Raw genomic sequence first — 56,784 nt, forward strand, 5'->3', positions numbered from 1 at the left:
ACTGGTTGACGGCGACGATGTAGGGCAGGCCCGCGCTGTCGAAGTAGTCGAGGGCGGGGAAGCAGTCGGCCAGGCGCCGGGTGTCGGCCATGACGACGGCGCCGATGGCGCCGCGCACCAGGTCGTCCCACATGAACCAGAAGCGTTCCTGGCCGGGTGTGCCGAAGAGGTAGAGCACCAGGTCGGTGTCGAGGGTGATGCGCCCGAAGTCCATGGCGACCGTGGTCGTCGTCTTCTCCGGGGTGGCGCTGCGGTCGTCCACGGACTCGCCCGCGACCGTCATGACCGCCTCGGTCCGCAGCGGGGTGATCTCGGAGACGGAGCCGACGAAGGTCGTCTTGCCGACGCCGAAGCCGCCCGCCACGACGATCTTCGTGGCGTGCGGGGCGCGGCTGCGGTCGGTCTGCCAGGGGCGGGGGACGTCGAGGGCGGCGGGCGGTCCCCCGCGCGTCGGGTCCTCGTTGCGCACGGCGAGGGCCGCCCTCCGGGGATCGGCTTCAGAGCCTGTGAAGTCCACCCAGCACCCTTTCCAGCAGCGCGCGGTCGGGCCGGCCCGTGCCGTGGCCCGTGTCGAAGACGCGGATCCTGCCCTGGTCGGCCAGTTCGAGGAGCAGGACCCTGACCACCCCCAGGGGCATTTTCAGCAGTGCGGCGATCTCGGCGACCGAGCGCAGCCGGAAGCAGAGTTCGACGATGGCGCGGGCCTCGGGCAGGGCCCGCGCCTCGGGGACGGAGCGGGGCGGCAGCGGCTCGCAGCCGTCGGGTGGCGGTGCCTGGCCGGGCGGGGCGGCGTCGTCCGTGGTGGCGGTGGTGTCGAGCGCCGCCACGAACGTCTCCACGAGCAGCACCCGGCACCGGCGCGGCCTGCTGCCGGTGAGGGAGTAGGGGCGTACGCGGGCGGGTTTGCGGCAGAGGACCGCCTGGCTCATTCGACCGCCTCCACCGACTGCCGTAGCTCCCTGCGGAGTTCGGGGGTGAGGACGTGCCCGGCCCGGCCGACGAAGAGCGCCATCTGATAGGCGACGACGCTCATGTCGCAGTCGGGGTCGGCGTGCACGCCCAGGAGCGAGCCATCGCTGATCGTCATCACGAACAGGCTCCCGTCTTCCATGGCGACCATCGTCTGCTTGACGACGCCGCCGTCCATCAGGCAGGCGGCTCCCGTCGTCAGGCTGCCCAGGCCCGCCACGATCGTGGCGAGGTCGCCGGTGGAGCCGCGGGGTCCGGCGGGCCGGTCGAGGCCGGGCTGGGGGGTGTGCTCGGGGTCGGAGGAGAGCAGCAGCAGGCCGTCGGAGGAGACGACGGCGACGGAGCGTACGCCCGGCACCTCGTCGACGAGACCGGCCAGCAGCCAGTGCAGATTGCGGGCTTCGTGGCTCAGCCCGTAGACGGCGGGGCCGACAGGTGTGACGGGAGTCGCCTCCCGGGAAAATGCAGTCAACCGCGTGCCTCCTCGACAGTGCCGCCCTGAGCCGGCGGCCCCGCTTGGTTCGATTCAGTGGTGCGTGCCGCGATCTCCGCCACGGCGGCGCGGCGTCCCTCGGCCGCGCCCCGCTGGAAGCCCGCGAGCTTGCGCCGCAGGGCCTCCGCGTCGACGCCCTGGCGCGGCTGGGGCGCCTCGGCCCGCTGCGGTACGGGCTGGGGGGTGCGGCGGGGCAGGCCGTTGCCGGTGACCTGGGCGGAGCCCTGGCCGGGGACGGTGGGCGCGAGGGCGGCGGGGTCGCCGAGCGCCGACGGCCGGGCGTGCCGCCCCACGGGGGCCGCGGGCGGCGGGCCGGTGGGCCGTATCCCGTCCGGGAGATGGCCGGTGGGCGGGTCTGCCGGGTGGACGGGCAGGGGGGACAGGGGTGGCAGGGGGGCGGGTGCGGCGTGCGCGCCGTACCGGCTTCCGGGGACCGGGGGCGGCGCGGCCTCGGCGATGGAGCCGGGGAGGTGGATCGGGGGCGCGGCGGCGGCGCCGGGCACGGGCGGGGTGTCGCCGAGGCCGGTGACGGTCGGGGGCCCGTCGGCCAGGAGCGCGGCGGGCAGCACGACGACGGCCGCGATGCCGCCCGTGGTCTGCTCGCGCAGCTGGACGCGGATGCCGTGCCGGGCGGCGAGCCGGGCGACCACGTAGAGCCCGAGGCCCGGCTGTTGGCCGGTGTCGGCCGGGTGGGCGTCCATGGTCCCCCGGGCGCGGCCCGTCCGCACGGGTCCGCCCGCCGGGCCGGTGGGGGGCGGGCCGTCCGGGTCGGGGGCGGCGAGCAGGGCGTTGAAGCCGGCGAGGCGGTCGGGGGCGATGCCGATGCCCTCGTCCTGCACGGACAGCGCGATGTCGCCGGTCTCCAGGAGCCAGCCGGAGAGCTGCACCTGGGCGTCGGGCGGGGAGAACGTCGTGGCGTTCTCCAGGAGTTCGGCCACGAGGTGGCTGACGTCCTCGGAGGCGTGGCCGAAGAGCCGGGCGTGCGGGGGCAGCGACTGGATGCGGACGCGCTGATACCGCTCGATCTCCCCCGCCGAGGCCCGAAGGACGTCCAGCAGCGGTACGGGCTCGGGCCGGCCGGTGACGCTCTCGGCGCCCGCGAGTACGAGGAGGTTCTCGCTGTTGCGGCGCATGCGGGTGGCGAGGTGGTCGAGCGTGAAGAGGGTCTCCAGGCGCTCGGGGTCGGTCTCGTGGGTCTCCATGCCCTCGATGACGGCGAGTTGGCGCTCGACGAGGCCGAGGGTGCGCAGGGAGAGCCCGACGAAGAGGCCGCGGGCCCGCTCGGCGGCGTCGCCGGGGTGCTCCGCGGTGCGGGCGGCCGCCTCCTCCGCCAGCTGCCCGGCGAGCTCCTGGTGCCGCTCGCGCAGGGCGTCGTGCTCCTCGGCGAGGAGGTGGCGGGCGGCGATGAGGCGGGTGCGCTCGCCTTCGAGGACGGCGATGCGCTCCTGCTGCCGGACGGCGGTCTCGTGGAGGAGGTCGACGGCCCGCGCGGTCTCGGCGAACTCGTCGTCCCGGCCCTTGAAGCCGATCGGCTTCTCCGCCGCGGGGTCGGTGCACACGCGGCGCGCGCCGAGCCGCAGCGAGGCGAGCGGCCGGGTGATGGACCGGGCCGTCCGTACGCCGGTGAAGAGGGCGACCAGCAGACACGCGACGATCAGCCCGGCGCGCAGCTCCAGCGCGGCGAGCGCGTCGTGCCGCTGCGCCGCGAGGCGGTCGGCCTGATTGGCGGCGAGGTCGGACTCGGCCTGGCGCATCAGGTCCAGGCGGGAGCTGAGCGCCGAGCGCACGGGCTCGACGGGCTCGGCCGCCAGTTCCGCCGCGGTGACCTGGGGTCGGGTGAGGCGGGTGGTGTGGTCCGCGGCGGCGGTGACGTCGGGGCCGCTGACCGTACCGGCGTACGCCTCACGGGACTTGGCGCTCGCCTGCCGGTCGAAGTCGGCGAGCGCGTCCTTCTCCGCGGCGGCGGTCCGCTGGGCGGCGGAGACGAGGGCCGCGTCGCCGTGCGCGGCGATGGCGCCCAGCAGCAGGGCGCGGGTGGCGGAGTCCTCCTCGACGGCGCGGCCGAGTGCGGGGAGCGCCGCGGCGTCGCCCCCGGCGCCGGCGCCGTGCAGGGCGGCGGTGTCGGCGACGCCGTGCAGCGCCTGGACGATGCCGGTGTAGGCGGTGAAGACGGCCAGCGCGTCGTCGCCGTCGAGCGCCTGGTGGCGCGCGGCGGTGAGGGTGTCGAGCCGGTCGCGCAGCGAGGCGGGCGCGGCCGGCCGGAAGTCCTCGATCTCCTGGTCCACGTGGGCGCGTTGGGTCTTGATGGCGGCCGCCTCCGCCTTGTCCGCGCGGCCGCCCGCGACGTACTGCGTCGCGGCGTCGCGCTCGTCCGCGAGGGAGTGGGCGAGGCCGAGGGCCGGGCCGTCGGCGTCGGCGAGGGCGGCGAGCCGCTGGGCGCGGCCGAGTTCGCGGGTGGCGTCCACCGCGCCGAAGGCGCTCGCCGCGAGCACGGTGAGGGCGGTGACCGCGACGGAGGCGGTCAGCCGGTTACGCACGCGGGCGGTGCGCTCCCGCACCGCCGAGGACTGCCGCTCCCGCTCGCCGCCCCGCGGCCGCTTCTTCCGCACCGGTGCTCTCATTCCACTCTCGCCTGCCCCACCCCTGGTACGGATTTGACCCTTTCAGCACCTCTGAGGAGAGGGTGCCCTTCGCCCACCCGGCCACTCGAACGAGTGAACCCAGCCCGGGAATTGACTCGCGATGCTTCACTCATCGCATACGGGCCAGGTCAGCACGTCACCTGGAGAACGCGGCATGTGCCTCCAGGATGCGCACCCGCACGACTGGATTTCCGGCATCCGGCACACTGGCCCCATGCGCATCGAACTCGCCACCCAGCCGGGGGATCCCCACCACCCGAACGAGGACTTTGCGTCCGTCGCCCTGCCGGCCTCGGGGCGCGGTGGCGCGCTCGTCCTGCTGGACGGCGTGACCCCGCCGCCCTCCGGCGAGACCGGCTGCGCGCACGGTGTCCCCTGGTTCACCGCCCGGCTCGGCGGCGCCCTCCTGGAACTCGCCGTCTCACGCCCCGGCCAGGCGCTCGCCGACTGCCTCTCGGAGGCGATCTCCCGCACGGCGGACGCCCATCGCGCCACGTGCGACCTCACCCACCGCCGCACACCCCAGGCCACCGTCGTCGTGGCGCGCTGGGACGACGAGCGGGTGGAACACCTCGTCCTCTCCGACTCCGCCCTCCTCGTCGAGTCCCCCGACGGCACGGTGACCGCGATCCTCGACGACCGCATCGAGCGGCTGCGCGCCCTGGGCCCCGTGACGGACGCCCAACGCAACGCCCCTGACGGCTTCTTCACGGCCGCGGCGGATCCGGCTGTCGCCGGGCGGGCGGTGACGGGGGCTGCGCCGCGGGCGTCCGTGCGGTCGCTGGCGGCGGTCTCGGACGGGGCGGGGCGGTGGGTGGAGGTCTTCGGTCTCGGTGACTGGGCGGAGTGCTTCGCCCTTCTGTCGAAGGGCGGGCCGCAGGCTTTGATCGACGCGGTCCGCTGCGCGGAGGCGGATGCGGGGTGGGGGGTGCGGGCGCGGGGGAAGGTGCGGGATGATGCGGCGGTGGTGTTCGCGGAGCTTTAGCCGTTGGCGGCGGTTCGGTCCCGGGGCCCGGGTCGCTGTCGCCTGCGGCGGGCTTTGTTCCCCTACCCCGCCCCTTCCCGCAGCATCTGATGCGCGGCTCCGCCGCGGCCGGGGCTCCGCCCCGGACCCGTGCCCGGGTGCGGCTTCAGTGCGCCTGCGGCGCTTTGTTCCCCTACCCCGCCCCTTCCCGAACTGGGGCTCTGCCCCAGACCCCGATGTGCGGGTACGTCGGCTGACGCGCAGCGCCTGCGGCGCTAGTCCTCAAACGCCGGACGGGCTGGATTTGGCTGATGTGGGTGCGCAATTTCAGCCCGTCCGGCGTTTGAGGACGCGCCCGAAGGGCGCTCTCCGCCGCAGGCGGCAACGGCGGGACAGCCGGGGGCCTGGGGCACGCGCCCCAGTGCGGGAAGGGGCGGGGCTGGGGAAGAGAACCCGCCCTACCCCTCCGCGCTCACGTTCAACTGGCGGAGCAGCCGCGCCAGTTCCGCGATCTCGCGCGGGTCCCAGTCCGCCAGCTTGCGTACATGATGAGCACGACGTGCGTCGCGGACACGCGTGAAGCGGGCGCGTCCCTCCTCCGTGATGCGGACCAGGGACGCGCGGCCGTCGGCGGGGTCCGGCGCGCGGGCGACGAGGCCGAGGTCGCAGAGGGCGCGCAGCTGGCGGCTCATGGTGGCCTTGCCCACGCCGAAGTACGCGGCGAGATCCGTGGCGCGCTGCTCCCCCGCGTCCTCCAGCCGGACGAGGAGGCCGTAGGCGGCCGCCTCCAGTTCGGGGTGGACGGCGCGGGCCATCTCGCCGGAGGAGGCGCGGGCGCGGCGGAGGAAGACGGCGAGCTCGCGTTCCAGCGCGAGGTAGGCCTGGTCCACACCACTGCCGTCCTCGGGACGCGGGGGAGTCGTCTGGTGCACGTCGAGGCCCTCTCCGGCTTTCCGGCTGCTGAAAATTTCCGTGGACCGCGGCACATAGCCGCAGCTGGGTAAGTATTTCGCAGGATCGGACCAGCGACAGCACCGGCGTCCCCCCGCACCCGACGCGTCCGCGCTCGATATTTTGGGTATGACATGGTCACACCAATATCGTCGTGCTTACGGCACTCCCCCCACACCGCTCCCCGGAGTCCGCCATGCCCGCGCTCAGACCCGCTCCACCCCTGCTGTCCCTGCTCGTCGCCCTGCTGGCACTGGTCGTCGCCCTGCCGGGCACCGCGTTCGCCGCCTCCCCCACCGCGGGCGGCAAGCGGCCCGCCCACCCGGAGCGGGACTGGCTCGGCTCGACCGTCCGCCGCCACGAGCCCCAGACGGGCCGTACGCCTCCCCCCTCGCTCACCGCCTCCGTCGAGGGTGTCGACGTCAGCAGCCACAACGGCAACGTCCCCTGGTCCACGCTCTGGAACAGCGGCAACCGCTTCGCCTATGTGAAGGCCACCGAGGGCACGAGCTACACCAACCCCTATTTCGCCCAGCAGTACAACGGCTCCTACAACACCGGAATGATCCGCGGCTCCTACCATTTCGCCCTGCCCGACAATTCCGGCGGTGCCGCCCAGGCCACCTACTTCGCGGCGCACGGCGGCGGCTGGTCCGCCGACGGCAGGACGCTGCCGGGGGTGCTCGACATCGAGTACAACCCCTACGGCTCGGTCTGCTACGGCATGAGCGCGGGCGCCCTGACCCAGTGGATCGCGGACTTCCTCCGCACGTACCGCGCGCGTACCGGCCGCGACGCGATGATCTACACCGCGACCGGCTGGTGGAAGCAGTGCACCGGCGATGACGACGGCTTCGGCTCCGTCAACCCCCTCTGGATCCCGCGCTACGGCTCCTCGCCCGGCGAGCTCCCGGCGGGATGGGGCTTCCACACCGTCTGGCAGTACACCGACACCGGACCGACCGTCGGTGACCACAACCGCTTCAACGGCTCCTACAGCCGGCTCCAGGCGCTGGCCGACGGCTGAGCGCGCCGCACATCCGCCCGCAAGAGCGCCGGGCCCCCGCACATCGGCGGCGGGGGCCCGGTTCTTCGTACCGTCGCAGCCGTCAGCCGCAGGAGCCCGCCGGGCGGGTGCGGGTGACCAGGTCGGTGTAGCCGGTGGTGCCGTCGAGCCACACCACCTGCTTGCCGCCCACCGCCGCGGCCGAGGACTGCTCACCGCGGTTGCAGGAGACCCGCGCCCGCGCGGGGTCGGTCGAGCCGTCCGCCGCGAACTGGTAGAGCTTCGGCAGCGCCTCGTTGCCGGTGGCGGTCTCCGGCGGCAGCGAGGTGACGGTCACGGCGCTCTCGGAGGCCGTGAGGTCGAGGGGGAAGAGCGCCTGCGCGCCCTTCTCCCGGTTGAGGTCGGTCACGCCCGTGCCGTCGAGGTTCGCCCGCCGCACCGCCGAGCCGCCCTTGCCCTGCGCGTCGAACTCGTGCGCCAGCCAGAAGACGTGCGTGCCGTTGATGCCGGTCTGGCCGATGGCCGAGGGCTTGCGGCTCTCGCCCGCCCGCGTCACCTTGCCCGTCCTCGGGTCCAGCACCTCGGTGACGGACCGGAAGTCGTCGCCCTGCGACGTGATCCTCACGTAGGCGATGCGGCCGCCGCCGACCGACGGCATGGCCGTCTCGGTGTCCTCGCGCCGGTCGTCCACCCAGGTCGGAGCCTTGTCACCGGGCCGCAGATAGCCGACGTGCCGGGCACCGAAACCGCTCTGCTCCTCCAGGACCACGACGTCGCCCTCGACGCGCACCGTGTTGATCCCGGCGCTGGAGTAGAGCTTCTTGGTGGGTCCTCCCGCGAGCGGGCGGGACAGCACGTCCATGCCGTCCTTGCCGACTGCGACCCACACCACGGTCTTGCCGTCCGTGGCCGGATAGGCGTGGTAGCGCCCGTCGTTGGGGCTGATCAGCTTCGGGGAGCCCGAGCCGTCCGCGCGGCCCGCCCAGACCGAATACGCCTCGGAGCCGTCGTCGTTGGACCGCGACGCGGCCCACCAGCCGCCGCCCGCGCCCACCCCCGTGCCCGCGGTGTTCAGCCTGCCGGACAGCAGGTCGGTGTCGACGCCGAGCGCCAGCTCCCAGTCGGGGACGATGCCCCGGGCGTTGAAGGAGCGCGTGACGGTGTTCAGGTCCTTCGCCGACACCCCGAGCGACTTCGCGGCGGCGATCACCGCCGCGCGGCCCTCGGTGAAGCCGTCGAGCGGGGTCATGTACTCCGTGAGCGCCTTGTAGACGATCCTGTCGGCGAGCGTGCGGCCCACGTCCCGGCGGATGTTCCACAGCGCGCCGGAGAAGATGGTGGAGTTCATGTGCACCCCACCGTTGTCGGTGGAGAAGCCGACGCCGAGGAAGTTCTTGGACGTCGTCTTCCCGTCGTTGAGGTCACGGAAGGCGCACTGGCGCGGCTTCTTCGTACGGCAGAGGTCGCCGCCCAGCAGGCCCGCGTCGGGGTCGTCCATGGACATGCCCGCGGCGTCCACGGCGATGGAGTTGCCGAAGTAGTCGGCGAGCGCCTCGTTGAGGGCGCCGGACTGGCCCGCGTAGACGAGGTTGGCGGAGTTCTCGACGACGCCGTGCGTCATCTCGTGGCCGACCACGTCGAGGTCCGCGGAGAGCGTCTTGTACTCGTCGTCGCCCCCGCCGTACACCATCTTGGTGCCGTCCCAGAAGGCGTTGACGTACGCGCCGCCGAAGCGAGTCACGCCGACCAGGGAGTTGATGGCCATGCCGCGGCCGTCCAGGCTGTTCCGGCCGTGGACCTTCTTGTAGTAGTCGTAGACCTTGCCCGCCGCCCAGTGGGCGTCGACGGCGCCGGACTCGGTGGCTCCCTTGCCGAAGTTCGGGCCGGGCGAGCCGAATTCCTTGATGCCGGCGGGCCAGGCGCCGGAGGCCTCACTGACGTCCTTGCCGCGGGCGTCCCAGGTGGAGACCAGGTTCTTGGTGGAGTCCCACATGCGGGAGTAGTCGCGCATGACGTACTCGTTGCGGGCGGTGTCCTTGAAGAGCCCGAGCTCGACGGTGGTGCCGTCGTACTTCACGCCGGAGCCGGCGATCCCGGGGCTCACACCGTCCGTGGGCTTCGCGGGACTCTTCGCCGCGGCCGCGGCGGACTTCGCGGACGCCGTGGCGGCGGACCTGGCCGTGCCCTCGCCCCCGAAGGTCTTGATGCCGCTGTACTGGAGCACCGGGAAGCCGGCCTTGGCGTCGATGTAGACCTCGCGCAGCACGGGCCGGCCGTCGGCCGGGTCGGTGCCGCGCACGGTGACGTGGTGGGTGAGGACGCCGGGACCCTTGGGCACGATCACCAGGCCGTGCGCGGTGCCCGTCAGCGACCGCGCCGCCTTGGCCCCGGTACCGAGCCAGGTACCGCCGAGTTCACGCAGGGTCGCCTCGACGGCCCGCCGCACCGCGAGCTCCTCGCTCACCTCGGCCTTGGTGTCGGCCTTCAGGCCGGTGAAATACTTCCCGGAGGCGCCGGTGACGACGCGCTTGCCGTCCTTCTTCTCCATCCGTACGACGTACTGCCCGCCGAGGACGTCCACGCCCCCGTACTTCTGCTGGAGCCGGACGGTCTCGTCCCGGCCCGAGGCAGCGGTCTGCACGGGCCGCAGATCGCGCCCCGGCGCGGCGATGTGATAGCGGCCCGGCTTGTCCGCGAGGTGTTCGCGCGCGGCGTCGGCCGCGCTGCCGCTCGCCCGCACGCCTTCCCGGATGCCGTCGACCAGGGAAGGGGTGGAGGTTCCCTTCCCCGGAATCACCTCACCGGGAGCCTTCCCGGCCGCGGCGACGGCCTGCCCGGGCACCGCGCTCACGACAAGGGCGGCGACGCCCATCAGCGCCGCCGCCCCTGCTATGCCGCTCTTCGCGGCGGGTCTTCCTGAACGTGCTCTGGACTTACGCAAGGTGGATCCCCCTCGTGCCTTCCGGAACATGTGCGGTCCCGCGACATGCAACCGGTGGGACGAGGGCTGAACAATGATGCGTAGCGCCCGAGCGACGGCTTTCGGCCGTGCGAACCGCTCAGTCGCGGGGGAACTCGTCGGTGGCGAGGGTCAGTCCGACGACGGTGTCGGTGAGGTCGATGGGGTCACCGAACTTGAGCGGCGGCCCGGAGCGGTACTTGCCGTCCTTGGGGTCCGTGAAGAGGCGACACTCGCCGACATACGGGTCCACGATGAGGTACACCGGCACACCCGCCATAGCGAAGGCATTCTTCTTCGGCCCGTAATCGTTCCTCGCGGTGCTCTTGGAGATCACTTCGGCGACGAACTCGACGTTCCTGTAATGCCAACGCCCCTCATCGTCCCTTGCCGCACCTTCCTTGAACGTCGCGACATCACAGCAGAAACCGTTCAAGTGGCCCGGGAAGTCGATGCGCACATCCGATGCCGTGCGACTCCTCGGGTACTTCGCCCGAAGTTGCTCAACAATGCCGAGAATGATCTCCCAGTGGATTTGCCGTTGCGGCGACATGTAGATGGCCCCCTCGACGATCTCTACCTTGTAGCCCTCGGGGACGGGCATCCGCTCCAGCCTGTCGAACAACTCGTCCAGGCTGAGCTCGTCGCTGTCGGCCATCACGATCCTGTCGGTCAGCGTGGCAGTCACTGTGCACTCCTCCCCGCTGCCCGCGAAATTCGGGCAGCCGGGTAGTACAACGATACGCACGGGAAACGGACACGCGACCGATCCCCGCCCGTGTCAGGGCATCTTCGCCGCCGCGCTCCGTATCGCCTCGCGTATGCGGAAGTACGTGCCGCAGCGGCAGACGTTGGCTATCTCGTCGAGATCGGCGTCCGTGGGGTTCTTCGTGCGCTTCAGCAGGGCGACCGCCGCCATGATCTGGCCGGGCTGGCAGTAGCCGCACTGGGCCACGTCCTGCTCCAGCCACGCCTCCTGGACCGGGTGCAGCCTCTCGCCGTCGGCGAGGCCCTCGATGGTGGTGACCTCACGGCCCTCGACGGTGGCGACGGGCACGACGCAGGGGCGTACCGCCTCGCCGTCCAGGTGGCTGGTGCACGCCTTGCAGACGTCTATCCCGCAGCCGTATTTGGGCCCGCGCACCCCGAGGTGGTCGCGCAGCGCCCACAGCAGGGGCAGGTCGTCGGGGGCGTCCACGGTGACGGCCTGGCCGTTGACGGTGAAACGGTGGGTGGGCATGGAGGGCTCCTGTGAGGGCTCAGCGGGGGAAGGGGGTGAAGTCCACGTCGAAGTTGACCGGAAAGCGCCGCGGGCGCGTGCCGGTGGCACGGGCGTACGCGTTGGCGATCGCCCCCACCGCCGCCGGGACGCCCAACTCCCCCGCCCCGCCCGGCTCGCCGGTCGGCGGCATCACGAAGACCCGCACGTCCGGCGGCACGTCCCGCTGCCGCGCGTAGTGGAACTGCGAGTAGCTGCCCTCCAGCGGCAGCCCCTTGTCGAGGTGCAGTCCGGCCCGCAGCGTCGTCGAGATCGCGTCGGTCAGCCCGCCCAGCAGCTGCGCCTCCAGGCCCCGCGGATTGACCGCCCGCCCGACGTCGGCCACGATCACCGCCTTGACGACCCGGGGGCGCCGGGGGTCGGTCGCGTCGATCTCGGCGAGACACGCCGTACGCGACTTGTACTCCTCGTGGAAGCCGATCCCCTGCGCGTGCCCGGCCGGCATCGGCCGCCCCCAGTCGCCCTCGCTCGCCGCCTTGTCGAGGACGGCCCGCTGGGCGAGGCTCTTGAGGAACGCGCGGCGGAAGGCGACGGGGTCCTGCCCCAGCCGCGCCGCGAGTTCGTCGACGACGATCTCCTCGGCGCCGCGGGTGTTCGCCGAGTACACCGACCGCCAGGACGCGGTGGGCATCCGCAGCGGCACCTCGGTCAGGTGCTGGGTGGTGAGGCCGAAGCGGTAGGGCGACTTCACCGTCGTGTGGAAGAGCGTCTGCGCGAACGTCTCGTTGCCGATGCTCCCGGGCAGCTTCGCCGCGGCGGCGGTGAGCGCCTCGCCGAGGCCGTGCCGGAAGTCGGTCTCCACGGCGGCCACCCGGTGCTCGAAGGTCAGCACCTTGCCGAGCGCGTACGTGGCGCGCAGCCGGTGGTGGGTGGCGGGCCGCATCCTGCCGTGCCGCATGTCGTCGACGCGGGACCACATGAGCCGTACGGGCCGCCCCGCCGCCTTCGACACCTGCGCGGCCTCCAGGGCCGCGTCGAAGAACAGCCGCCGCCCGAACGAGCCACCCGCCTGCACCACGTGCACGGTGACCTTGTCCACGGGCAGCCCGAGTTCCTCGGCGATGGTCCGCTGCGCGACGATCGGCGCCTTCAGCCCGGACCAGACCGTGGCCCGGTCCGGCCGTACGTCGGCGACCGCGGAGTTCGTCTCCATCGGCGCGTGGCTGACGAAGGCGAAGTCGAACTCCGCGTCCAGGTGCCCGGTCAGCGGCGGCAGTTCGACCAGTGGCGCGGCGGCGTCCCGGAGCCGGGCGCGGATGTCGTCGTCGGAGAGGCCGTCGACCGTGCCGGGCCCCCAGCTCACGTCGAGGGCGTTCTTGGCGTTCAGCGCCTGCCCGAACGTCTCGGCGACGACGGCCACCCCCGTGGGGATCACGAAGGTGCCCAGCACGCCGGGCATGGCCCGGACGGCGGCCTCGTTCCGTACGGCCTTCACCGTGCCGCCCACGGTCGGCGGGCGGCGCACCATGCAGGGCTTGGCGCCGGGGATGTCCAGGTCCAGGGTGTACTGCTGCTTGCCGGTGACCATCGCGCGGGCGTCGATGCGCGAGGCCGGGGTGCCCACGAGCGTGTGCGCGGACTCCGGCTTGGGCGTGGCGGTGAGTTCCCCGAGGTCGTGCGCGGCGGCCGCGGCCGCGAGGGAGGCGTACGGAGCGCTACGGCCGTCCGGGGCGTGCACCGCGCCGTCCCGGGTGCGGAGCGCCCCCTCCGCCAGGCCCCACCGGCGGGCGGCCGCTCGCACGAGCCGGGAGCGGGCGGCGGCCGCGGTGTGCCGGACGGGGTCGTAGAGCGAGCGTATGGAGTTGGAGCTGCCAGTGAACTGACTGAATATCAGCTCCGGCCTGGCGTCCTCCAGTTGGACCCGCACCTGCCCGAGCGGCATGTCCAGCTCCTCGGCGACCAGCATCGCGACGGCCGTCGTCAGCCCCTGCCCGACTTCTTCCCTGGGCAGCCGGAAGGTGGCGGTCCCGTCGTCCCCGACGGTCAGCACGAGCATGTGGGCGGTGGGGGCACCGACGAGGGTCAGGATGTCGCCGAGATCGACGATGTCGGCGACGGCTGCGGTTGCTTGTTGCGGGTCCTGGGTGGTGGTGGCCAGGGTGAGGGTGGGGGCGGCTATGAGGTAGGTGAGGAAGCGGCGTCTGCTGGGCGCGGCCGGCTCCGTCATGGGGGCTCCTGTCGTGGGGCGGCCGCTTGATCTTTACCGGTGGGTAGCGAGGGCGCAAGGGCGGGGGCGCTTTCCCGTCCGCCGCACCGCACCCGCGGCCGCCGCCTCACATAGCCTCAGTGGCATGGGTGACTCACTGCCGCTCCTGGCGATCTTCGGCGGCCTGGCCGCGGTCCTGTGCGGCTTCGCGTGGCTGGCGTTCCACGTGCGCCGCCGGGGAACCGCGGGCACAGGCGTCACCGCGGCGCTCGCAGCCTGGGAGGAGGCATACCGCGTGACCTCCCACGAGTCCCACTGGGAGATCAGGGCACAGGCGGAGCGGCGGTCTCCAGTGGTGTCGCCTGATGACCATTGGCGGCCGGGCGCTCGCGATACGAGCCGGAAGAGCGCTCCTGCTGGGCGCGTGCGCGTGCGGCTTCGGCGCATGGGGCGGCGGTGGCGGCGAGGCTGATCGGGGCGCGGCGCGTATCGCCACGCCCCGGAGCGGTTCATCGATGGGCGGTCAGGCTTCCGTCACGCATGCGCCTCCCAGGTGTGGACGCCCATGGCCTCGGTCATTTTCGCCGCTGCCTGACGGTCGCCGTCGGCCAGTGCTTGCGCCCTCTTGTGCTTGATGTCGCGACACTCCTGACACCGAGGGGGCCGGGGCTCGGTCGCGGTTCCGGGTGCGGCGGTCGTCTCGCTCACGCCATGCCCCGCTCTCGCCTGCCCCGGTCGTTGACCTCGGTCACCTTCACGCGCAGCTCATCACTGGCGGTGGCCGGACGGACGTCGCAGGGGAACGCCTCCCACTCCCGCCCACCGGCGGGCGGCCGCAACGCCAACCGCCCACCGGCGGAGGCCATCACTTCACCGACGCGGTTCCGTCGGACGTCGACGACCAACGTGCCGATTTTTGGTGCCCGTTCGGATCCCTCGGCGGCCGTCATCGACTCACATCCGCGTGGTGCGGCTGCCGGGGGCGGAAGTCGATTCCGTGGGCGGTGATCCAGATGCGGGGGCCGTTGCCGCTGGCGGTGGGCGGGTCGGCGCGGGGTGGCGCGCTCGGCGCTTGCATCGGGTCGGGGGTCCGCACCGCATGGACAGCACTACAAGCGAGGCAGTCCCGGTGAAGGTTGCCGGGCGTGAACACCGCCCTGATCCACCCCAACCATCGAGAGATAAGCTCGTACATGTCAGCGCTCCTTTTCAGCGTTGGCCAAGCCCCGGGGCCGTGACAGCGGCCGCCGGGGCCTCTTGTTGGGCATGACGCACCCTCAAGGTCACGCCGGTGTGACGAGGTCGTCACACCGGGCAACCAAGGGGCCCAGGATGCACCCGCTGACCAGTCACATGCAAGGCAGGAGAATGCATGGCATGCATGTGCGAACTGCGCTTGCAGTCAAGGGTGGTTGCCGGACAGAATCGCTGGGCCTCCTGTGCAAATGAAAGGTGGACGGCATGCCCACGAAGCGTCAGATGCCCACGGTCCGCCTCCGACGCTTGGCAGCCGAGCTGCGGAGGTTGCGAACAGGCATGCAGCTGACCAGGGAGGATGTCACCGCGCAGACGGGCATCAACACAGCGACGCTCTATCGGATCGAAACGGCACGCGTCCGGCCACAGCAGCACACCTTGATCGCCCTGCTCAACTTGTACGGAGTGCCCGAGCCTCAGCATGGCGAAATCCAGGCGCTATCCCAGGGTGCGAGCAACCAGGGGTGGCTACGCCCGTATCACAGCGAACTGCCCGAGGAATACACTGCGTACATCAGCTTCGAGGCTGAGGCACGTGCGGTGCGCAACTACGAATCCCTCTTCGTTCCCGGTCTGTTGCAGACGGAAGACTATGCACGCGCCGTGATCAAGGGCGTGTTGCCGATGGCAAGTACCAGAGAGATTGAGCAACGGGTTCAAGCACGCATTGAACGGCAAGGCGTACTCACCAAAAGCGATCCATTGCACCTTTGGGCAATCATGGACGAGGCATCCCTACGGCGCATGGTCGGCGGCCCCGAGGTGATGCACGAGCAGATTCGGCGCCTGACGGCGGCAATCGCGGAACCGCACATGATGCTCCAGGTCATCCCCTTCAACGCCGGGGCCCACGCTGGCATGCCAGGCTCGTTCGTGCTGATGAGCTTCCCCGAAGTGGAAGACCCTGAGATCATCTACATCGACAGCATGGCCGGTGACCTCTTCCTCGAAGCCGAAGCAGATGTACGCCGGTACGGCGCAATCTTCGACAACCTCCGCGCAGTGGCCCTCAGCCCTGACGACACGTCGAGATTGCTCGCCTCACTGGCCAACGAGATGTGATGAGAGAAGAGGCATCAGCAATGAATCGGACGGAACTCCGCGAAGCCATATGGCAGAAGAGTTCATACAGCAGCGGAAATGGCCAGTGCGTCGAGATCGCGTTTCTACGTGAAGTAGTGGCTACGTGTGACAGTAAGACGCCCCATGGTTCAGCACTCGTCTTCAGCGCCGACACATGGTCGGCGTTCACGGCCGGGATCAAGGCCGGGGCCTTCCCAACCACCGATTGACCCCAGTGCGACCCTGAACGACCCAGGTTCGGGCATCCAGCCGGGGCAGACGCTTGCCAGTCAGCGAGCCTGGAGGTAGGCGACATGGCTCACGATCTCACCAAAGCCCAGTGGCGTAAGAGCACGTACAGCGGCAACACGGGCGAATGCATCGAGGTAGCCGACGGTCACGCCGACCTGGTCCCCGTCCGTGACTCCAAGACACCGCACGGCCCCGCCCTACTGGTCCACGCCAGAGCATGGACCCAGTTCATAGCCGGCATACAGGCCGGAGCCTTCCGGCCGCACTCGGATCTCTGACAGCACCACGCCAGCCCCGGCGTCGTCGGCGAGGCCGAAGAGTTCGAACAGTGGAAGGGCAACGGCGAGGTGGATCTCAATCCGGAGTCCGAGGGCTGGTCCGGCTGGGTACCGCCGGCACGCGAGATCGTCGCCCGGGAGTTCAAGCGGCGCGGCGTCACGGAGGTGCTCGGAGTCGATATCTCCGGAGAAATGATTGCCGTGGCACGCGAGTTGTGCGGACCACGGCGCTGCTCGACCCGCCGATCACGGTCATCAGCGCCCTCCCGCGCCGCGAGGTCTACGAGAAGTGTCTGCGGGCGGCCGGATTCGGCGAGCCGGCCTGGGTCCCGCTGGAGGTGTCCGACGCCGGCGTGCGCGAGTCCGGCGCGGACTTCTGGGCGGACGTCCTCGCCGGTCCCGCACTGGAGAGGCTGCGCTGCCGCGCCTGACGCCCCGGGTCAGCGGGCCAGCAGGACGCTCGTCACATGCTCGGGGAGGAAGTCCAGGGAGTCGTCCGGGCCGCCGCCCGACGAGCGCGCGTCGTGAAAACGCCCCGGCGTGCACCCGGTCATCGTGCCGAACGTATGCGAGAAGTGCGCCTGGTCGTGGAAGCCCGCCCCCGTCGCCGCCCGCGTCCAGGACATCCCGGCCTGTTTGAGGCGCAGCGCCGCCTGGAGGCGCAGCACCTGCGCGGCCCCCTTGGGCGTGGGGCCGAGTTGTTCGCGGAAGCGCCGTTCGAGGTGGCGGCGGCTCCAGCCCGTACCGGCGGCGAGGTCGGCTATGCGCAGGCGGCCGTCGGTGCGGAGCAACTCCGACCAGGCCCAGGCCACTTCGGGGTCGCAGCGGGGGCCGGTGCGCAGCCGGGCGGCCAGGGCGTGGTCGAGCAGGGCGAAGCGGGCGGGCCAGTCGGGGCATTCGGCGAGCCGTTCGGTGAGCTGTCCGAGGCCGTGGCCGAGGAGCTCGCCGGGGTCGAGCGTGAGGTGGGCCCACTCGGACATGGGGACGGCGAAGAGCCTGTAGGCCGCCGGAGGGGAGAGCAGGACGGTGACGCCGTGCAGCAGTCCGCGGTGCAGGCCGATGGCCGCGGTGGTGCGCAGGCCGTTGACGAGGGAGGTGCCCGTGGTCACCGTGCGCGGTCCGACCGCGTCGACCATGTCGAGCGGGGCGCCGAAGCCGAGCATCACCTTGACCACGCCGTCGGGCACCACGAGCCGGCGGCGCGGGCCGCGGGCCCCGAAGTGGAAGCCGCGGTAGCCGAGGACCGATCCGCGCAGCTCGGCGGCGGCCGGGGCGCTGCGGACCAGTTGCTGTGACGCGGCCACGACTCCCCCACCCGGTGCGCGCCTATGGCATCCGCTTCACGGTACGCGCGTGCGCGCCGGAACCAAGGCGGGAATCCGGTCGCTTTCCTACAATCCACGCCGTCGCCCGGCCGCCAGACTCGGCGTCGCGGGCATGGGCATGCCCGCGACATCCGAGGGGAAGGGAACACCGTGACCACTCACCGCATCAGAACGAAACGCCTGCTCGCCGTGCCCGCGTGCATGGCGCTGGCGCTCACCGCGGGCCTCGGGGCCTCGCACGCCACCGCGGCCACTTCCGGCCGTTACGCGGCCCAGGCCGAACACGCGGGGCTGACGGGCGCGCAGTCCGTCGCGCTCCAGAAGGACGTGGACCGCTATGTCGCCCAGACGGGCGGCAAGCAGGTCTCCGCCAACAGGGTCGACGTACCGGGCGGCTTCGTGCTCGTGGCCGTACCGGGCGAGAAGTACGCCCGCGACCTGCGCACCACCACGCACCCGACGAGCGCGGCCGACTGCGACCCCTACAACTTCTGCGGCTGGCCGAAGTCGTACTACGAGGGCACGGTGTGGGAACGCTCCAAGTGCGGCGTCTACTGGGAGATCCCGAACGGCTGGAACAGCGGCGGTTCGTGGTGGAACAACCAGTCGAAGGGCGTCGTCGCCAAGATGTACGGCAAGAGCCACAACTGGGTCTACTCGACGCCGCCGGCCCAGGTGGGCAACGGCTCGTACGACGCCACCGCCGACTGGCACCCGGTCTGGTACGTGAAGGCCTGCTGACCCACGCGGGCGGGGAAGGCCGGCGAGGCCCCTGTCACGGGGGCAGGGGCCTCGCCGGCCGCCGCTCCGGCTACGCCGCCATGGCCACCTGGGCGGAGGCCGGCTGGAGGGCGAGTTCCAGGACCTGGCGGACGTCCGCGACCGGGTGGACGTCGAGCGTTGCGAGGATCTCCTCCGGCACGTCGTCCAGGTCGGGTTCGTTCCGCTTGGGGATGACGACCGTGGTCACCCCGGCCCGGTGCGCGGCGAGCAGCTTCTGCTTCACGCCGCCGACGGGCAGCACGCGGCCCGTCAGCGAGACCTCGCCGGTCATCGCCACGTCGGGGCGTACCTGGCGGCCGGAGAGCAGGGAGGCCAGGGCCGTCGTCATCGTCACGCCCGCGCTGGGGCCGTCCTTGGGGACCGCGCCCGCGGGGACGTGCAGGTGGACGCCGCGCTCCTTGAAGTCGCCGACGGGGAGCTCCAGTTCGGCGCCGTGGGAGCGGAGGAAGGAGAGCGCGATCTGCGCGGACTCCTTCATCACGTCGCCCAGCTGGCCGGTCAGGGTCAGGCCGGCGGCGCCGGTCTCGGGGTCGGCCAGTGACGCCTCGACGAAGAGGACGTCGCCGCCCGCCCCGGTGACCGCGAGCCCGGTCGCCACGCCCGGCACGGCCGTGCGCCGCTCGGCCGGGTCCTGCGCGGATTCCGGCGTGTGGTGCGGGCGGCCGATCAGGGCGCGCAGGTCGTCGGCGCCCAGGGTCACGGGCAGCTCGCGCTCGCCCAGTTCGTGCTGGGCGGCCACCTTGCGCAGCAGCCGGGCGAGGGCGCGCTCCAGGGTGCGTACGCCCGCCTCGCGGGTGTACTCGCCGGCCAGCTTGCGCAGCGCCTCGTCCTCCAGACTCACCTCGTCGGCCGCCAGTCCGGCGCGCTCCAGCTGCCGGGGCAGCAGGTGGTCGCGGGCGATGACGACCTTCTCGTCCTCGGTGTAGCCGTCGAGGCGGACGAGCTCCATGCGGTCGAGGAGGGCCTCCGGGATGGAGTCGAGGACGTTGGCCGTGGCCAGGAAGACGACGTCCGAGAGGTCGAGTTCGACCTCCAGGTAGTGGTCGCGGAAGGTGTGGTTCTGCGCCGGGTCCAGGACCTCCAGGAGGGCGGCCGCCGGGTCGCCGCGGAAGTCCGAGCCGACCTTGTCGATCTCGTCCAGGAGGACGACCGGGTTCATCGAGCCCGCCTCCTTGACCGCGCGGACGATCCGGCCGGGGAGCGCGCCGACGTACGTGCGCCGGTGGCCGCGGATCTCCGCCTCGTCACGCACACCGCCGAGGGCGACCCGGACGAACTTGCGGCCCATCGCGCGGGCCACGCTCTCGCCCAGCGAGGTCTTCCCGACGCCGGGCGGACCGACGAGCGCGAGCACCGCGCCCCCGCGCCGCCCGCCGATCACGCCTAGCCCCCGGTCGGCGCGCCGCTTGCGCACCGCCAGGTATTCGGTGATCCGTTCCTTGACGTCGGCGAGGCCCGCGTGGTCCGCGTCGAGGACGGACTTGGCGCCGGGGATGTCGTAGGCGTCCTCGGTGCGCTCGTTCCAGGGCAGTTCGAGGACGGTGTCGAGCCAGGTGCGGATCCAGCCGCCCTCGGGGCTCTGGTCGGAGGCCCGCTCCAGCTTCTCGACCTCCTTGAGCGCGGCCTCGCGGACCTTTTCCGGCAGGTCGGCGGCCTCGACGCGGGCGCGGTAGTCGTCCGGCTCGCTCTCGGGGTCGCCGCCCAGGTCCGCGAGCTCCTTGCGGACGGCCTCCAGCTGGCGGCGGAGCAGGAACTCGCGCTGCTGCTTGTCGACGCCCTCCTGCACGTCCTTGGCGATCGACTCGGCGACGTCCTGCTCGGCGATGTGCTCGCTCAGCCAGGTGACGGCGAGCCGCAGCCGGGCCACCGGGTCGGCGGTCTCCAGCAGCTCGACGCGCTGGGCGACGCTGAGGAACGGGGAATAGCCGGAATTGTCGGCGAGCTGGGCCACGTCGTCGAGCTGTTGGACGCGGTCCACGACCTGCCAGGCGCCGCGCTTGCGGAGCCAGCTGGTGGCGAGCGCCTTGTACTCCTTCACCAGCTCGGCGACCGCGCCGGGCAGCGGGTCGGGCACGCTCTCCTCGATCCGGGTGCCCTCGACCCACAGCGCGGCACCGGGCCCGGTCGTGCCCGCCCCGATCCGGACGCGCCCCAGCCCCCGGATGAGCGCCCCGGGGTCCCCGCCGGAGAGCCGCCCGACCTGCTCCACCCGGCCGAGGGTGCCGGTGCCGGCGTACGAACCCTCGACGCGCGGCACGAGCAGCACCTGCGGCTTGCCGTCCCCGGCGGCGGCCTGCGCGGCCTCGACGGCGGCCCGGACCTCACCGTCGGAGAGGTCTAGCGGCACGACCATGCCGGGCAGCACGACCTCGTCGTCGAGGGGCAGGACGGGCAGGGTGAGCGGTGTGGACGTGAAAGCCATGATCTCCCCTTCGGCAGGCAAGTTGAGCTATGTCGACTCAATGCGTGGCGCTGCGCGGATGTTCCCGGGGGGTGTTCGCTGTGAGCGATCACGCTGCCGCTGGGGGGCGGGGCGCGCTTTCGCCTGCGGCGGGCTTTGTTCCCCAGCCCCGCCCCTTCCCGGAACTGGGGCTTCGCCCCAGACCCCGGACCGCGCTGGCGCGCGGTGTCCTCAAACGCCGGACAGGCTGAAATTGCGCACCCACATCAGCCAAATCAGCCCGTCCGGCGTTTGAGGACGAGCGCCGCAGGCGCTGCGCGTCAGCCGACGTACCCCGCACATCGGGGTCTGGGGCAGCGCCCCCCACGCGGCGGAGCCACACATCAGATGCAGCCGGGAAGGGGCGGGGCAGGGGAAAAGCCCGCCGCAGGCGTGCGTCAGCCCCGCCCCGGGACCCGGTCGCGGATGAACGGGCCGCACGCCATCCCCGTGAGCAGCGCTATCGGATGGCCCCAACTCGCCAGCGGATCCGCGAATTCGATCAAGTCCTGCGCGCAGAGAAGGGCCGCGAATGCGAGGAGTGCCCAGCCCACTGGCCGGCGGAGGAGGACGGAGAGGGCGCCCACGGAGGCCATCACGCCGAAGCTGATGCCGTAGTCCAGCCGGTGCAGCGACGCCTCCGGCAGGCGGCCCGCCGCCACCGCGCCGGCCACCGGGAGCTCGGTGGCGAGGGTGGCCAGGACGTGGCCGAGGAGGAAGACCCCGGCCGTGCGGGCGGGGCCCGTGCGGCGTTCGAGCGAGCTGAGGACGACGGCGAAGAACAGCCCGTAGAGCGAATAGAGGCCGCCCGCCACCCACAGGGCACTGGCGACGAGGACGACGAGGGGCTGGTCGGCGAGGTGGGCGGCGTCGGTGCTGGAGTCGCGCAGGAGCTGGTTGACGGTCGCCTCGTCGCCGAGTTCGGCGAAGAGCGCCGTGCCGAGCAGCACGAGGCCGTAGACGAAGGTGAAGGGCGTGCCGGTGGGCGTCGGCAGGATCCGCCGCAGCCACCCCGCCCAGCGGGCCGGCGCGAAGCGGGACAGGGACAGCCGCTCCGGCGGTGCGGAAGCGACCGGCTCGCGCGGCGACGGCAGGCATACAGGCACAGACGCCGGCACAGACGCGGGCACAGCCACCGGCGCGGGCGCGGCCACGGCCGCCTCGGCGGCGGGCTCGGTCCCCGGCCCGGGGGCGCGCCCGCCGCCGGGAGACATCTCGGGGTCAACCACGGTCACTCGGCCAGGCCCCTTTCCGGCGGCTGCGCGATGGATCAGCGGGCGGGCCCTGCCCCGGGCCTCACTCTCCGCCCTCACTGTGAACATTAAGGTCCCCAGTGGCCCGGCAAATCAACCTCTGGCCGTGACTCCGGTCACGGCTCTCAACCGAAGATCCGTCCGCTGCGTCCGCCGGGCTCCCGACCTACGGAAGGCCCTGCCATGACCGATCAGGATGTCCGTCACGAATCGCCCGTCACCGTGGACCGCCGCGAGGGACCGCACGGCGAGGTCGTACTGCGCCGCAGGGGCGAGGTCTACGAGATCATCGCCAACGGCTGCTTCCTGATGGACACCTCCGACGGCCGCTCCGAGCGGCTCCTGGTCGACGCCGCCCTGGCCGCCCTGCCCGCCGGGCGGCGGGATCCGGCGGTGCTGATCGGCGGCCTGGGCGTCGGCTTCTCGCTGGCGCGGGCGGCCGAGGAGCCGCGCTGGGGCCGGATCGCCGTGGTGGAGCGCGAGGCGGCGGTGATCGACTGGCACCGCACCGGCCCGCTCGCCGCGTTCTCGGCGCGGGCGCTGGCGGATCCCCGTACGGAGATCGTGCACACGGACCTCGTGCGGTACGTACGAACGGCCCCCGTCACCTACGACGCGCTGTGCCTGGACATCGACAACGGCCCCGGCTGGACCGTCACCGAGGACAACGGCGGGCTCTACTCCCCCGCCGGGCTGCTGGCCTGCCACGACCGGCTGGCGCCCGGGGGCGTGCTGGCCGTGTGGTCGGCGCGGCCGTCGGAGACGTTCGAGGAGGCGCTCCGGAATGCCGGGTTCGAAGGGGTAAGGACCGAAGAGATCACCGTTGCCCGGGGCGTCCCCGACGTAGTCCACCTCGCGCTTCGTGCCGCGTAGCCGTCCCCAGCCACCTGCCCGTACTCTGCTTGCCACAGCCGCAGGACTGTGTGGAGAAGCAGGCCACGGAAGACGCTAGGGGCGGGGCGCATGGAGCAGACACACATCGGCCCGAACGGTGCCGCAGCCTCCGCCGGGGCACAGCGCCGGGTGCTCGTCGTCGAGGACGACCGGACCATCGTCGAGGCCATCGCGGCCCGGCTGCGGGCCGAGGGCTTCCAGGTGCGGACCGCGGGCGACGGCCCGGCGGCCGTCGACGCCTCCGAGGCGTGGCAGCCGGACCTGCTGGTCCTGGACGTGATGCTGCCGGGCTTCGACGGCCTGGAGGTGTGCAGACGGGTGCAGGCCCAGCGGCCGGTGCCCGTGCTGATGCTCACCGCGCGCGACGACGAGACCGACATGCTGGTCGGCCTGGGCGTGGGCGCGGACGACTACATGACCAAGCCCTTCTCGATGCGGGAGCTGGCCGCGCGGGTGCACGTGCTGCTGCGGCGGGTGGAGCGGGCGGCCCTCGCCGCGCACACGCCGCGCACCGGCATCCTGCGCCTGGGCGAGCTGGAGATCGACCACGCGCAGCGCAGGGTGCGGGTGCGCGGCGCGGACGTGCACCTGACCCCGACGGAGTTCGACCTGCTGGTCTGCCTGGCGAACACCCCGCGCGCCGTCCTCTCCCGCGAGCAGCTGCTCGCCGAGGTGTGGGACTGGGCGGACGCCTCGGGGACGCGGACCGTGGACAGCCACATCAAGGCGCTCCGCCGGAAAATCGGCGCGGAGCGGATCCGTACGGTCCACGGGGTCGGCTACGCGCTGGAGACCCCGGCGGCATGAGCGGCGGGACGGGCGGCGGGCCGGAGCGCACCGCCGGTGCCGGGGGCCCCGTCCGGGCCCGGGCGGAGGGCCCGCAGGACCGTCCGGTGCCGCCCGGCGGCCTGGGCGGCCGCGTCTGGGAGGCGCTGCGGCCCCTGGATCCCTACCGCTCGGTGAAGGCGGCGCTCGGCGCGCTGGTGATCGGGTCGGTGGTGATAACGACCTTCCTGGTCTTCGTGGCGCTCCACTCGGCGACCGAGCTCCGGGTGATCACGGTCTTCTCGATCATCGCCTCGCTGCTGATAACGCAGTTCGTGGCGCACGGGCTGACCGCGCCGCTGGACGAGATGACCGAGGTCACCCGGGCGATGGCGCAGGGTGACTACACCCGGCGGGTGGGGGCCGGGCGGCGGGACGAGTTCGGCGATCTGGCCACGGCCTTCAACCGGATGGCGGCGGACCTGGAGGCGGTGGACACCCACCGCAAGGAGCTGGTCGCCAATGTCTCGCACGAGCTGCGCACCCCGATCGCGGGGCTGCGGGCGGTGCTGGAGAACGTGGTGGACGGGGTCTCGGCCGCCGACCCGGAGACCATGCGCACGGCGCTGCGCCAGACGGAGCGGCTGGGCCGGCTGGTGGAGCAGCTGCTGGACCTCTCGCGGCTGGACAACGGGGTGGTGCCGCTGCACGCCCGGCGCTTCGAGGTGTGGCCGTATCTGGCGGGGGTGCTGAAGGAGGCGGGCATGGCCAACGGCTCGGGCTCCTCGCCGCACGCCCGCAAGGACGTCCATCTGCACCTGGACGTGTCGCCGCCGGAGCTCACGGCGCACGCCGACGCGGAGCGGCTGCACCAGGTCGTGGCGAATCTGGTGGACAACGCGGTCAAGCACAGCCCCCCGCACGGCCGGGTCACGGTGCGGGCGCGCCGGGGCGAGGGCGCGCAGTCGCTGGACCTGGAGGTGCTGGACGAGGGGCCGGGCATCCCGGAGGCCGAGCGGCACCGCGTCTTCGAGCGTTTCAACCGGGGCGGCTCGGGTCAGCAGGGGCCGGGCAGCGACGGCGGTACGGGGCTGGGGCTGGCGATCGCGCGCTGGGCGGTGGATCTGCACGGGGGAAGCATCGGCGTGGCCGAATCCCCTCAGGGCTGCCGCATACAGGTCACCCTTCCGGGCGGACCTCGCGATCAAGGTTGACGTAGGGTCGGTGGCGGAGGCACACATTCGAGGGAGTGTGGGGCACGCTCAAGCGAACCCTGATTCCCCCGGGGACTACGGAACCCCGTGTGTTTCCCGCCAAGTCATGCCTCGAAACCCTTCGATGAATGTGACTTGCGCGACGACTGGCCCGGGTGGCCTGCATCATCGGTACAGACAGGCGTAGCCTTTATTTCCGCTGTCCATCACCTTGTGAAGCGGAAGAGGGCGGTTGCCGCCGTGTCGCCACAGTCCCCCAACACCTCGAGCGTCTCGACCGACCAGGACGGGCAGGGCAAGAGCCCTGCCGACGTCTTCGGTCCCAATGAGTGGCTCGTCGACGAGATCTACCAGCAGTACCTCCAGGACCCGAACTCGGTCGACCGAGCCTGGTGGGACTTCTTCGCCGACTACAAGCCGGGTCAGACGGCGGCCGCGCCGCCACCGGGCCTGACCGGTAGTGCCCCGGCGCCCGCTGCCGCGCCTGCGGCGCAGGCTGCCCCCGCCGCGCAGCCCGCGGCCGCAGCTCCGGCTGCCCCGGCAGCCCAGCCCGCCGCGGCGAAGCCCGCGGCCCAGGCTCCGGCTGCGCAGCAGCCGACTCCCTCTGCCAAGCCGGCGGCTGCTGCCGCCAAGGCAGCTGAGCCGGCGAAGCCCGCAGCCGCGAAGGCCGCCGCGCCGGCCGAGCCCGCCAAGGGCCCGGAGTACGTCCCGCTGCGCGGCCCCGCCGCCGCGGTGGCGAAGAACATGAACGCCTCGCTGGAGCTGCCGACGGCCACGTCCGTCCGCGCGGTCCCGGTGAAGCTGCTGTTCGACAACCGCATCGTCATCAACAACCACCTCAAGCGCGCCCGCGGTGGCAAGGTCTCCTTCACGCACCTCATCGGCTTCGCCATGGTGCAGGCGCTGAAGCTGATGCCGTCGATGAACTACTCCTTCGCGGAGAAGGACGGCAAGCCGACCCTCGTCAAGCCCGAGCACGTCAACCTCGGCCTGGCGATCGACCTGGTGAAGCCGAACGGCGACCGCCAGCTCGTGGTCGCGGCCATCAAGAAGGCCGAGACGCTCAACTTCTTCGAGTTCTGGCAGGCGTACGAGGACATCGTCCGCCGCGCCCGCGTCGGCAAGCTGACGATGGACGACTTCACCGGGGTCACCGCCTCGCTGACGAACCCCGGCGGCATCGGCACCGTGCACTCCGTGCCGCGCCTGATGCCCGGCCAGGGCCTCATCATCGGCGTGGGCGCCATGGACTACCCGGCCGAGTTCCAGGGCACCTCGCAGGACGCCCTGAACAAGCTGGGCATCTCCAAGGTCATGACGCTGACGTCGACCTACGACCACCGGGTGATCCAGGGCGCCGCCTCCGGCGAGTTCCTGCGGATCATGAACCAGCTGCTGCTGGGCGAGAACGGCTTCTTCGACGACATCTTCGAGGCGCTGCGCATCCCCTACGAGCCCATCCGCTGGCTCAAGGACATCGACGCCTCGCACGACGACGACGTCACCAAGGCCGCCCGGGTCTTCGAGCTGATCCACTCCTACCGGGTCCGCGGCCACGTCATGGCCGACACCGACCCGCTGGAGTACCGCCAGCGCAAGCACCCCGACCTCGACATCACCGAGCACGGCCTCACCCTGTGGGACCTGGAGCGGGCGTTCGCGGTCGGCGGCTTCGCGGGCAAGTCGCTGATGAAGCTGCGCGACATCCTCGGCGTGCTGCGCGACTCGTACTGCCGCACCACCGGCATCGAGTTCATGCACATCCAGGACCCCAAGCAGCGCAAGTGGATCCAGGACCGGGTCGAGCGCGGGCACTCCAAGCCGGAGCGCGAGGAGCAGCTGCGCATCCTGCGCCGGCTGAACGCCGCCGAGGCGTTCGAGACCTTCCTCCAGACGAAGTACGTCGGCCAGAAGCGGTTCTCCCTGGAGGGCGGCGAGTCCGTCATCCCGCTGCTGGACGCGGTGCTGGACGCGGCCGCCGAGTCGCGCCTGGACGAGGTCGTCATCGGCATGGCCCACCGCGGCCGGCTGAACGTGCTGGCGAACATCGTCGGCAAGTCGTACGCGCAGATCTTCCGCGAGTTCGAGGGCAACCTCGACCCGAAGTCGATGCACGGCTCCGGCGACGTGAAGTACCACCTGGGCGCGGAGGGCACCTTCACGGGCCTGGACGGCGAGCAGATCAAGGTCTCGCTGGCCGCCAACCCCTCGCACCTGGAGACCGTCGACCCGGTCGTCGAGGGCATCGCGCGGGCCAAGCAGGACATCATCGGCAAGGCGGGCACGGACTTCACCGTCCTCCCCGTCCAGCTGCACGGCGACGCGGCCTTCGCGGGCCAGGGCGTCGTGGCCGAGACGCTGAACATGTCGCAGCTGCGCGGCTACCGCACCGGCGGCACCGTGCACATCGTGATCAACAACCAGGTCGGCTTCACCGCGCCGCCGGAGTCCTCGCGCTCGTCGATGTACTGCACCGACGTCGCCCGGATGATCGAGGCGCCGATCTTCCATGTGAACGGTGACGACCCGGAGGCCGTGGTCCGCGTCGCGCGGCTCGCCTTCGAGTTCCGCCAGGCGTTCAACAAGGACGTCGTCATCGACCTGATCTGCTACCGCCGCCGGGGCCACAACGAGTCGGACAACCCCTCGTTCACCCAGCCGCTGATGTACGACCTGATCGACAAGAAGCGCTCGGTGCGCAAGCTCTACACCGAGTCGCTGATCGGCCGTGGCGACATCACCCTGGAAGAGGCCGAGCAGGCCCTGCAGGACTACCAGGGCCAGCTGGAGAAGGTCTTCGTCGAGGTCCGGGACGCCGACGCGGCCCCCGCGGCCTACGAGCCGGTGACCGAGCTGCCGCAGTTCCCGGCCCCGGTGAACACCGCGATCTCCCAGGAGGTCGTCAAGCGGATCGCCGAGACGCAGGTCAACGTGCCGGAGAACGTCACGGTGCACCCGCGCCTGGTGCCGCAGCTGCAGCGCCGCGCCGCCAGCATCGAGGACGGCACGATCGACTGGGGCATGGGCGAGACCCTCGCCTTCGGCTCGCTGCTGATGGAGGGCGTCCCCGTCCGGCTCGCCGGCCAGGACTCCCGCCGCGGCACCTTCGGCCAGCGCCACGCGGTGCTCGTCGACCGCGAGACCGGCGAGGACTACACCCCGCTGCTCTACCTCTCCGAGGACCAGGCCCGCTTCAACGTCTACGACTCGCTGCTCAGCGAGTACGCGGCGATGGGCTTCGAGTACGGCTACTCCCTGGCCCGCCCGGACGCGCTGGTGCTGTGGGAGGCCCAGTTCGGTGACTTCGTCAACGGTGCCCAGAGCATCACCGACGAGTTCATCTCCTCCTCCGAGCAGAAGTGGGGCCAGACCTCCGGCGTCACGCTGCTGCTGCCGCACGGCTACGAGGGCCAGGGCCCGGACCACTCCTCAGCCCGGATCGAGCGCTTCCTCCAGCTCTGCGCGCAGAACAACATGACGGTCGCCATGCCGACGCTGCCGTCGAACTACTTCCACCTGCTGCGCTGGCAGGTCCACAACCCGCACCACAAGCCGCTGATCGTCTTCACCCCGAAGTCGATGCTGCGTCTGAAGGCCGCGGCGTCGAAGGTGGAGGAGTTCACCAGCGGTTCCTTCCGTCCGCTGATCGGTGACGACACCGTGGTCACCGAGGACGTCCGCAAGGTCGTCTTCTGCTCCGGCAAGGTCTACTACGACCTGATCGCGGAGCGGGCCAAGCGGGGCGCCAACGACACGGCGATCGTCCGTATCGAGCGGCTCTACCCGCTGCCCGGCGAGGAGCTCCAGGCCGAGTTCGCGAAGTACTCGGCGGCGGAGAAGTTCGTGTGGGCCCAGGAGGAGCCGGCGAACCAGGGTGCGTGGCCGTTCATCGCGCTGAACCTGATCGACCACCTGGACCTGGCAGTCGGTTCAGACATCCCGGCCCGGGAGCGGCTGCGCCGGATCTCCCGGCCGCACTCCTCCTCCCCGGCGGTCGGCTCGGCCAAGCGCCACCAGGCGGAGCAGCAGGCTCTGGTCGCCGAGGTCTTCGACATCTGACCCCGGCGCGCAGGCGCTGAGCGAGAAACGCAGGGCCCCCACCGCTTCGGCGGTGGGGGCCCTGTGCCGTGTGCGGCCGCTCAGCCGAGGTAGGGCTCGAAGTCCCAGTACGGGCGGGTGCGCTGGCGGGCGGAGAGGGCGTGCGGGTGCTGGGCGCCCAGGGTGCGGGTGAGCCGCTGGAGGGCGTCCCGCTCGACCTTGGACGCCTCCTCGTGCTCGCGCAGGGCCCGCAGGTCGGCTGCGAGGGCGACCTCGCAGGACAGGGTCAGGGGGTGGTCCTCGCCGAGGGCGTGCCGGGCCCGGCGGAGGGTGTCGCGGCTGAGCTCCAGGGCGGCGTCGAGGCGGCCGTTGAAGTTGCGTCCGGCGGCGGTGTTGAGGGCGCAGCCCAGCACCCAGGGGTGCTCGGTGCCCAGGGTCGCGGAGAGCCCGGCGTAGGCGGACTCGAACATGGTGAGCGCCTCGGCCCGCTCCCCGGACGCCTGGAGGACGAGGCCGGTGTTGGTGAGCATGCCGGTGGTGACGGGGTGGGCGGGGCCGAGGAGGGCGCGGAAGCCTGCCTCGCCCTCGGCGATGAGCTCGCGGGCGTGGCTGAGGTCGCCGTGCTCGCGGGCGTGGTTGCCGTGGTCGACGACGAGGCCGAGGGTGGCGTAGTGGCCCCGGCCGTGCACCTGCTCCATCTGTTCGAGGAGGCCGGCCATGGCGGCGCCCACGTCCTGGAAGCCGCCCGCGCGCCGCTCGCACAGCAGGAGGTTGTGGTGGGCGCGCAGGGTCTGCGGGTGCTGGGGGCCGAGGACCTGGAGGTGCAGCCGCATGCCGAGCTCCTGGCGGGCCAGCGCGTCGCGGTAGCGGCCCATCAGCCGCAGGTCGCGGGCGCAGGCGATGCCGGAGACGAGGGTGGCGGCGTGCCGGGTGCGCAGCAGGGACTCCCGCTTGCGGAGGGTCTCCAGGTCGGCGTCGTACGCCTCGGAGTAGCGGCCCAGCAGTCTGAGGCCGACGCCGAGGTTGTGCTGGGCGTTGAGGGTGAAGTAGTCGTCGGGGCCGAGGAGTTCCTGGGCGGTGCGCAGCACCTCGCGCTGGAGCTGGAGGGCTTCGGTGTACTGGCCGAGGTAGCGCTGGTCAGCGGCGAGGCAGCTGGTGGCGGTCATCAGGGCGGTGCCGTTGGCGGGCTGGGGGCCCGCGGGGGCGCAGGCGCGCAGCCGCTCCAGCAGTTCGCGGTCGAGTTCGTAGGCGGCGCGGAAGACTCCGTACGCCCGGAGGATGTTGCCCTGGCGGACGGTGAGGTCGAGCATGCGGGGGTGCTCGGGCGGGAAGAGCTCGGACCAGCGGGCGCGGACCTGCTCGGCGAGCTCGATGCCGGTGCGGAACTCGCCGCTGCGGTGGCAGTAGTGCAGGCAGTTGAGGACGGTCTCCTGGACCCGCTCGTCGTGGCTGCCGAGGGCGCCGGAGGGCTCCAGGTGCGGGAGGAGCTCGGCGTAGCGCGGCCAGAGCCGGGTGTCCTGGGGGTTGCCGGGGTCGGCGGCGGCGAGCATCCGGCGGACGATGCGCTGGTGTGCCTGGCGCTCCTGGGGGGAGGTGAGGCGGGCGACGATGTCGTGGACGAGCCGGTGCATGTGCACGGACTCCTGCTCGGGGCCGGGCTCGCCGGGGATGGTGCCGCGGGTGTCGCGGGTGAAGACCGAGTAGTTGACGAGGGTGTCGAGCGCCCGGGTCCAGCTGGGCAGGTCGGTGGCGAGCCAGCCGAGGCTCTCGGGCAGTCCGGCGGGCGGGAGGTGGCGGACGAGGCCGAGGGGGATCCGGCCGGGGGCGAAGGAGGTGCACAGCGTGAGGAGCTCCACCGCGTGCGGCTGGGACTCGCGCAGCCGGTTGATCAGTATCGACCAGGAGGTGAGGGAGGAGCGCGGCACTCCGTCGAAGTCGCCCTGCTCGGCGAGGCCGGAGAGCTCGCCGTCGCGGACCAGGCGCAGATAGTCGCCGACGGCCATGTCGGACTCGCCCAGCCAGGCGGCGGCCTGGACGAGGGCGAGGGGGATGTCGCCGAGCTCGGTGGCGACTTCCGCGGCCTCCTCGGCGGTGATGCGGGGTGCGCGGCGCATCAGATAGCCGGTGGACTCGTGCCGCTGGAAGCCGGGGACCTCCAGCGGGGTGGCGCCGTGGGCGGTCCAGCTGCGGTTGCGGGAGGTGATCAGCACATGGCCGGGGCCCTCGGGGAGCAGCTCGTGGGCGCCGTCGATGTCGTCCCAGCCGTCGAAGATCAGCAGCCAGCGGCCGTAGGGCTCGCCGCGGCGCAGTGCCTCGCGGACGGCGCGGATGCGCTCGCCGGGCTCGGAGCCGCTGGTCAGGCCCAGTTCGGCGGCGAGTTCACCGAGCCGCTCGCGCTGGGTGCCGCGCATGTCGGAGTTGACCCACCAGATGACGTCGTAGTCGGAGCTGAAGCGGTGGGCGTACTCGGCGGCGAGCTGGGTCTTGCCGATGCCGGACATGCCGAGCAGCGCGCAGACGGCGGTGCCCTGCTCGGCGTCGGTCAGCCGCTGCTGGAGCTGGTTGAGGAGCTCGTCGCGGCCGGTGAACCGGGCGTCGCGGCGCGGCACTTCGCCCCAGACGGCCGGCGGGTCGTTGGGGTAGCGGGTGCCGGGGCCCGCGGGGATGCCGCGGCGCGGTGGGCCGGGCGGCAGGCCGAGCCGCGCGAGGAGGCGCCGCTCGGCCTCCTGGGCGCCGATGCCGTAGAGGTCGGCGGCCTCCAGGACGGCGGTGGCGGTCGGCAGGGCGCGGTTGGTGAGGCTGACCGCGGCGAACCGCTCGGCGTGGTCGGCGACGACGCCGCGCAGGGCCTCGTCCCATTCGCCGTCGCGGCGGGGGCCCAGCTCGAAGAACCAGTCGCTGAGGACGAGCAGCAGCCGCCCGGAGGCCAGCAGCAGGTCCTCCAGGGCCCTTTCGAGGGGGACCTCCCGGCGTGGGTCCCAGCGGTGCAGGCTGACCCGGTGCCCGTGGCTCTCCAGCCGGTGCCGGATCCAGGTGGCCCAGGGCCGGTGGAAGCCGGCGAACACGACGACGAAGTGCTCGCCCTCGGGCCCCGGCCCGCTCGGCGCGGCACCGGTTCGCTCACTCATGCGCACGTCCCCTCACTGCTCCGCGCCGCGGCGGCCGGGATGGACCGACACAGCACCAAGATTACCGTACGTCACCGAAAGGTGACGGTCCGCCGATCACTACCGCCCGCCCGGCGGTCCGTCCCAGGCCCGCGTGGTGTGCCCGCATTTCTCTCGCGAACTCCACGCCCGCGGGGGTGAGTTCATTGGATTCAAGCAGGATGGGCAGGGCTTCCGCGACCTGTCGGCGGTAGGAATCGTGCCGGGCGCGCGCAGCACCCCGGACGCCGGCCGGGAGCCCCGCGCGCCCCGCGACGCGGCCCCAGAAGTCGGCGAGCGCCAGGTGGGCGTAGGTGCCCTGGAGGACGCCCGCGAGCGGGCGCGGATCGGTGCGCCAGGCGACCTTGTAGGCGGCGTACGGGCCGGCGTGGTGCAGCGGCAGCAGGTCGTGCAGGACCGCCAGCTTGCTGTGCTGCGTCTCGTGGACGAGCACGGCGGCGAGTTCGGCGGCGGAATCCGGCAGGGTGGCGAGGACCGCGCCGGGCGCGGCCCTGAAGGTCGCGCTGACCCCGTGCGCGCCCGGCCCGTACGGCCCGGCGCGGGCGAGCGGGACCAGGCAGCGCAGCAGGGCCGTGGTCTCGGCGGCGCGCTGCGGGTCGGTGGCGCGCAGCAGGGCGAGCGCGGACCGCCACCGTGGGAGCCAGGGGTCGGTGCCGGTCTCGGTGCGGGGCGCGGGAGGCAGTGCGGCGCGGCTGATGCCTTCGGGCGGGGCGCGGTAGGGGTCGAGGTCGTCCAGGAAGGCGGTGGTGCCGGGCAGTCGGCGCAGGCCGTGCCAGCCGGGGCCCGCGCCGTGGATCCGCCCGCCGGCGCGCAGCAGGACCGTGCCGGGGCCGGGCCCCTCGGGCCTCAGGTGCGCGGTGTGCGCGCGGGCGGTGAGCCGGACGGCGGGGGCCATCGTGGTGAGGACGCCGATGCCGGGCAGGGCGAGCAGACCGTCCCGGGGGGTGAGGGTGAGCGTGAAGGGGGTGCCCGCGCGGAGCGCGGCCGCGGCGGCGACGGACCCGAAGTGACCGAGGCGGCGGGCCGGTTCAGGGTTCGTGGAGGCGGCGAGGGCGCGGGCCAGCCAGGTGCCGACGGCGGGGTAGTCGAGGGTGTCGCGGACGGCGGCCGGGTCCCGCTCCTCGGCGCGCTCCAGCAGCCGCCAGTGCTCCTCGAAGCGCGCGCGGGCGGCGGGCGGCACGGCGTACGTTCTCCGGTCCAGGCCGGTCAGCAGGGACTTGAGCAGGACCAGGCGGCGGCTGTGCAGGCCGCGGAGCAGGAGGCCGAGGTCGGCGGGCGCGGACCGGGTGCGGGCGAGGCGGGCCAGGGCCGCGGGCGCGGGGACCTGCGCCCCGTTCGCGTCGACGCGCCGCACGGTCATCCCGGCTTCCCCGCTCCCCCATGTCGTCCATGTCGTCCGGATCCGGTCCCGCTTCAGGGCTTCTTGGGCGTTCCAGCGTCCTCGCCGCCGGAGTACCAGGTCTCCGCGATCCCGGCCGGGTCGAGCAGGACTTCCTCGACGGCGGCGCCCAGGGCGAGGTCTTCGCTGTGACGCAAGGTCCGCAAGGTCCGCAGGTCGACGCCGGTGAGGTCGGGCACCGGCGGCACCCGTTCCGCCGGGTGCGCCTGGCGGGCCTTCGCGGTGCGCTTGAGCTTCGGCACTCTGTGCTCCTCCCTGCCGCCCTCCACCGGCCCGTGGCCCCCGCGGCTGCACGGTTCTTCCCGGGGGCCGTCGGGCGGAAACCCGTTCGGGTGGCGTTCCGGTCACGGCTCGCTCAGGCGGCTCACGTGCTCCCGTGTCGCCTGGACCTCGGCCCAGGGGACGTCGGCGTGCCGGGCGGTGAGCTCGCTCCACTCGCGCGCCGCCTCGCGGTGGGCGGCGAGGGCCGCGACCGGCCGCCCCATGCGTTCGAGCACCTCGCCGAGGCGGTGGGAGGCGCGCGCGGCGAGCACCGAACCGGACGCCCCGCCGGGCGCGTCTCGGGCCTCCCGCACCGCCGCGGTGAAGGCGGCGACCACGCTGTCCAGGGCCACGGGTCCGCGCTCGTCGTGGAGGGTGAGCCGGGCCGTGCCCAGGTCCAGCCAGGACTCGGCGCGGGTGCGGGCGTCGGGGGCGTGCCGGGCTGCCGCCTCGAGCAGATGGACGCTCTCGTAGAGGTCGGGCGGGAAGCCCTGCCGGCCGAAGCGCAGCACGAGCGCGCGCCCGAGGAGCAGTTGGACGCGAGGCCGTCCGGGGTCCTTGCCGGAGCTGATCGCGAAGGCTTCCCGGAGCACGGACTCGGCCCGCGCGAGCGCCTCGGAGGCGGGGTCGAGCCGCGCGCGGCGCAGCAGCGACTCGCCCCATTCGGCGAGGAGCGCGCAACGCCAGGGGCTGTAGGGGCCGGTGAGGTCGACCGCCGCGGTGTAGGCGTCGTCCGCCCCGGCCCAGGCCTCCGCGGCCGTGCGCGCCCGGGCCAGCTCGGTGAGCCGGCGCAGGCGCAGCGGGTCGTCGGCGGCGAGGCGCCCGGCGCGGTCGAGGACGGCGAGGGTCTCGTCGGTGGGCGCGGCGGAGAGCCGCAGGGCCGTGGCGAGGTCGAGGAGTGCGGCGCACAGCTGGGGTTCGGGGGCGTCCTCGGCCTCCAGGAGGTCGCAGGCGGCGCGGAGTTCGGCGGCGGCGTCGACGGCGTACGCCTGTGGGTCGGGCACCACCTGGGCGAGGGCGAGGAGGACGCGGCCGAGGCGCAGCGTGCCGGTGGGGTCGTCGGCGGGCAGGGCGCGCAGGGCGCGTTCGGCGGCGAGCAGGTGGGCGGTGTCGCCGTCGTCCTGCCAGCGGGCGTGGTGGGCCGAGGCGAGTTCGAGCGCGGCCTCGGTGTGCGGGGTGCTGCCGGGCTCGGCGTGGTCGTGGGCTTCGGTGAGCAGGGCGACGGCCTCCGTCAGGGTCGCGGTGCGGGCGGTGGCGTCCCGGCGTACGGCTTCGGTGCCGGCGAGGGCCCGCAGGATGCCGCCGAGCACGAGGCGGCCGCGGACGCCCTCGGGGGTGTGCGCGGGCTGCCGGGCGTAGGGGGTGGCGTGCTCGCGGGCCTCGTGGAGGAGGGTGGGGTCGGCCTGGAGGTGCCAGAGCCGCAGCAGGCGCTCGGCCTCGCCGAGTTCGCCGTTCCCGCCCGTGTCCGCGGGCAGCGGCTGGTACCAGCGCACCACGCGGGCGGGGACCTCGGCGAACAGCTCGGGCTCGGTGCCGCCGCCGTCCTCGCCGGCGTCCGGGTGCCGTCCCTCCTCCGCTTCGGTGGTGCGGCCCGAGAGGCGGGCGACGGCGAGCGCGGAGAAGTTGCGGGCGCCCTTGCCGAAGTGCCGTTCGACGTATTCGGAGCAGTGCTTGAGGACGAGCGCGGCGGCCCCCTGGTCGAGGGACTGCAGGAGCAGCTCCCGTACGCCGTCGGCGAATTCGTACCAGTGACCGGCGCCGGGGCCCCGCTCCGGGCCGGGCAGTTGCCACAGCATGCCGCTGAGCAGCACTTCGGCCAGTTCCATGGGGCCGGTGTCGGGCAGCATGGCCCGCTGGACCACCTGCATCACGGGCAGGGCCAGCGGCACGGCGGCGAGGTGCACGGCGAGCCGCAGGGCCCCCGGGGAGGCGGAGGCGCGGAAGGCCCGGAGCAGTTCACCGGCGGCCGGCGCCGGGCCCGTGGCGGGGGCGGGGGGCCGGAGCGCGGGGTGCGCGGGCAGCACCCAGCCCGCGGCGCCGCGGACGGTGGTGCGGCCGGGGCCGGACAGCAGCCGGGCCCAGGCGCCCAGCGCCTCGCGGGTGGGCAGCAGGACGGGGACGGGCAGGGCGCCGGGCGGGGGCGGCGGCCCGTAGCCCTCGGGGGCGAAGCCGAGCCTGCCGCCGGAGCCGGGGTCGCGGGTCAGCAGCCCGGCGTCGGCGGGCAGGGCGGTGCGCGGCCACAGGCGCGGCGGCAGCGGCTGCACGACGGCGAGCGGCGAGGTCAGCGACCAGTGGTGGAGGAGCCGCTGGGCGCGGCCCTCCTGCCACAGCGGCCCCACGCAGTCGCTGATCACGAGCGTGAGGCGGCGGCCGGTGGGGTCGCGGAACTGGTCGGCGGGGCGCGGGTGGTGGGCGCTGCCGGGAGTCCGGCCGGGGGTGGCGGAGGTGCCGATCAAGGGGGTGCCGTCGGGGGCCCGGTGCAGATAGCGCACCTGTACGTCGCTGAAGGCACCCAACTGGGCGCAGCTCTGCCGGAGTTCCTCCAGCATCAGCTCCCACACGACCATGGACGGGGAGGCGTCCATGAGCAACTGCATGGCGGCCGCGCGGCGTTCGCCCCGGCGGTAGAGCGGTTCGAGGATGCCGGTACGGGCCGCGCGGTCGGCGGTGGCCTCCTCGTCGAGCGGGCCGCGCGGGGGCTCAGCGAGCGTGCGGTAGCCGCGCAGGGGGCGCAGCGACCGCTGGAGGTCGAGCAGGCCCGGCAGCGAGGCGGCCATGGGCACGCGTATGGGGAAGGCGCCGTCCCGGGCCGGCTCCCGGCGCGGCGGGCGCGGGCCTCCGGCGTACAGCCATACGGGACCCGACCGCTCGGCGTGCCGCACGGGCCCGCCTCCCGTGGGCGCGGGCGGCGCGCCGGGCGCGGGCGCGGTGGCCGTGCCGGGCGCGGTCACCGGGGCCGTTGCGGGCGGGGCGTCGGGGTCCCGTACGGGGGCGGGCTCAGGTCCGGGGCCGGCATCGGGACGGGCCGCCGGGGTGACCCACTGGGCGAGCCAGACCGCGTCGGCGATCTCCTCGGGCGTGAGGTCCCACGTGGCGGCCCGCAGGCGAGCGATCAGTTGCCCCAGCCGTGGCTCGGGGGGCGCCTTCATACCTCATCACCTCGGACGGTCCAGTGGCTGCATCAGCATGTCGGCGAGCCGGTCGCGCGTGACCCGTTCGGCACGGGGGGTGTGCTGGGTGAGGAAGAGGGCGTTGAGGAGCTGGTCGGCCGCGATGACCTCGCCGGGCTCCCGGTCGAGGAAGCGCTGGATGAGCTCGTCGCCGTCGCCCACCGCCTCGTCGCCGAGGTGGGCTCTGACCATCGCGGTCAGCTGCTCCTCACCGGGCGGTTCGAGGTCGAGCTGGATGCACCGGCGCAACAGCGCGGCGGGGAAGTCGCGTTCGCCGTTGGACGTCAGCACGATCAGCGGGAAGGTGGTGCAGCGCACCCGGCCGCCGCTGATCACGGCCCGCCCGCCGTCGTCGGTGAGCACCTCCACCTCGGGCTCGCGGTCGGCGACGCGCTCCAGCTCCGGGAGGGTGAACTCGCCTTCCTCCAGGGCGTTGAGCAGGTCGTTGGGCAGGTCGAGGTCGCCCTTGTCGAGCTCGTCGACGAGCAGCACCCGCGGCCGGTCGGCCGGGAGCAGCGCGGTGCCGAGCGGCCCGAGGCGCACGTACGACCCGATGGACCGGCGCTCGCCGTCCGCCGCGCCCCCGGCGCGCTCCAGCTGGACGTCCTGGAGGCGGGCGATCGCGTCGTAGCGGTAGAGGCCGTCGCGGAGGGCGGAGCGGCTCACGATGGGCCAGCGGAGCACCCGGCCGAGGCCGAGCTCGTGGGCGACGGCGTGGGCGAGGGTGGACTTGCCGGTGCCGGGGTTGCCGGTGACCAGCAGCGGGCGGCGGAGGTAGAGGGCGGCGTTGACGGCCTCCACCTCGTCGGGGCGCGGGTGGTGGTTCTCCACCAGCCGGCGCAGCACGCCGAGCCTGCGGGCGGCGCTCGGGTCGGTGTCCGCGCCGGTGTCGGGGCCGGAGGCGGCGAAGTCCCGCCAGGGCGGGGGCGGCGGGAGGCGCCGTATCCCGTCGTGCGGCAGGCCCGCTCCCCGGTAGATGCGCCAGTCGTTCACGCCGGTCTCCTCACAGCTGGTGTTGTCACCCCGGGGCCTGCTGTGCCGGGTGCCCCGTCGGGCTCGGGTCCCCGCTCGAAGGTACCGTCACGGCCACGGGCGGCCGGGCCCCGGCACAGTCTTCTGTCACGTGCTTGACGGCCCGTCATCACGGTGCTCCGGGGCGGGGGCCGGGCGCGTACAGCGGGAGTTCGGGCAGGGGCGGGCGGTCCGGCGAGTCGAAGAGCAGGGCAATCGACCGCGCCCAGAGGACCTCGGGGTCGGGGTACTCGGGGTCGGCGCTGCGGATGCGGAGGCTGCGGATGCGCCGGTGGATCCCGGCAGCGGTCTTCGCCTCGCACACGAGTGCCGAGATGTGCCGGTGGAATTCGGCGCAATCCGTATGCCCGGTGGCGCATCTGCGCCAGATCACGACGGCGTGCCCGGCGGCCAGCGCGGCGTCCATCGCGGCGGCGCCGGGGCCCGCCGCGACCGGCCCGCAGTAGACGGGCACGGCGCAGTCCTCGGCGCCGGACAGCCGGTCGTAGGCGGCGTGGCCGCTCTCCCGGCCCGGCCCGTCGTGGCCCCGCCGCAGGGTGTCGCCGCGCAGCGGCACGGCGGTCAGCGGGCCGCGCGCGGTGCCGCCCCAGCGGCGCCGCCACTCGGGGCTCGCGGGGCGGTCGCGCCGCCGCCGGTCGCGCAGCACGACGACCCTGCGCTGGCCGAGGGGCAGGGTGTCCGGGTCCAGGAAGGAGGCGCCGCCCAGGGCGGGCGGGGAGAGCTGCCAGGAGTCCACCGGTTCGTCGAAGAGCTCCCGTGGCAGGGCGACCTCGACGGCGGCGAGGTGCTCGCCCACATCGCTCTGGCGCAGGGCCTCGGCCAGCGGCTCGCGCAGCGCCTCCTCCAACTCGGCCTGGGGAACGCCCTCTTTGGATTCGCTCAGCATGAGGAGGTCGTCCTCGCGGAGCAGCCTGACGCGCCAGTGGTAGCCGTCGTCGTAGAGGGCGCGGTCTATCTCCACGAGCACGTCGGCGCGGGCGCGGGCCTCCGGCACGCCCGGCTCGACCTTCCGGCGCTCGGGCTTGCGCAGCTCGACGGTGCCGGGCGGCGCCGGGCGCTCGCGCGGCTGCTCCGGGCAGGTGGCGCCGCCGTGCAGGATCTGGTCGATCTCGTCGCGGATGACGGGCTCGATCGGCTCCTCGCGCCCGGTCAGCCAGCCGCTCAGCTCGCGCAGCGGTGCCTCGTCGGCGGGGTTCTGTGCGCGGCTGACGGCGGCGGCGACGCGTGCCGCGTAGAGCAGCACGGCCTCCAGCTCCAGATCGCGCTGGGGAGCGCGGGCCTCCTCGTCCCTGAGGTCGTAGAGCAGGCCCACGCCCTCCCGCCAGGTGCGCGGGTCGTGCTCGGTCCCCGGCTGGTAGGGGGCCTGGAGCATCCGCCGCTTGACCTCGTCGACCAGCGACATCACCTCGCCGGGCGTGCCGGGCGGCGACAGCTCGGCGAGGCGTGCGAAGAGGTGCGTACGCAGGACGGGTGTGAAGCCGCCCGCCCCGGCGGGGCGCAGCGCGTGCTGGAAGCCGGTCCAGCTGCCGCCCGTGCCGACGGTGCGGTAGCGCCGCAGGTGGTGCAGGTCGTGGGCGCGGACGAGCGCGTGCAGCCGGTCGCGGCCGGGCCGTTCGTTGGCCATCCGGCGCAGCGCGGTGACGGGGACGGCGAGCCCGGCGGTGTCCTGGCCGCGCCCTTTGCACACCCCGACGACCGCGCCGCGCGCGACGTCCACGACGGGCCCGCCGGAGCATCCGGCCACGGGTATCTCGCCGCGCAGCAGCATGGCGCTGCCCTCCGGGCCGTCGGTGCCGCTGGCCATGCCGGTGCCGGAGCGCAGGGATGGCTCGCCGAACTCCGTCGACCAGCCGTGCAAGCTGATCCTGGCGGGCACGACGGCCGAACGGTCGCTGAGCCACAGGCACTCGGCGTCCTCGGCGCCGTCCACCTCGACCAGGGCGAGGTCGGGCAGCTTCCAGGTGCGGGGCGGGCGGTCGGGGTCGTCGGGCCGCGGCAGCACCAGGGCGACGCGGCCCTCGGTGGTGCTCCCGCGCGAGTCGGTGATGGCGATGGCCGCACCTCCGCCGAGCACGTCACCACCCCCCATCCCCACCACGTGGGCGCAGGTCAGCACCCATCCCGGGGCGACGAAGAAGCCGCTGCCCCAGAATTGCGCGCCGCTCGGGTCATACCCGCTGCCCGGCGCGGAAATGCGCACGACGGACCGGCGTACGGTCCCGTCCAGGGCGCTCAAGGAGTGCTGGGGGTAGCGGGCGGCTCCGGGGTCGCGGGCAGTGGCTCCCCGCGCTCCGACCAGGTGAGCGAGACGCGCACCGACGCCTTGCCCTCCCCGTCGGCGAGGAGGCTGATGACGTGGCCCGCCTTGGCGGACAGCTCGATGCCGAACTCGACCGTGACCTCCTGCGGCGCGACGGCGGCGAGCGCCGGGCGCAGCGAGCCGACGACGCCTCTCACGACGTCGGTCAGGCCACCGGCGAGGCCCGCCACGCGCCGGGCGGCGCCCCCGGTGCCGGAGTCCACGAACCCTCCGGAGCCCTCGCCGGGCCGCTCCAGTTCCTGCGCCTCGCTGATCCGTGCCCAGACGACCGTGCCGTCGTCGAGACGGACCTGAGTGATCCCGTCGGCCACGCCGCCACCCCCGATCCCCGCGTCGTGTTGCAGCAGGCTAGTCCTCGGGCGGGACGGGCGCGAGAGTCCGTGGCCGACGTCCCGCCTATCCTGGACAGGAATGCAGTTATGCCCCTGGCAGGCGCCGGGCACTCCTGCTGCCGACCCCGACTATCCCTGACGGAGAGCACGTTGTACTTCACCGACCGCGGCATCGAGGAGCTGGAGAACCGGCGTGGCGAGGAGGAGGTCTCCCTCGGCTGGGTCGCCGAGCGGCTGCGCGAGTTCGTCGACCTGAACCCGGACTTCGAGGTCCCGGTGGAGCGCCTGGCGACGTGGCTGGCCCGGCTGGACGACGAGGACGACGACGACCTGTAGGCCCGTCCACGAGGAGGGGCGGGCGGCCGCTCAGAGCCGCTCGCGCCACCAGTCGTAGGCGAGGGTGAGCGCCCCGTCCAGGGCCAGCACCCCACCGGCCGCCGCCCAGCCGCGCCGCCCGGAGCGGCGGCCCCAGCAGGCCAGCGACAGCCCCGCCACCACCTCCGTGGCGCCCAGCGCCCGCGCCCGGGGGCCGCGCGTCCACCTGCCGAGCACGCCGCGCTCCGCCGCGTCCAGCCCCGCCCGTACCGCCTCGCGCCAGCCGGGCCAGTCCACCGCCTCCGCGACGGGCAGCGCGGCCGCGCGCAGGCGGGCGGCGCCCACCCCGGGGGCGAGGCCGGGCGGCAGCGTGAGGCCCGTGCGGGAGAGCACCGCGATCACACCGAGCACCCGCGCGGCGGCGTCCGCGTCGGAGTCGTGCCGGGTGAGCCCGTCGAGCGCGGCCCCGTCGAGCACCGGGTCGAGGCCGACCCGGGCGCGCAGGGAGGTCATGGCGCTCTCCTCGCCGATCGGGGTGCCGTCGGCGGCCCAGGTGTAGCCGACCGTACGGCGGAAGCCGGCCGCCACCACGAAGCCCGCCCCGGTCGCGTCCCACCAGAGCCCGACGACGGGCCAGGTCTCGGCCACGGCCAGCGCGTGCGCCCAGCCCGCCGCGGCGGCGGCCGGGTCGGTGTTCTCGGTGCGCCAGGAGTCCTCGCCGGGGATCAGCGCGCTCCACCCTTCGCCCGCGGGGACGAGGAGCAGGGGTTCGCTCAGGAGCTGCGCGGAGGGACGGACGCGGTCGGGCTCGGCCCGGCAGAGCAGCAGAACCCCGGCCGCGCGGCTGTGATCAGTTGCGGACATGCGACAACGCTATGCCAAGCCGCGCCCTCGCGACGTCCTCGGCACTTGACTTGACCCGACCGCGATATATCGTGTTTGAAGAGAGACGCGATAGGTTGCGTTCGGTGGGGCCCGCGTGCCCGCCTCCCGCCATGTCGCGACGCACGTCACCAGGACCGCCCTACCCAGTCCGTCAAGGAGGCCCGGCATGCCGGCCCAGTCGAAGTGGTCACTGTCCGCACCACAGAAACTCACCTTCGAGGAGCCGGTGACGGCCCTCGCCGTCCGGATCGTCGGCGGCACGGTCAACGTCGTGGGCGACGCCACCGGGCCCGCCCGGCTGGAGCTCTCCGAGATCGACGGCCCGCCGCTGACCGTCACCCTCGACCGGGGCACGCTCACCGTCGCCTACGACGACCTCCCCTGGAAGAACTTCACCAAGTGGTTCTCCCGCAAGAGCTGGGAGCGCGCCGTCACCGTCACCCTCACCGTGCCGACCGGCACCGACGTCGAGACCGGCGTCGTCGGGGCGAGCGCCGTCGTCTCCAACGTCTCCGGGCGCACGAGCGTCCGCGGCGTCAACGGCGACGTCACCCTCGTGGGCCTGACCGGCCCGGTCAGGGCCGAGACCGTCTCCGGGCGGCTGGAGGCCCAAGGGCTCGGCGGCGACCTGCACTTCACGTCCGTCTCCGGCGACCTCACCCTCGTCGAGAGCTCCGGCGGCACGGTCAAGGCCGACTCCGTCAGCGGCAACGTCGTCGTCGACCTCGCCCCCGCCGCCCCCGGGCCGGACCTCACCCTCGGCACCGTCTCCGGCGAGATCGCCATCCGCCTCCCGCACACCGCCGACGCCCAGGTGGACGCCAACACCACCAGCGGGCCGCTCTCCTGCGGCTTCGAGGAGCTGCACGTCAACAGCCAGTTCGGCGCGAAGCGGATCACCGGCCGGCTCGGCGCGGGCCGTGGCAGGCTCAAGGTCACCAGCGTCTCCGGCGCCGTCGCCCTGCTGCGCCGCCCGGACACCACCGACTGGGCCGACAGCACCACCCAGGGAAAGGTCCTCTGATGCCCCCCGTCTTCGCCCACGGCCGGCTGCGGCTCTATCTGCTCAAGCTGCTCGACGAGTCGCCCCGCCACGGCTACGAGATCATCCGGCTGCTGGAGGAACGCTTCCAGGGGCTGTACGCGCCCTCCGCCGGCACCGTCTACCCCCGCCTCGCCAAGCTGGAGGCCGAGGGCCTGGTCACCCACTCCACCGAGGGCGGCCGCAAGGTCTACTCCCTCACCCCCGCCGGCCGGGACGAACTCGCCGACCGCCAGGGCGAGCTGGCCGAGCTGGAGCTCGACATCCGCGAGTCCGTCTCCGCGCTCGCCGCCGACATCCGCGAGGACGTCCGCGGCGCCGCGGGCGACCTCCGGCGCGAGGTCCGCGAGGCCGCCCGCCGGAACCGCGCCACGGACAGCCCGTACGGCGAGGACGAGGTGTGGTGGCGACAGGCCAAGGAGGAGTTCCGGCACGCGAAGGAGGAGTGGCAGGAACAGGCCCGCCGGGCCAAGGAGGAGAGCCGCCGCGCCCGCCAGGACGCGCAGCAGGCCCGCCGCCAGGCGAAGCAGGCCCAGGACCACGCGCGCGAGGAGGTCCGCCGCATCTCCCAGCGCGTGCAGGAAGAGGTCCAGGAGCACGTCCGCCACGGCGACTGGCCCAAGGGCATCGTCGAAGGCATCACCGCCCTCACCCAGGAACTCGGCGGCCTCGCCGGAGGCCGCGCCACACCCCCCGCCCCCACCCCCGACTGGGCCTCGGCCCCCGACTCCCTCTCCAAGGACCCCGCCCGCGACCTGGACCGCCTCCTCGACCGCTTCCGTGACGAGATCCGCGACGCGGCTCGGGATGGCGGGGTGACGGTAGATCAACTCTCTGCCGTGCGTTCCGTGTTGGCGGAGGCGGCGGGAAGGATCGCGTCTGAGCTTGGGCCGCGGCGGGGGTGACCCGAGGGGTCCCAGCTCCCGGGTGCGGGTCCGTGGCGCCTGCGGCGCTTTGTTCCCCTACCCCGCCCCTTCCCGGCTGCGTCTGATGTGCGGCTCCGCCGCGTGGGGGGCGCTGCCCCAGACCCCGAAGCACGCTTCGCGCGCTGTCCTCAAACTCCCCCAGCTACCGCTGGGAGGTGCCCCCAACGGGCTGATTTCAGCCCGTCCGGCGTTTGAGGACGAGCGCCGCAGGCGCTGCGCGTCAGCCGACGTACCCGCACGTCGGGGTCTGGGGCAGCGCCCCAGTTTCGGGAAGGGGCGGGGTAGGGGAACAAAGCGCCGCAGGCGCAGCCCCCCACGCGGCGGAGCCGCACATCAGATGCAGCCGGGAAGGGGCGGGGCTGGGGAAAAAGAAGCCCGCCGCAGGCGCCAACAGCAGATCCCCGCGAACGGCCGAGCCAACCGCTCCTTGTTGGGACGGAAGCGACCGGCCTCATCGACCGCGCAGTACCCACCCCCGTAACACCACACATACGCCGCCCACCCAGCCGCATACCGCGACAGCGAAGCCAGCGCATCCTCATAGAAACGCCCCATGTTGGGCAGCGAGGAGTCGACCGGCCCCCACTCCCCGATCACGACAGGGACGCGCTGCTCGCGCGGATAGCGGGTCACGGCGGACTCGTAGGACTCGATCCAGTGGGCGGACGGGTCGTAGTCCCGCCCGGCCTCCATGGCGGTGTTGTAGAAGTGCGGGGCGTAGACGACCTTCGGGTCGTGGACGCGGCCGAGGCCGGTGGGGACGGCCTCGCCGGTGGCGGGGGTCGGTTCCACGAAGAGGTGGTGGCGCCGGTCGGCGCGGCGGACGGCGGCCGCGAGCCGGTTGTACATCGGGGTCAGCTGGTCCCGTTCGATGCGGCGGGCCCCGCTCGGCAGGTCCTCGCCCGGACGGAGCCTGCCCATCGGCTCGTTGATCAGGTCGTAGCCGAAGACGGCCGGGTGGCGCCCGAGCCGCCCGGCGAGCACCTGCCACATCCGGGCCTGTGCGAGACGCAGGTCGGCGTCCTCGTAGAGGTGCTCGAAGGCGGCCTGCACGGCGGGCTCGTAGTATTCGCCGAACCAGTCGCCGGGGTGCGGGACGTACCGCAGGCCGTCGGTGCGCGTGGCCCACTCGGGGATGCCGCGGTGGCCGCCGAACGCGGGCCCGTAGACGTCCTGGTGGGCGTCGATCACGACCCGGACGCGATAGCGGTGCGCCCAGTCCAGGATGCGTTCGATCCGGCTCAGGTAGCGCTCGCTGTACTGTCCGGGCCGTGGCTCCAGGTCGTCCCAGAAGATCAGCAGCCGCGCCAGGCCGAAGCCGGCGGCGGCCATGTCGCGGAAGTGCCGCTCGGTGACGCCGGTGAGGGCGTCGGCGCCGCGGTGGGTCTTGTCCTCGACGTTCCAGCCGCGCAGGTCGAGGACCCGCCCGCGCTCGTCGGTCAGCCGCGGGACCGCGCCCGCCTCCGCCGCAGGTGCCAGGGCGCCGCCGCTCGGGACGAGGAGGCCCAGCGCCGCGGCGAGCGCGGTCACCGTCGCTCGCGGTCTGCGCACGGGCCTCCCCAGGGCTAGACGGTCAGGACCACCTTGCCGAACAGCTCGCCGCCGGCCATCTTCTCGAAGCCCTCCCGTGCCCGGTCAAGGGGCAGGACGGAGTCGATCACCGGCCGTACGCCCGTCGCCGCGCAGAAGCTCAGCAGACCGGCCAGCTCCTCCTTGCTTCCCATGGTGGAGCCGACGACCTTGAGCTCCAGGAAGAAGATGCGGTTGAGCTCGGCCGACGCGGGGCTCTGGCCGCTGGTGGCACCGGAGATGACGAGCGTGCCGCCGGGCTTGAGGGACTTGACCGAGTGCGACCAGGTGGCGGCGCCCACCGTCTCGATGACGGCGTCGACACGGTGCGGCAGCCGGGCCCCCGGCTCGAACGCGCCCTCCGCGCCCAGCTCCACGGCGCGCCGCCGCTTGACCTCGTCACGGCTGGTGGCGAACACCCGCAGCCCGGCCGCGGCCCCGAGCGCGATCGCCGCGGTGGCCACGCCACCGCCCGCGCCCTGGACGAGGACGCTGTCGCCGGGGCGTACGTCCGCGTTGGTGAACAGCATGCGGTACGCGGTCAGCCACGCGGTCGGCAGGCAGGCGGCCTCCTCGAAGGAGAGCTCCTTCGGCTTCGGCAGGACGTTCCACGCGGGGACGGCCACGCGCTCGGCGAACGTGCCCTGATATCGCTCGGTGAGGATCGTGCGCGGCTCGCGCGGGCCCACGCCGTGGCCCGTCTGGCCGATGACCGAGTGGACGACGACCTCGTTGCCGTCCTCGTCCAGCCCCGCGGCGTCACAGCCGAGGATCATCGGCAGCGCTTCCTCACCGAGCCCGACGCCGCGCAGCGACCACAGGTCGTGGTGGTTGAGCGAGGCGGCCTTGACGTTGACCAGACTCCACCCGGGTGGCGCCGCCGGCTCGGGGCGCTCGCCCAACTCCAGTCCGTTGAGGGGCTCGTCACGGTCGATGCGGGCGGCGTAGGCGGCGAACATGATCCGAACTTAGCGGGGCACCGGGCTCGGGGGAACCACGCGTGACTGTGACCCATGTCGCCGCCTGCGGCGGGGGCTTTTCTCTCCCCAGCCCCGCCCCTTCCCGAAACCGGGGAGACCCCGGACCCCAGCGGCCTGCGGCCGCGTCCTCAAACGCCGGACGGGCTGATTTCAGCCCGTTGGGGGCACCTCTGGGGGCACCCCCGGACGGAGTCTGGGGGAGGTAGCTGGGGGAGTTTGAGGACCAACGCGGCGAAGCCGTGTTGCGGGGGTCTGGGGGCTTGCCCCCGGTTTCGGGAAGGGGCGGGGTAGGGGAACAAAGCGCCGCAGGCGCCAACCCACCCGCAGCCGGGAAAGGACGGGGCCGGGGAACAAGCCCGCCGCAGGCGCAGCCGAGCCGCGCCTGACAGCGAGCCGTCCCGGAGATCAGCCCCGAGCCACACCCTCCGCCCGAGCCGCCGCGGCGACAGCCGCCGTCACAGCGGGAGCAACCCGCTCGTCGAACGGCGAGGGAATGACGCACTCGGCGGAGAGCTCATCGGCCACCACCGCCGCCAGCGCCTCCGCAGCGGCCAGCTTCATGCCCTCCGTGATGCGCGAGGCCCGCACCTGGAAGGCACCCGCGAAGATGCCGGGGAAGGCGAGGACGTTGTTGATCTGGTTCGGGTAGTCGCTGCGGCCCGTGGCCACGACGGCCGCGTACTTGTGCGCGACGTCCGGGTGGATCTCCGGCGTCGGGTTGGCCATGGCGAAGATCAGCGCGTTCTCGGCCATGGTGGCGACGGCCGACTCCGGGACCGTGCCGCCGGAGACGCCGATGAAGACGTCCGCGCCCGCCAGGGCCGTCTCCAGGGGGCCGGAGAGCCCGGCCTTGTTGGTGAAGCCGGCGAGCTCGCGCTTGACCGGGTTGAGGTCGTCGCGGTCCGCGGACACGATGCCCTTGCGGTCGCACACGGCGACGTCGCCGATGCCCGCCTCCACGAGGATCTTGGCGATGGCCACCCCGGCCGCGCCGGCGCCCGAGATGACGGCGCGCAGCCGGCCGAGCGGGCGGTCGGTGAGCGTGGCCGCGTTGCGCAGGGCGGCGAGGGTGACGACGGCGGTGCCGTGCTGGTCGTCGTGGAAGACCGGGATGTCCAGCCGCTCCTGGAGCTTGCGCTCGATCTCGAAGCAGCGCGGCGCGGAGATGTCCTCCAGGTTGACGCCGCCGAAGGAGGGCGCGAGCCGGGCGACGGTCTCGACGATGTCGTCGACCTCCCGGCAGTCGAGCGCGATCGGCACGGCGTCGACCCCGCCGAACTGCTTGAAGAGGATCGCCTTGCCCTCCATCACGGGCAACGACGCCTCCGGCCCGATGTCGCCGAGCCCGAGCACCGCGCTGCCGTCCGTGACGACCGCGACGACCTGGGACTTCCAGGTGTAGTCGTGGACGAGCTCCGGCTGTTCGGCGATGGCGCTGCAGACCTTGGCCACGCCTGGCGTGTAGGCGAGGGACAGGTCGTCCCGGTCGCGCACGGGCACGGTCGCCTGGATGGCCATCTTGCCACCACGGTGCAGCGCGAAGGCCGGATCGAAGAGCTCGTCCTGAGCCTCGTCCGCACCGTGGGCGCCGCGAGGATTCACAATCTCCGCTGCCACTTTTATTGACCCCTTTGTCGAATAACTGTCGAGGGTAGCCGCCCGAGGTAGCGGACCGCCGGGCGCACCGCACATGCGCCCTGGAGCCCCGGGTCCGGGGGGTGTAGCTGGTCTTTCTACCGGATGAGCCCTGCGGCCGCCGAGTGAGTTCCGGGCCACCGCGGGTCATGGCACCGTCACAAGCACATCGAAAGCGTGTCGACTGGTGCCGGAAGTCCATGGAGTGAGACAAGAGGTGCGTGATATGGGTCTCGCACCGGAGAGGCACACCGAAGGCCGGTAGTACGAACCGGCCTGGTACCGCACGGGGATCGCCCGTTATCCGATTTTGACATAGCAGGCCCCCCGAACGGTGCAGTCCAGATGGCAAGATGCCCAAATCACACGAGGTCGCGAACACCCGATGGTGTGTGCTTGCGACCCCGTATGTCTCCCCGTGGGAAACCCGTGTGACCAGCAGTGTGACCAGTCGGCTATCCCCTCACCCGCAGGAGGAACCAGCAATGACCGCAAGCACCACCCCCCGCCCGGCTGCCGCCAGGAGTCGTTTGGCCGCCGCCGGCGCGATCGCGGTCGTCGGCGCCCTGCTGCTGACCGGCTGTGGCGATCAGCGGAACAAGCACGGCGGGTCCGGGCAGGGCGCCGAGGGCTCCACGGCACCGCTCTTCGCCAAACTCCCCGAGGAGATCCAGGCGTCGAAGGTCATCAAGGTCGGGTCCGACATCGCCTATCCGCCGGTGGAGTTCAAGAAGGACGGCAGGACGGTCGGGATCGATCCCGATATCGCCGACGCCCTGGGCAAGGAACTCGGCGTGAAGTTCGAGTTCGAGAACGGCACCTTCGATGCCCTGCTGACCGGACTGCGCTCCAAGCGTTACAACATCGCGATGTCCGCGATGACGGACTCCAAGGACCGGCAGAACGGCGTCGACCCGAAGACGGGCAAGAAGGTGACCGAAGGCGTCGACTTCGTCGACTACTTCACCGCCGGCGTCTCGATCTACACCAAGAAGGGCGACACCAAGGGCATCGCGTCCTGGGACGACCTCTGCGGCAAGAAGATCGCCGTGCAGCGCGGCACCGTCTCCAACGACCTGGCGAAGTCCGAGTCCGACAAGTGCGACAAGGCGGGCAAGGGCGCGATCAGCATCGAGGCGTTCGACACCGACGTGGAGGCGCAGACCCGGCTGAAGGCCGGCGGCGTCGACGCGGTGTCCAGCGACTTCCCGGTCGCCGCCTACGCGGTGAAGACCGCGGGCGGCGGCAACGACTTCGAGACGGTCGGCGACCAGGTGCAGGCGGCCCCCTACGGCATCGCCGTGCCCAAGGAGGCCGCCCAGCTGCGGGACGCCCTCAAGGCCGCCCTTGACGCGATCATCAAGAACGGTACGTACGCGAAGGTCCTCAAGACCTGGGGCGTCGAGGCCGGCGCGGTCAAGGAATCCAAGATCAACGGCGGTTCCTGACCCGGCCGTCCCGGGCCGTCACCGCCGCGCCGCCGCCCCTCCCCCGGGCGGACGGCTCCCCCCGCCGCACCCGCGCGCGGCGGACGGCCCGCCCGGCCGCCCCTCTCCTCCCCCGATACGGACCGCTGAAAGGCCATACCGTGACTGCTGCTCCCGAAAAGACGGGGCCCGCCGACGCCCCGCCCCCCGGCCGTGAGCCGGAGACCATCAAGGCCATCCCGGTGCGGCACTACGGGCGGTGGGTCTCCGCCGTCGTGGTGATCGCCCTGCTCGGTCTGCTGGTCAACGCCTTCGCCGGCGCGAAGGTGAACTACCACGCCATTCCGGACTACTTGTTCGACTCCTCGGTCCTCACCGGCCTCGGCAAGACCGTCCTGATCTCGGTGCTCGCCATGCTGCTGGGCCTGGTGCTCGGCATCGTGCTCGCGGTGATGCGGCTGTCGAAGAACCCGGTGACCTCGTCGGTCTCCTGGGCCTACATCTGGTTCTTCCGCGGCACCCCGGTCTACGTCCAGCTGCTGCTCTGGTTCAACCTCGCGCTGATCTTCCCGGAGATCAACCTCGGCTTCATCTACCGCGACTACACCAGCTCGTTCATGACACCCTTCATGGCCGCGCTGCTCGGCCTGGGGCTCAACGAGGCCGCGTACATGTCGGAGATCGTCCGGGCCGGCATCCAGTCCGTCGACGAGGGCCAGACCGAGGCGGCGCACGCGCTCGGCATGAGCCAGGGCAAGACGCTGCGCCGGGTCGTGCTGCCGCAGGCGATGCGCGTCATCGTGCCGCCGACCGGCAACGAGTTCATCAACATGCTCAAGACCTCCTCGCTGGCGGCGAGCGCGGCACAGTATCTGGAACTGCTGCGCTCCACCTCCGACATCGGGCAGACCACGGGCGCCACGGTGGAGATGCTCTTCCTCGCCGCGACCTGGTACCTGATCCTGACCAGCGTCTTCAGCGTCGGTCAGTTCTATCTGGAGCGGTACTACGCGCGCGGCTCGCTGCGCAGCCTGCCGCTCACCCCCTGGCAGAAGGTCCGGGCCAACCTGGCGTCGATCGGCCAGCGCACCAAGGAAGGCGTCCGCGCATGAACGCGATGGTGAAGGCCGAGGGCGTGCACAAGTCCTTCGGCGCAGCGCACATCCTCAAGGGGATCGACCTGGAGGTCGCCCAGGGTGAGGTGTTCTGCCTGATCGGCCCGTCCGGCTCGGGCAAGTCCACCTTCCTGCGGTGCATCAACCACTTGGAGCAGATCAACGCCGGGCGGCTGTACGTCGACGGCGAGCTGGTCGGCTACCGGCAGAAGGGCGACAAGCTCTACGAGCTCAAGGACAGCGAGGTGGCCCGCAACCGCCGGGACATCGGCATGGTCTTCCAGCGCTTCAACCTCTTCCCGCACATGACGGCGCTGGCCAATGTGATGGAGGCGCCGATCCAGGTGAAGGGCGAGTCCAAGGCGGCGGCCAAGGAGCGGGCCGTGCAGCTGCTGGACCGGGTGGGCCTGGCCGACAAGGCCGGCAACTACCCCTCCCAGCTCTCCGGCGGCCAGCAGCAGCGCGTGGCGATCGCCCGCGCGCTGGCCATGGAGCCCAAGCTGATGCTCTTCGACGAGCCGACCTCGGCCCTCGACCCGGAGCTGGTGGGTGACGTCCTGGACGTCATGCGCGGCCTCGCCGAGGACGGCATGACGATGATCGTCGTCACCCACGAGATGGGCTTCGCCCGGGAGGTCGGCGACGCGCTGGTCTTCATGGACGACGGCGTGGTGGTGGAATCCGGCCACCCGCGCGACGTGCTCACCAATCCCCAGCACGACCGCACGAAGTCGTTCCTGTCGAAGGTGCTGTAGCGGCTCGCGGGGGCCTCGAGGCGGTGGTACGGGCGGCCCGTCACCACCGCCTCGGCTTTTGCCCCGGCCTTTGTAATACCCTCGATAGAGCGACGGCTATTACGTTTGGCCGGGCGCCCGGAAAAAGCCCGTCGGACCGCCGCCCGCACAAGCCATAAGGACCAAAAGTGGAACTGGCCTATTACTCGGACTATGCCGTGCGGCTGGTCAACACCGAGGAGCCCGCGCGCGGCACCGACACCCTCACCTCCGTCGAGGCGGTGCGCGAACTCTTCGGCGCCGGGGCCCAGGCCGCCCGCCGCGCCTCCGACAGCGACGTCACCCGGCTGCGGTCCGTACGGGCCCGGCTGCGCGCGGTCTTCGAGGCGGCCGACGCGGGCGAGGAGGTGCGGGCCGTGGACCTGCTCAACGCCCTGCTGATGGAGTTCCCCGTCAGCCCGCAGATCTCCGGCCACGAGTACCGCGACGAGGACGGCCGGCCCAAGTGGCACATGCACATCGCCGACCACGCCGCCAACGCCAGCGCCTCGTACACCGCGACCGCCTGCATGGGCCTGGCCGTCCACCTCACCGAGCTGGGCGTCGACCGGCTGGGCATCTGTCAGGCGGCCCCCTGCCGCAACGCCTACCTCGACACCTCGACCAACCGCTCGCGCCGCTACTGCTCCGACCGCTGCGCGACCCGCGCCAACGTCGCCGCCTACCGCGCCCGCAAGCGCCTGGAGAGCCGGGAGGCGGAGGCCTCGGCGGGCACCGCCCGCACCGGCCGCAGCGCGGACGCCAGCCACGACAGCAGCGCGCCCACCGAGCGCTGACCCGCCCCCGGCGGGCGCCGCAGCCGCACCCAGGCGCGGGCCACCACGAACTCCTCCGGCACCGTGCCGAACTCCCGGCTGTCGTTCTCCACCAGGGGGTTGTCCCCCATCACCCACCAGCCGCCGTCGCGCCGCTCGACGGCCCGCTTGACGATCAGCAGGTCCTGCCGGAACGGGTGCCGCAGCACCACCACGTCACCCGGCCGGACGGCGGCCCCGTACTGCACGACGAGCTGATCCCCGGGGTTCAGCGTCGGCACCATCGAGGGGTTGTAGACCTCGGCCAGCCCGATCCGCAGCAGTCCGCGGCGCTCGCGGTCCTGCTCCTGCCCGCGCTCGTCCACTTGCTCCTGCACCTCGGCACCTCCCGGTCGGTTTTTCCTCCACCTGTCGCGGCGGCAGTTCCAGACTGACACCGGACTTTTGTCCTAAGCCCCCCGGGGCACCCGAGAAAAGCCTTCCCACACCGAGTAATCTCGCACCTGAGAAGACGATCACGAGGAAGGACAGTTTTATGCTCTCCCGCCTGTTCGCCCCCAAGGTGCAGGTCAGCGCGCACTGCGACCTGCCGTGCGGCGTTTATGACCCCGCCCAGGCCCGTATCGAGGCCGAGTCGGTCAAGGCAGTCCAGGAGAAGTACCAGGCCAACGAGGACCCGGACTTCCGCACGCGCGCCCTCATCATCAAGGAGCAGCGCGCCGAGCTGGCCAAGCACCACGTCTCGGTGCTGTGGAGCGACTACTTCAAGCCGCCGCACTTCGAGAAGTTCCCCCAGCTGCACCAGCTGGTCAACGACACCCTCAAGGCCCTGAGCGCGGCCAAGGCCTCCAACGACCCGAAGACGGGCGAGAAGGCGCTGGAGCTCATCGCCGAGATCGACCGCATCTTCTGGGAGACCAAGAAGGCCTGACGGCCTGACTCCGACCCGCACCCGGTCCACAGGCCGCCGAGCACGGCGTCCATGACGGACCGGGTGCGGTCGTCTTCGGCAGCACCCCATCGTTCGTCGAGAAGGGCAGGCTCGGCACCCGGGGTGATCCGGGGGAAGAGGACGCGGGTGGCGTGTCCTTCGGTGGCCAGGGCCAGACCAAGCCAGCTGTTGAGCTGGTCGGGGAAGAACTGGGGTTTGAGCTCCTGGTCTTTCCCGCACCCTCGTCCCCCAGCGTCAGCACAGCCTGTCCGTCACGGACGGCGGCGGAGGCGTGCAGGATCGACCAACCGTCGGCCAGCAGTTGTCCGCGGACAACCTCGCGGGCGAGCCGCGCGGCGGCCAAGGCGACGGGGATGCCCTCGCAGCCGAGAGGTGCAGGGGGCCGCCGGGTTCGGCCCGGTAGGCGAGCTTGCCGGGGATGTACGGGGACATACAGGCGGGCCAGGAGCCCCTGGACTCACTCGCCCCCGGCTCGTAGTCGGCCGACGCCCACGAGCGGGTGTCCTTGCTGTACGTCCACAGCGTGTACGTGCCGTCGTCGTACCGTTCGGCCCGCCGGAAGGCCACCGTGCACGCCATCAGCCAGGCGGAGCAGAGCTTCACCGAAGTGGACGCGGCCAGTGAGCCCGAGTGGGCCGAGTTCATCGACCCCGCCTGTCTCGGCGGCGAGTGGGTCAACGCCTTCCGCGACATCGACCAGCCGGATCATGCCGAGGAGCACGCCCGCGCGTCGATCGCGCACGCGTAAGCAGAACCGGGCTCGCCGCGGGGCCCTTTCCCAAGCGGCCCTCGCCGTGACCCACTTGCAGCGCCGGGACCGTTTCTCTCTCCCCCCCCAACGGGCCGGACGTCGGCACCGTCGCCGGCCGCACGGCCCGTTGAGAGCAAGGAGACTGTCCCGGCCCCGCGGACGCACCGACGACGGTTGCGACCGGCCCGCGCGGCCCATGGTTCTCGTCACATTCCGGGTACTTGCCCCACTCATGTGATAGATCATGACGTCTTGATCAACTTTGACCTGACCGGGGGATTGATGCGCACCTTGAGAGCCTTGACGGCAACTGTTCTCGCATGGATGAGCCTGGCCTTGCCCGCCTTCGCGGCAAACGGCCACGGAGAGCACGGCCACCGCCACCTACACCGTCTGGCAGTGGAACGTGTCCGGCGACGAGATGAACCACAACTCGACCACGAACGGCATGGTCAGCGCGGCCGCCAAGTCGATCCGCAACCGCAATGCCGACTTCGTCGCGCTCAACGAACTGTGCGCGAGCCAGTACCGGGCGCTGCAGCAGACACTCCGCGATTCCGGCTGGCCGGTGGACGGAACGAATTTCGCGCGCTTCGAGGGTGCGTATCCCGCGGGGCGCTCGGTGTGCGGTGGCGAGGAGGAGGGCATCGCGATCTTCAGTAAGCAGCCCCTGGGCCCCGCGGACCGGTTCACACTTCCCGATGACGGTCAGCGGGAGAAGCGCAAGCTCCTGTGCGCGGCATTGAAGGACAAAACGCACATGAGGTTCTGCGTCACGCATCTGACCTTTGTGGACGACTACCGGAAGCCCCAGGCCGACTATGTACGCGAACGGCTGGAGGACTACCACGGCAAGGGTGACACGGTCATCGTCGCCGGTGACTTCAACATGCAGCCGAACTGGGGCCGGATGGACGACTTCTACTCGGCCGGCGTGAACACACCCAACAACGACCGCAACACCGGGCACTACCGCGAGCTCGACGACAACGACCCGGCGAATTGTGCCGGCTACGGGGAGTCGACCGTCAGCAAACTCGACCCCGGCAACGCCGGCCCGTGCGGCACCGGCGAGAAGATCGACTTCATCTTCGCCCGCGAGGACAGGATCGCCGGCCCGTACTCGGCCGACTCCCTCGCCCCGGAGAGTTGCGGTGGCGCACTTTGCTCCGATCACCGCGTTCTGATCGGCTCGGTCACGGTCTCCGTCAATGGCGGGGCGTCGGCGGTCTAGGCACGGGGGCCTTCTGGGGAGGGCCCCCGGTTCGTCCAGGCTGTCGAACCGGGGGCCCGTCCGCAACCCGTGCGAGCGGCAGAGGACTTCGACGAACGCCGGCGCGGGCGGCGCGGCGGCCGGCGCCCGGCTCAGCCGAGGTCGCTGGCGTACCAGTTCCAGCTGATCGAATTGTCGTTGTCCCAGGCCTTCACCGGCCGGGAGACCGCGTCGTCACGACCGGCGAAGGTGTGCAGCGCGACCTTGTTCTTCCCGTCCTCCTGACCCCTGTTGTAGAGGACGCCGAGGTCGGCCTTGCCGTCGCCGTTGAAGTCCCCCGTGACCAGCTTGCTGCGGTCGGCGTTCCAACTGCCGGTCGTGGTGTCGTTGTTGTCCCACGCGCGCTTGGGGGCGTTGATGCCGTCGGCCCGGCCGTAGCCGATGTGGAAGGCCGTGTGGAAGTCGCCGGACTTGTCCTTGCCCTCGTCGTAGAGGATGCCCAGGTCGGCCTTGCCGTCGCCGTTGAAGTCGGCCGCGACCGGCTTGGACCGCTTCCAGTCCCAGCTGCCGGTGGTGCGGTCGTCGTTGTCCCAGGCGCGCTTGGGGGCGTTGATGCCGTCCGCGCGGCCGTAGCCGATGTGGAAGGCGGTGCGGAAGTTGCCGGTGCCGTCCTGCCCCTCGTTGTAAAGGATGCCCAGGTCGGCCTTGCCGTCACCGTTGAAGTCACCCGCGACCGGCTTGCTGTGCTCCCAGTTCCAGCTGCCGGTGGTGCGGTCGTCGTTGTCCCACGCCCGCTTCGGCTCCCGGACCCCGTTGGCCGTGGCGTAGGCGATGTGGAAGGCGGTGCGGTAGTTGCCGGTGCCGTCCTGCCCCTCGTTGTAGAGGATGCCGACGTCCGCCTTGCCGTCACCGTTGAAGTCACCCGCGACCGGCTTGGACCGCTTCCAGTCCCAGGACTGGCTGCTCCGCCACTGCTTCACCGGCTTGTCGAAGCCGGACCCGTTGCTGGTGAAGGTCCACAGGGCGGTGCGGTTGTTCTTGGCGTCGTCCTGGCCATCGTTGTAGAGGACGCCGATGTCCGCCTTGCCGTCGCCGTTGAAGTCGCCGGCGACGACCTTGGAGTTGGCCCAGTCCCAGGAGCCCGTCCCCGCCTCGAGGTTGTCCCACACCTTCACCGGCGCGGCGAACGAGCCCTGGCCCGTGCTGAGCAGCGTCCACAGCGCGGTGTGGTTGTCCTTGCCCTCCCGGTCGTAGCCGTAGAGGATCGCGATGTCGGCCTTGCCGTCGCCGTTGAAGTCGCCGGTGGCCTGCCCGGCCGTGCCCCGGTTGGCGACGAAGAAGGAGACGCCCGAGGACGTCGGCCCGGTCTGGCCGGCGTCGTTGACCGCGCGGGCGGTCACGGTGTGCGGCCCTTCCGCCAGGGTCGTGGTGTCCACACTCACGCTGTACGAGGGCCCGGACCCGGAAGCCGTGCCAACGGCGTCGCCGTCCACGAGGAAGGTGGCCCCGGTCGGCTTCCCCTGCTCCTCGGTGACGGACGCGGTCAGCGTGACCGTACCGCTGAGCACGCCACCGCCCTCCGGGGCCGTGACGCGGGTGACGGGCGGGGTGGCGCGCGAATACGGGTCGACGCCGTCGTTGACCAGGCCCACCCGCCTGCTGCAATCGGGCCACTGGCCCGGACCCGCGGCACGCAGGAGCCGCTCCGCCACGATGATCTGCTGTTCCTTGGTCGCCTTGTGGGGGTAGGCGGCGAACTCCGTGCCGCCGTTGG

48 protein-coding genes (2 of these 48 cut by a window edge) are annotated in these 56,784 nt (G+C 72.5%); 22 read left to right on the plus strand and 26 right to left on the minus strand.

Annotation, left to right across the window (positions count from 1 at the left end):
* The 4 genes in view from ACFY1P_RS01360 to ACFY1P_RS01375 are tightly spaced (at most 28 nt apart) and all read right to left on the minus strand, a layout consistent with a single transcriptional unit that may run on beyond the window.
* Positions 1 to 469, minus strand: partial view of an ATP/GTP-binding protein gene (locus tag ACFY1P_RS01360; protein ID WP_361534946.1) — the 5' portion only. Its footprint begins 158 nt before the window's first position; the window shows 469 of its 627 coding nt (coding positions 1-469); its start codon is at positions 467 to 469; its stop codon lies beyond the left edge, outside the window.
* A gap of 28 nt (positions 470 to 497) precedes the next feature.
* Positions 498 to 929 (minus strand): DUF742 domain-containing protein, encoded by a 432-nt coding sequence (locus ACFY1P_RS01365; protein ID WP_361534943.1) that lies wholly within the window; start codon positions 927 to 929, stop codon positions 498 to 500.
* Complete coding sequence (locus tag ACFY1P_RS01370) at positions 926 to 1,441, minus strand: roadblock/LC7 domain-containing protein (protein ID WP_361534940.1); 516 nt, start codon at positions 1,439 to 1,441, stop codon at positions 926 to 928. The genes ACFY1P_RS01365 and ACFY1P_RS01370 overlap by 4 nt, the downstream gene beginning before the upstream one ends.
* The gene (locus tag ACFY1P_RS01375; protein WP_390749309.1) at positions 1,438 to 4,083 is read right to left on the minus strand and encodes a nitrate- and nitrite sensing domain-containing protein; all 2,646 of its coding nucleotides are present in this window, start codon (positions 4,081 to 4,083) and stop codon (positions 1,438 to 1,440) included. Before ACFY1P_RS01375 ends, ACFY1P_RS01370 begins: the two co-directional genes overlap by 4 nt.
* A 235-nt stretch (positions 4,084 to 4,318) precedes the next feature.
* On the opposite strand from ACFY1P_RS01375, the gene ACFY1P_RS01380 reads away from it, so the two are divergent.
* Positions 4,319 to 5,089, plus strand: a complete 771-nt coding sequence (locus ACFY1P_RS01380; RefSeq protein WP_361535818.1) for a hypothetical protein — start codon at positions 4,319 to 4,321, stop codon at positions 5,087 to 5,089.
* Positions 5,090 to 5,526: 437 nt separating this feature from the next.
* Here the strand turns inward: ACFY1P_RS01380 and ACFY1P_RS01385 are convergent, their stop codons facing one another.
* The gene (locus ACFY1P_RS01385) at positions 5,527 to 6,000 is read right to left on the minus strand and encodes a MarR family transcriptional regulator (RefSeq protein WP_361526667.1); all 474 of its coding nucleotides are present in this window, start codon (positions 5,998 to 6,000) and stop codon (positions 5,527 to 5,529) included.
* 215 nt (positions 6,001 to 6,215) lie between these two features.
* On the opposite strand from ACFY1P_RS01385, the gene ACFY1P_RS01390 reads away from it, so the two are divergent.
* The gene (locus tag ACFY1P_RS01390) at positions 6,216 to 7,046 is read left to right on the plus strand and encodes a lysozyme (protein WP_361526669.1); all 831 of its coding nucleotides are present in this window, start codon (positions 6,216 to 6,218) and stop codon (positions 7,044 to 7,046) included.
* A gap of 82 nt (positions 7,047 to 7,128) precedes the next feature.
* On the opposite strand, the gene ACFY1P_RS01395 is transcribed toward ACFY1P_RS01390, so the two are convergent.
* From ACFY1P_RS01395 to ACFY1P_RS01410, 4 genes are all read right to left on the minus strand, one after another.
* Complete coding sequence (locus tag ACFY1P_RS01395; protein ID WP_390749310.1) at positions 7,129 to 9,966, minus strand: M4 family metallopeptidase; 2,838 nt, start codon at positions 9,964 to 9,966, stop codon at positions 7,129 to 7,131.
* Between the two features lie 118 nt (positions 9,967 to 10,084).
* Positions 10,085 to 10,642 carry a Uma2 family endonuclease gene (locus tag ACFY1P_RS01400; RefSeq protein WP_361526727.1) on the minus strand — a complete coding sequence of 186 codons (558 nt, stop codon included), beginning with the start codon at positions 10,640 to 10,642 and terminating at the stop codon, positions 10,085 to 10,087.
* Between the two features lie 123 nt (positions 10,643 to 10,765).
* Positions 10,766 to 11,224 carry a (2Fe-2S)-binding protein gene (locus ACFY1P_RS01405; RefSeq protein WP_390749311.1) on the minus strand — a complete coding sequence of 153 codons (459 nt, stop codon included), beginning with the start codon at positions 11,222 to 11,224 and terminating at the stop codon, positions 10,766 to 10,768.
* Positions 11,225 to 11,243: 19 nt separating this feature from the next.
* Complete coding sequence (locus tag ACFY1P_RS01410; protein ID WP_390749312.1) at positions 11,244 to 13,430, minus strand: molybdopterin cofactor-binding domain-containing protein; 2,187 nt, start codon at positions 13,428 to 13,430, stop codon at positions 11,244 to 11,246.
* Positions 13,431 to 13,554: 124 nt separating this feature from the next.
* Here ACFY1P_RS01410 and ACFY1P_RS01415 point away from each other — a divergent pair, with 124 nt between their 5' ends.
* Positions 13,555 to 13,881 carry a hypothetical protein gene (locus tag ACFY1P_RS01415; protein WP_361526680.1) on the plus strand — a complete coding sequence of 109 codons (327 nt, stop codon included), beginning with the start codon at positions 13,555 to 13,557 and terminating at the stop codon, positions 13,879 to 13,881.
* Positions 13,882 to 14,113: 232 nt separating this feature from the next.
* On the opposite strand, the gene ACFY1P_RS01420 is transcribed toward ACFY1P_RS01415, so the two are convergent.
* Positions 14,114 to 14,359: a hypothetical protein gene (locus ACFY1P_RS01420; RefSeq protein ID WP_390749313.1), complete on the minus strand. Its 246-nt coding sequence runs from the start codon at positions 14,357 to 14,359 to the stop codon at positions 14,114 to 14,116.
* A 529-nt stretch (positions 14,360 to 14,888) separates the two neighbouring features.
* Here ACFY1P_RS01420 and ACFY1P_RS01425 point away from each other — a divergent pair.
* From ACFY1P_RS01425 to ACFY1P_RS01440, 4 genes are all read left to right on the plus strand, one after another.
* Entirely contained in the window at positions 14,889 to 15,728 is an 840-nt protein-coding gene (locus ACFY1P_RS01425) for a helix-turn-helix domain-containing protein (protein WP_390749542.1), read from the plus strand.
* Positions 15,729 to 15,748: 20 nt separating this feature from the next.
* Positions 15,749 to 15,958, plus strand: a complete 210-nt coding sequence (locus tag ACFY1P_RS01430) for a DUF397 domain-containing protein (RefSeq protein ID WP_390749543.1) — start codon at positions 15,749 to 15,751, stop codon at positions 15,956 to 15,958.
* Positions 15,959 to 16,042: 84 nt separating this feature from the next.
* On the plus strand, positions 16,043 to 16,258 hold the full coding sequence (locus tag ACFY1P_RS01435; RefSeq protein ID WP_390749314.1) for a DUF397 domain-containing protein: 216 nt from the start codon (positions 16,043 to 16,045) through the stop codon (positions 16,256 to 16,258).
* A 215-nt stretch (positions 16,259 to 16,473) separates the two neighbouring features.
* The gene (locus tag ACFY1P_RS01440) at positions 16,474 to 16,689 is read left to right on the plus strand and encodes a hypothetical protein (protein WP_390749315.1); all 216 of its coding nucleotides are present in this window, start codon (positions 16,474 to 16,476) and stop codon (positions 16,687 to 16,689) included.
* A gap of 9 nt (positions 16,690 to 16,698) precedes the next feature.
* Here ACFY1P_RS01440 and ACFY1P_RS01445 read toward each other — a convergent pair whose 3' ends face one another.
* Positions 16,699 to 17,562 carry a helix-turn-helix domain-containing protein gene (locus ACFY1P_RS01445; RefSeq protein ID WP_390749316.1) on the minus strand — a complete coding sequence of 288 codons (864 nt, stop codon included), beginning with the start codon at positions 17,560 to 17,562 and terminating at the stop codon, positions 16,699 to 16,701.
* A gap of 171 nt (positions 17,563 to 17,733) precedes the next feature.
* Between ACFY1P_RS01445 and ACFY1P_RS01450 the strand changes: the two genes are divergently transcribed.
* Positions 17,734 to 18,324 carry a hypothetical protein gene (locus tag ACFY1P_RS01450; RefSeq protein WP_390749317.1) on the plus strand — a complete coding sequence of 197 codons (591 nt, stop codon included), beginning with the start codon at positions 17,734 to 17,736 and terminating at the stop codon, positions 18,322 to 18,324.
* 70 nt (positions 18,325 to 18,394) lie between these two features.
* Here ACFY1P_RS01450 and lon read toward each other — a convergent pair whose 3' ends face one another.
* A complete protein-coding gene (gene lon, locus ACFY1P_RS01455; RefSeq protein WP_390749318.1) occupies positions 18,395 to 20,788 on the minus strand; it encodes an endopeptidase La in 2,394 nt (797 codons plus the stop codon).
* 416 nt (positions 20,789 to 21,204) lie between these two features.
* Positions 21,205 to 22,041 carry a rhomboid-like protein gene (locus tag ACFY1P_RS01460; protein ID WP_390749319.1) on the minus strand — a complete coding sequence of 279 codons (837 nt, stop codon included), beginning with the start codon at positions 22,039 to 22,041 and terminating at the stop codon, positions 21,205 to 21,207.
* Positions 22,042 to 22,242: 201 nt separating this feature from the next.
* Here ACFY1P_RS01460 and ACFY1P_RS01465 point away from each other — a divergent pair, with 201 nt between their 5' ends.
* From ACFY1P_RS01465 to ACFY1P_RS01480, 4 genes are all read left to right on the plus strand, one after another.
* Entirely contained in the window at positions 22,243 to 22,932 is a 690-nt protein-coding gene (locus tag ACFY1P_RS01465; RefSeq protein WP_390749320.1) for a spermidine synthase, read from the plus strand.
* 90 nt (positions 22,933 to 23,022) lie between these two features.
* Positions 23,023 to 23,760, plus strand: coding sequence for a response regulator transcription factor (locus ACFY1P_RS01470; RefSeq protein ID WP_361526709.1), 738 nt, complete (start codon positions 23,023 to 23,025; stop codon positions 23,758 to 23,760).
* Positions 23,757 to 24,932, plus strand: coding sequence for a HAMP domain-containing sensor histidine kinase (locus ACFY1P_RS01475; protein WP_361526712.1), 1,176 nt, complete (start codon positions 23,757 to 23,759; stop codon positions 24,930 to 24,932). Before ACFY1P_RS01470 ends, ACFY1P_RS01475 begins: the two co-directional genes overlap by 4 nt.
* A 240-nt stretch (positions 24,933 to 25,172) precedes the next feature.
* Complete coding sequence (locus ACFY1P_RS01480) at positions 25,173 to 28,991, plus strand: multifunctional oxoglutarate decarboxylase/oxoglutarate dehydrogenase thiamine pyrophosphate-binding subunit/dihydrolipoyllysine-residue succinyltransferase subunit (RefSeq protein ID WP_390749321.1); 3,819 nt, start codon at positions 25,173 to 25,175, stop codon at positions 28,989 to 28,991.
* An 80-nt stretch (positions 28,992 to 29,071) separates the two neighbouring features.
* On the opposite strand, the gene fxsT is transcribed toward ACFY1P_RS01480, so the two are convergent.
* From fxsT to ACFY1P_RS01515, 7 genes are all read right to left on the minus strand, one after another.
* Positions 29,072 to 32,098 carry an FxSxx-COOH system tetratricopeptide repeat protein gene (gene fxsT / locus ACFY1P_RS01485; protein ID WP_361526718.1) on the minus strand — a complete coding sequence of 1,009 codons (3,027 nt, stop codon included), beginning with the start codon at positions 32,096 to 32,098 and terminating at the stop codon, positions 29,072 to 29,074.
* Positions 32,099 to 32,159: 61 nt separating this feature from the next.
* Complete coding sequence (locus ACFY1P_RS01490) at positions 32,160 to 33,497, minus strand: HEXXH motif domain-containing protein (protein WP_390749322.1); 1,338 nt, start codon at positions 33,495 to 33,497, stop codon at positions 32,160 to 32,162.
* Positions 33,498 to 33,550: 53 nt separating this feature from the next.
* On the minus strand, positions 33,551 to 33,778 hold the full coding sequence (locus ACFY1P_RS01495) for a hypothetical protein (protein WP_361526724.1): 228 nt from the start codon (positions 33,776 to 33,778) through the stop codon (positions 33,551 to 33,553).
* A gap of 102 nt (positions 33,779 to 33,880) precedes the next feature.
* Positions 33,881 to 36,946 (minus strand): SAV_2336 N-terminal domain-related protein, encoded by a 3,066-nt coding sequence (locus ACFY1P_RS01500; protein ID WP_390749323.1) that lies wholly within the window; start codon positions 36,944 to 36,946, stop codon positions 33,881 to 33,883.
* A gap of 6 nt (positions 36,947 to 36,952) precedes the next feature.
* Positions 36,953 to 37,960, minus strand: a complete 1,008-nt coding sequence (locus tag ACFY1P_RS01505) for an AAA family ATPase (RefSeq protein WP_390749324.1) — start codon at positions 37,958 to 37,960, stop codon at positions 36,953 to 36,955.
* 148 nt (positions 37,961 to 38,108) lie between these two features.
* Positions 38,109 to 40,199 (minus strand): trypsin-like peptidase domain-containing protein, encoded by a 2,091-nt coding sequence (locus ACFY1P_RS01510; protein ID WP_390749325.1) that lies wholly within the window; start codon positions 40,197 to 40,199, stop codon positions 38,109 to 38,111.
* A gap of 32 nt (positions 40,200 to 40,231) precedes the next feature.
* A complete protein-coding gene (locus ACFY1P_RS01515; protein WP_390749326.1) occupies positions 40,232 to 40,630 on the minus strand; it encodes a CU044_2847 family protein in 399 nt (132 codons plus the stop codon).
* 171 nt (positions 40,631 to 40,801) lie between these two features.
* On the opposite strand from ACFY1P_RS01515, the gene ACFY1P_RS01520 reads away from it, so the two are divergent.
* Positions 40,802 to 40,987, plus strand: a complete 186-nt coding sequence (locus ACFY1P_RS01520; RefSeq protein WP_301892376.1) for a DUF6104 family protein — start codon at positions 40,802 to 40,804, stop codon at positions 40,985 to 40,987.
* Between the two features lie 30 nt (positions 40,988 to 41,017).
* On the opposite strand, the gene ACFY1P_RS01525 is transcribed toward ACFY1P_RS01520, so the two are convergent.
* The gene (locus ACFY1P_RS01525) at positions 41,018 to 41,830 is read right to left on the minus strand and encodes a hypothetical protein (RefSeq protein ID WP_361522094.1); all 813 of its coding nucleotides are present in this window, start codon (positions 41,828 to 41,830) and stop codon (positions 41,018 to 41,020) included.
* A gap of 187 nt (positions 41,831 to 42,017) precedes the next feature.
* Here ACFY1P_RS01525 and ACFY1P_RS01530 point away from each other — a divergent pair, with 187 nt between their 5' ends.
* Together ACFY1P_RS01530 and ACFY1P_RS01535 are read left to right on the plus strand one after the other, a co-directional pair.
* Positions 42,018 to 42,875, plus strand: a complete 858-nt coding sequence (locus ACFY1P_RS01530; RefSeq protein WP_361522097.1) for a DUF4097 family beta strand repeat-containing protein — start codon at positions 42,018 to 42,020, stop codon at positions 42,873 to 42,875.
* Entirely contained in the window at positions 42,875 to 43,798 is a 924-nt protein-coding gene (locus ACFY1P_RS01535; protein WP_361522099.1) for a helix-turn-helix transcriptional regulator, read from the plus strand. Before ACFY1P_RS01530 ends, ACFY1P_RS01535 begins: the two co-directional genes overlap by 1 nt.
* 354 nt (positions 43,799 to 44,152) lie before the next feature.
* Here ACFY1P_RS01535 and ACFY1P_RS01540 read toward each other — a convergent pair whose 3' ends face one another.
* From ACFY1P_RS01540 to ACFY1P_RS01550, 3 genes are all read right to left on the minus strand, one after another.
* The gene (locus tag ACFY1P_RS01540) at positions 44,153 to 45,370 is read right to left on the minus strand and encodes a glycoside hydrolase family 5 protein (protein WP_390749327.1); all 1,218 of its coding nucleotides are present in this window, start codon (positions 45,368 to 45,370) and stop codon (positions 44,153 to 44,155) included.
* Between the two features lie 14 nt (positions 45,371 to 45,384).
* Positions 45,385 to 46,347, minus strand: coding sequence for a zinc-binding dehydrogenase (locus ACFY1P_RS01545; protein WP_361522102.1), 963 nt, complete (start codon positions 46,345 to 46,347; stop codon positions 45,385 to 45,387).
* A gap of 426 nt (positions 46,348 to 46,773) precedes the next feature.
* A complete protein-coding gene (locus tag ACFY1P_RS01550) occupies positions 46,774 to 47,985 on the minus strand; it encodes an NADP-dependent malic enzyme (RefSeq protein WP_390749328.1) in 1,212 nt (403 codons plus the stop codon).
* A gap of 503 nt (positions 47,986 to 48,488) precedes the next feature.
* Here ACFY1P_RS01550 and ACFY1P_RS01555 point away from each other — a divergent pair.
* The 4 genes from ACFY1P_RS01555 to ACFY1P_RS01570 all read left to right on the plus strand — a co-directional run bounded on the left by ACFY1P_RS01555 (position 48,489) and on the right by ACFY1P_RS01570 (position 52,115).
* Positions 48,489 to 49,451: an ABC transporter substrate-binding protein gene (locus tag ACFY1P_RS01555; protein ID WP_361522105.1), complete on the plus strand. Its 963-nt coding sequence runs from the start codon at positions 48,489 to 48,491 to the stop codon at positions 49,449 to 49,451.
* Between the two features lie 140 nt (positions 49,452 to 49,591).
* Complete coding sequence (locus ACFY1P_RS01560) at positions 49,592 to 50,542, plus strand: amino acid ABC transporter permease (RefSeq protein WP_361522108.1); 951 nt, start codon at positions 49,592 to 49,594, stop codon at positions 50,540 to 50,542.
* The gene (locus tag ACFY1P_RS01565) at positions 50,539 to 51,300 is read left to right on the plus strand and encodes an amino acid ABC transporter ATP-binding protein (RefSeq protein ID WP_361522111.1); all 762 of its coding nucleotides are present in this window, start codon (positions 50,539 to 50,541) and stop codon (positions 51,298 to 51,300) included. Before ACFY1P_RS01560 ends, ACFY1P_RS01565 begins: the two co-directional genes overlap by 4 nt.
* A gap of 167 nt (positions 51,301 to 51,467) precedes the next feature.
* Positions 51,468 to 52,115: a CGNR zinc finger domain-containing protein gene (locus ACFY1P_RS01570; RefSeq protein WP_361522114.1), complete on the plus strand. Its 648-nt coding sequence runs from the start codon at positions 51,468 to 51,470 to the stop codon at positions 52,113 to 52,115.
* Here the strand turns inward: ACFY1P_RS01570 and sodX are convergent.
* A complete protein-coding gene (sodX, locus tag ACFY1P_RS01575) occupies positions 52,001 to 52,471 on the minus strand; it encodes a nickel-type superoxide dismutase maturation protease (protein WP_361522117.1) in 471 nt (156 codons plus the stop codon). The genes ACFY1P_RS01570 and sodX overlap by 115 nt on opposite strands.
* 158 nt (positions 52,472 to 52,629) lie before the next feature.
* Between sodX and sodN the strand changes: the two genes are divergently transcribed.
* The 3 genes from sodN (at position 52,630) to ACFY1P_RS01590 (ending at position 55,031) form a co-directional block, all read left to right on the plus strand.
* Positions 52,630 to 53,025, plus strand: coding sequence for a superoxide dismutase, Ni (gene sodN / locus ACFY1P_RS01580; RefSeq protein WP_361522119.1), 396 nt, complete (start codon positions 52,630 to 52,632; stop codon positions 53,023 to 53,025).
* 520 nt (positions 53,026 to 53,545) lie between these two features.
* The gene (locus ACFY1P_RS01585) at positions 53,546 to 53,794 is read left to right on the plus strand and encodes a hypothetical protein (protein ID WP_361522156.1); all 249 of its coding nucleotides are present in this window, start codon (positions 53,546 to 53,548) and stop codon (positions 53,792 to 53,794) included.
* Between the two features lie 409 nt (positions 53,795 to 54,203).
* Positions 54,204 to 55,031 (plus strand): endonuclease/exonuclease/phosphatase family protein, encoded by an 828-nt coding sequence (locus ACFY1P_RS01590; protein ID WP_390749329.1) that lies wholly within the window; start codon positions 54,204 to 54,206, stop codon positions 55,029 to 55,031.
* Between the two features lie 131 nt (positions 55,032 to 55,162).
* Here ACFY1P_RS01590 and ACFY1P_RS01595 read toward each other — a convergent pair whose 3' ends face one another.
* Positions 55,163 to 56,784, minus strand: the 3' portion of a protein-coding gene (locus tag ACFY1P_RS01595; RefSeq protein WP_390749330.1) for a transglycosylase family protein. It continues 223 nt past the right edge of the window; only the last 1,622 of its 1,845 coding nucleotides appear in the window; its start codon lies off the right edge, out of view — the gene reads right to left on this strand; its stop codon occupies positions 55,163 to 55,165.

It is taken from the genome of Streptomyces sp. NPDC001407 (genome assembly GCF_042895325.1).
In the GTDB taxonomy this organism is placed as follows: domain Bacteria; phylum Actinomycetota; class Actinomycetes; order Streptomycetales; family Streptomycetaceae; genus Streptomyces.

What these genes read in the sequence shown, in the direction of transcription:
- ACFY1P_RS01365 (WP_361534943.1), bottom strand. Translation starts at nt 929, where the DNA reads ATGAGCCAGGCGGTCCTCTGCCGCAAACCCGCCCGCGTACGCCCCTAC.
- ACFY1P_RS01465 (WP_390749320.1), top strand. Translation starts at nt 22,243, where the DNA reads ATGACCGATCAGGATGTCCGTCACGAATCGCCCGTCACCGTGGACCGC.
- ACFY1P_RS01545 (WP_361522102.1), bottom strand. Translation starts at nt 46,347, where the DNA reads ATGTTCGCCGCCTACGCCGCCCGCATCGACCGTGACGAGCCCCTCAAC.
- ACFY1P_RS01435 (WP_390749314.1), top strand. Translation starts at nt 16,043, where the DNA reads ATGGCTCACGATCTCACCAAAGCCCAGTGGCGTAAGAGCACGTACAGC.
- ACFY1P_RS01470 (WP_361526709.1), top strand. Translation starts at nt 23,023, where the DNA reads ATGGAGCAGACACACATCGGCCCGAACGGTGCCGCAGCCTCCGCCGGG.
- ACFY1P_RS01375 (WP_390749309.1), bottom strand. Translation starts at nt 4,083, where the DNA reads ATGAGAGCACCGGTGCGGAAGAAGCGGCCGCGGGGCGGCGAGCGGGAG.
- ACFY1P_RS01525 (WP_361522094.1), bottom strand. Translation starts at nt 41,830, where the DNA reads ATGTCCGCAACTGATCACAGCCGCGCGGCCGGGGTTCTGCTGCTCTGC.
- ACFY1P_RS01530 (WP_361522097.1), top strand. Translation starts at nt 42,018, where the DNA reads ATGCCGGCCCAGTCGAAGTGGTCACTGTCCGCACCACAGAAACTCACC.
- ACFY1P_RS01430 (WP_390749543.1), top strand. Translation starts at nt 15,749, where the DNA reads ATGAATCGGACGGAACTCCGCGAAGCCATATGGCAGAAGAGTTCATAC.
- ACFY1P_RS01415 (WP_361526680.1), top strand. Translation starts at nt 13,555, where the DNA reads ATGGGTGACTCACTGCCGCTCCTGGCGATCTTCGGCGGCCTGGCCGCG.
- ACFY1P_RS01410 (WP_390749312.1), bottom strand. Translation starts at nt 13,430, where the DNA reads ATGACGGAGCCGGCCGCGCCCAGCAGACGCCGCTTCCTCACCTACCTC.
- ACFY1P_RS01425 (WP_390749542.1), top strand. Translation starts at nt 14,889, where the DNA reads ATGCCCACGGTCCGCCTCCGACGCTTGGCAGCCGAGCTGCGGAGGTTG.
- sodN (WP_361522119.1), top strand. Translation starts at nt 52,630, where the DNA reads ATGCTCTCCCGCCTGTTCGCCCCCAAGGTGCAGGTCAGCGCGCACTGC.
- ACFY1P_RS01490 (WP_390749322.1), bottom strand. Translation starts at nt 33,497, where the DNA reads ATGACCGTGCGGCGCGTCGACGCGAACGGGGCGCAGGTCCCCGCGCCC.
- ACFY1P_RS01405 (WP_390749311.1), bottom strand. Translation starts at nt 11,224, where the DNA reads ATGCCCACCCACCGTTTCACCGTCAACGGCCAGGCCGTCACCGTGGAC.
- ACFY1P_RS01565 (WP_361522111.1), top strand. Translation starts at nt 50,539, where the DNA reads ATGAACGCGATGGTGAAGGCCGAGGGCGTGCACAAGTCCTTCGGCGCA.
- ACFY1P_RS01380 (WP_361535818.1), top strand. Translation starts at nt 4,319, where the DNA reads ATGCGCATCGAACTCGCCACCCAGCCGGGGGATCCCCACCACCCGAAC.
- ACFY1P_RS01535 (WP_361522099.1), top strand. Translation starts at nt 42,875, where the DNA reads ATGCCCCCCGTCTTCGCCCACGGCCGGCTGCGGCTCTATCTGCTCAAG.
- lon (WP_390749318.1), bottom strand. Translation starts at nt 20,788, where the DNA reads ATGGCTTTCACGTCCACACCGCTCACCCTGCCCGTCCTGCCCCTCGAC.
- ACFY1P_RS01555 (WP_361522105.1), top strand. Translation starts at nt 48,489, where the DNA reads ATGACCGCAAGCACCACCCCCCGCCCGGCTGCCGCCAGGAGTCGTTTG.
- ACFY1P_RS01420 (WP_390749313.1), bottom strand. Translation starts at nt 14,359, where the DNA reads ATGACGGCCGCCGAGGGATCCGAACGGGCACCAAAAATCGGCACGTTG.
- fxsT (WP_361526718.1), bottom strand. Translation starts at nt 32,098, where the DNA reads ATGAGTGAGCGAACCGGTGCCGCGCCGAGCGGGCCGGGGCCCGAGGGC.
- ACFY1P_RS01500 (WP_390749323.1), bottom strand. Translation starts at nt 36,946, where the DNA reads ATGAAGGCGCCCCCCGAGCCACGGCTGGGGCAACTGATCGCTCGCCTG.
- ACFY1P_RS01475 (WP_361526712.1), top strand. Translation starts at nt 23,757, where the DNA reads ATGAGCGGCGGGACGGGCGGCGGGCCGGAGCGCACCGCCGGTGCCGGG.
- ACFY1P_RS01400 (WP_361526727.1), bottom strand. Translation starts at nt 10,642, where the DNA reads ATGGCCGACAGCGACGAGCTCAGCCTGGACGAGTTGTTCGACAGGCTG.
- ACFY1P_RS01390 (WP_361526669.1), top strand. Translation starts at nt 6,216, where the DNA reads ATGCCCGCGCTCAGACCCGCTCCACCCCTGCTGTCCCTGCTCGTCGCC.